Below are 52547 nucleotides of genomic sequence, written 5' to 3' on the forward strand. Positions count from 1 at the left end.
CGCTTCTTCACCGTCTGTCTCGGCGTGCCGATGGAAATGGATTTACTTTGATTGAATTGATGGTGGTCGTTGCCATCGTGGGGATTTTGGCTGCGGTCGCGTACCCCTCTTACGCGGAACATATTCGCAAATCGCGCCGCGCGCAGGCCAAGGCAGATCTGGTCGAGTACGCACAATTGGCCGAGCGCTCGCACACCACGAACAACACATATGCGAACTTTCGCTTTGGTAGTGGTACGACCACAACGCAGTCACCGCGCGAGGGGGGGGCTGCTCAATACACAGTCACGGTCGTTGGCAATCAGTCCACCTTTACGTTGACTGCGACGCCGCAGGGCAATCAGACTAAGGACACGTGTGGCACGTTGACGCTGAACCAGGCCGGGGTGAAGACGCCCAGTCCCAGCCTCAGTCAAGGTTGCTGGTAGCCGCTGCTGGGTGTTGCACTATCGAAAGCTTGCGTCTAGAATACGCCTCCCCGCCCGAATAGCTCAGCCGGTTAGAGCACTTGACTGTTAATCAGGGGGTCGTTGGTTCGAGTCCAACTTCGGGCGCCAAAAACATCAAGGGTTTGCGATAAATTCGCAAGCCCTTTTTTGTTGTGCCGGGAAAATTACCGGGAAAATTCGCAGCCCTCACGACTCTGAGGGCTTGAACAGATCAACGAACGCCAACGTCTCATCAGTAGGCAACGTTGGCGGCGCAATCACCTGCAACTCGTGATCGTAACGATGTGTCATCTGCGGCGTGACGTGGCCTGCAGCATCTTGCTTGTGCGCTCGCGTACCGCGTGTGTCAGTGATGCCGCGATGCTTGAGGCCATGGAGCGTAAAGCGCGACTCTTCCGCGATCACGCTGGCCTCGATCGCTGCCGTGATCAAGCGCTGCCAGGCCGTCTTCAATGTTGATCGCGCCAAGCGCGTGCCGGTCTGGGTCACCAACAGGCCGCGCTGTTCCGGGCGCAGCGGAACCGGTCGTTTGTGTGCCTTGACCCGCTGAGCACGATAGTCCCGCAGCCAGATCCATGCCCATCGCAGATCGTCGTTCCAGGCGGTGATGTTGTCGCGAGAGCCTTTGCGGCGCGTGCAGCGCACTCCCTGCTGTAGCGCGTCCGCGTCTGTCAGGTCGGTCACCTCAACACCGCGCAGACGTGCGTTGTAGGCCAGTACCATCACCGCCGGCATGTATGGCGGGACCGATCCCTTCGCGTGCAGCGGTAACGCGGCGCGTGACTTGGCGAACTCAAGCACCGCCATGAACGATTGCGGATCCGGCATCTTTGCATCCGCGCGCTCTTTCGCACCACGCACGCCGCTGGCCGGGTTGGTCTTGCAATGGCCGATGCGTATGCCCCAGGCAAACAGGCGATGCAGATACCGCAGCGTGTGATTGGCGGTGGACGGACGGGCAAGCAGCGCCGGCTGGACGGCGCTTGCTTCCCGCCCCTTGGCGAGCGCTTCGACCAGGCGCTGCACCAGGGGAACGGACAGACGGTCCACCAGCAGGCTACCGAATAGGCTGCCGTCTTTCAGCACGTAGCCGCAAGCCACCTCGGCGTGGCGGTCGTAGTCATCGCGGGTGCTGCGAGATAGGTCGCAGTACTCGGTGGATAGCTTGAACGCATTCGCCAGGTACTGCAGGGAGCCCACCTGGCCGGCGCCACGGGATGCTTCCCTGGCCGCGTGGAGGTCGGAAAGCCGCGCGTCAGCATAAGCAATGGTGCGCTTCCTCGTGGGGCCACCCTCGGGGTGCGGTTCGATGATGTACCAGCGCCCATCCGCCCAGTAGACGCCCTTTGGGAGGGCGTCTTGATCGATGTGCCTGGGGATATCCGGGTTGAACTTGCGCTTCCTGCCGCGTCCCATCAGATCAGCTCCTTGTTGTGTAGCTCAGCGGCGTTCTGGGAAAGCCCCAACGCGGCGTTGAGCGCGTCCAGGGTTGTCCAGATTCCGCCCCTTCCGTCGTACCTATAGAGAATTCCCTGCTCGCGCGCCCACCGCACTACCGTCGATGCACGGGGAGCAGGACCGACCGGCGCGTACAGGCGACGCAGATCCTCGAACGTAATCACCGGACTGCTCACGCGACTTGCCCCCCGATCCACTCCCGCCGGCGTCGCCATTGCTCGCGCATTTCCTCCACGAGCAAGTCCGCAGCGGCATAGCCGCGCTGAGTGGCTATGCGGAGCCGTAGCTCTCGCACCTTGGCTGCATCCGTGTAGCCCTGCCGTAGCCAGTGACGCGCCTCGCAAACCCTGCGAAACCCCTCCATATTTGCGCCATCGATCATCGCTGGCGCGTACCGATGAAGCGCAGGCCGAGCTGCACGACGTTCTGGGCGCAGGGCCGTGGCTGACGAGGTGTGCGGATGCGATGAGCACGCCGCCATTCCATCATGGCCAACTCGAAGCTGGGGTGCTTCTGAGTGCGCCCACACACGCACTCGATGAAGTGCCCGCCTCCCGCCTCGGGGCGGCGGGCATCGAGCATGTGGCGAGCCACGTGGCCGTTCGTGCAGGGCGGCAGAGGGGTGTCGTGGTCGACCTGACGCTGCGTCACGGTACCTCCATGCGCAGCACGCGTTCGGCATCCCGCAGGTGCTGCACGGTGTCGGAGTCGATCCGGTCCAGTGCCTCGGCGATGGTGTAGTCCATCTCGGCCAGCCAATCGGCACGATTCAGCACCAGAGCGGCGGTCAGCGCCTCCCCGGTAGACAACGGGCCAGGCGCTCCCATCCGCGCGGCGGCGCGAGCAACCTCGATCGTGCGCTGCAGGTTCATGGCTGCGTCCTCCATGCGGCGCCGCGCTGGGCGCGTGCTTCCTCTACACGGATGACGCGCAGTCCCCAGCGAACCGACCAGGTCCGCGCCTGCTGTTCGTCGCAGGTCAGGATCAGCTGCCCGACAGGCTCCAGGCGATCAGCGCGGGAAGTGAACAAGAGATCCTCAAGCTCGATGACCTCCTGCAGCCCGAGCTCCTGACATAGAGCCTTCGCGTTGAGAGATTTACCGCTGCCCTGCGGGCCGAGAAGGATGGCGGACTTAGCCATGAGCAGCCTCCCGCCGCACAGCCATGCGAGTGCGACGACGCAGGCGCTGCGGCACCTGACCAACGGCTAGGCCGGTCTGGGTGAGGCGCGGGCGGCGCGAGATCCACAGCTTATAGATCAGCGCGCCGCCGACCGCCGGCGCCAGGATCATTGCCAACGCGAGCAATTCAACCATGTGCCACCTCCCTTGCGGCCTGCGCCACGGCAGCCGCAGCAGCTGCAGTCGGCCTGCGCGGCAGCATGTTGGCGAGGTCGAACGGGAAGTCCAGGCCGTCCATGAACTCGGCCAACTCCGTGCTGATGCGGTCCTCCGCCGTGGTCCACAGGCGGGGGCCGTCGATGAGTTTCCAGCCGGTGCCGGTGCCGCGACGCCGCTCCCAGGACTGACGCATCTGGCGAAGCGGTCCCATGTGCAGGGTCGCAGTGACCACGACCGCACCATGCGTGACGTGCATGGTGATCGTCGCTGAGCAGTCGCCCATCCCGCGATCGTAGGCGACGACGGGCGGCGTGCTAGCCTCCGCGTTAGGTCCGGTGCCCAAAGCCAGCGAACGTGCTGCCGTGGCTGGACGTGTTCCAGTTTGCTGTTGCATATCGACTCTCCAAAGTTGCGTTGGTGGAGGGCCTTGGGGCGGTGTTACAGCACCGCCCGCCGGCCCGCTGAAACGGGGTTAGATCAGGTCGGCGCCAGAGGGCGGATTGCTGGGATCAGGCTCGCGCAGGCGCTGCGCGCCACTGAGGACATCCAGCAGTTCATGGCGGATGTACTCGGCAACGGCTGCCGGCCCGTCGTGGTTGATGCCTGCTTCGATCGCGACATCATTCGTCAACGCGGCAAGCAATGTGGTCGCGTGGTAGGCGAGCCAAAGGCGGGACTGATCTTCTTCGCTGATCGAGAAATCAGCATCCTCTGGCAGCTGTGTGTTCGGGTGGGCGGCGTCCATCAAGCCACCTCCAATGCAGGCATGCGCTCGATCACCCATTCCTGCAGGGCGGCGGCCTCGGCTTGCGGCATCACTACATGCAGCGAGCCAATGACCAGGCCGGTGCCGTCGTCGACGAGGAAGAGTTGGGCCGGATCTTCAATCGCGCTGCAGGCAAACATCACCGGTGGACGATCATGCAGGCCATCTGCGTACAGTTCGGCCAGCACGTCGGTCGCCCGGATCTGCAGGAGCAGGTAGACGCCTGGAGCTACGCGCAGCGCCTTGTGCAGATCGCGGCGGCTCACTGGCGCACCTCGGCCAGGTCGGCATTGATGCTGGAAAGAGCGGCCTCGACATCGGCCAGCGTCAGCGCCTCGGGCGCTTTGCCCATGGCCTGCAGCTTCGCCTGCAGGGCGAGCCAGGCGGTGTGATTCCAGTCGAGGGTGTCGGCGATCAGGCCGAAGAAATGGGCGATCTGACGCGCGGCATTAGCCGGCGCTTCTTGGGCGTCGTATGTCATGGTGCAAGCTCCGTTGAAATTGGAGTCCGCCACGACGCTGTCAAACGAGGTGGCGGACGGTGCGCGGTTGACAGACCGGTCAACGGAACCGGCAGGCCCGAAGGCCTCCGCACACCGCCCGCCATAGAACTGGCTGGCAAACGCCCGCGACTGCACAGCGAGCGAAAAAAAAGCGCCGTGCATCGATCGATGGGCGCTGGTGCGCCGTTGATTCAGGCTGTCAAACCCGGTCGCCGATTGTGCGGCGACGGAGCAATGGTTGCTCCGCTGCTGGGTAGAAGTCAACGAAAATTTCCCAAAGTTTCCAACACGAGAAAGCGCGCTCATTTCTGGAACACCCAGCACTTCACGGTGGTGCCGACGCCGGTCAGATCGTCCTTGAGGACGGCGCTGTTGACGGCCACGTTGGCGCCGATGAACTTGTGCCGGCGCGAGTCACTGAGCAGTGCACGTAGCACCTTGAGATCGGGCACGGCCTGGCTGAACTGCGCAGCACGTGCAGCGAAGTGATTGAGGTTGATCGCAATCCGCTGCGCGTCGCGGCTGTGGTTGACCACAGCTTTGCCGTGGCCGGTAGCCTCGAGGTATTCGTAGACCTCCCAAAATTCGTTGACCATCGCGTGGTCGGCGCTGATCGCCTTTTGCCGTTCCAAGGCCATGTCCAGCAACGCGAGCCGCGTCTGCTCGACCATGTCGTCGGGAATGGTGAGGACCAGGCGCAGACAGTCGAACAGCGCCAGCATCTGCGCGTGGTTCTTGATGACGCGTTCCAGGCGCAGATCCTGCTGCGCGCGCAGCTTGGCCTCGAACACCTTTACCCGTTCGGCGAACAGGTCGAGGATGGCGCGTTCCTGGCGAATGGCGCGCACAAGGAAGTGGCTGACTTCTTCGACCTGCAGCGCATTGAGATTGTCGGCCGCGATGCGGCTTTCGGTCGTAACCTGCGGGCGTTTGAAATGCAGCTTCACGATGCGCGTGAGGATCGCCTCGCTGGCGTCCACCGCCGCGTTCTGGGTGATGACGATCGTGCCGCGAAATGGCGGCTCGTACGTCTCGTTGCCGCCATTGCGTACGCCGCGTGTTGCCAGCGTGCCGCCACCGAAAAAGTCCTTCAGCTCATCCCACTCGAACGTCTTTGAGTCCGCCTTGTCTGGCTCGCTGCGATCGGCCTCCAGCAGGACGACGGGCATGCCAGACACCTGGCCCATAGCGCGTGCACGGCCGGCCTTAGAGGACTTAGCCGGGTCAAAGCCCTCATAGTCCGAGCGGCCCAGTAGCTTCCATAGGAACGTCAGCAGCGTGGTCTTGCCGGCGCCGGCCTCACCGGTGGCTTCAAGAAACGGGAAGCTCTTGTGCCCGGCGCGGATCTGCTCGGCGAACAGAGAGCCAAACCAGAACGTCATGGCGACCATGCCGTGCGTACCGAAGCACTGCCACAGCCACGGCAGCCAATCCACACGGAACGCCTCAGCGTCGCGTTGGATCTCGAGGCGGATGGATTTTTGCGTGGTCTTCAAGCGCAGCTTGTCGAACTCGAAGTAGTCCTCTTCGTTCGCTGTCACCAGCTCGCCATCACGCACGGCCATATCGCCGAGCAGGTAGGCGCGGTGCTCTTTGCTGTAGCCGACGAAGTCGATGGCATCCACCGTCTTGATCGCCTCGGTCTGTTCCTCGATCAGGCGGTCCAGCTGGTGACCGGTGCCAGTGAACATGGCGCCGGCTGCCAGGGAGATCAGGCGCTTTTTGAACTCGGACGCGCTGGCGACATGGCCGCCGGTAAAGGTGCCCTTTACGCTGGGGCCGTCGTGTGGGAAGTCGACGCGGAAGTAGTACCAGCTTTCGTCGGTGACCTCCTGGCGCTGGAAATACAGCGCCTCGGGGTAGCAGTTGGCGATTTTCTGGACGGAGCACGCAGCACGTTTGATCTTCCTCAGATCCTCGGCCGCAACCTCGTCGCCGTCGTCGGTATCGAGGTCGCCCAGCTTCTCCTTGCGCAGCTTGTCGAAGCGCTGGGTGTCGAAGTCAAACCAGTACAGGCGCGAGCGGTACTCCAGCCAGAAGTCGTTACGGCCGTCGTGCTCGAACATCAGCAGGCCCTTGTCCACCGCCGAACGGGCCACAAGCAGGTCGCCCTGGTAGCGGGCCTCCTTGACGTCGTTGTCCCACTGCTTGGAATCATCCGACGCGATCGCACGCAGATGCAGGTCGTTCCAGTCTGTCTTTCTGCTGTCGCGCTGGACGATCTGGGCGGCCCGCGAGTCGAAGCCTAGCGCCGCTGCGCGCTTGATGTGCTTGTGGGTATACGCGCGGGCGCCCGGCTCGTTGTCCAGTGCCCAGACGAGCGTCGGAAGATCGGCCATGCGGGCCTTGGCAAGCTCGCGCAGCGATTCTTCCGGGAATGCGTTGGAGGACATGGCCGACACCGCGCACATGCCGTGCTGCAGGAGCGCGATCGCATCGAAGATGCCCTCGACGATCCACACTTCGCGCGCCGTCTGCATGGCGGTCAGCGCTGCGGGTGCTGCCCACCACACGCCCGCATAGCTCTGGCCTGGCGCAAAGCGCGCCTTCTGCTTGCCGAAGCGGTGCGGACGATCAATCAGGCGTTCCCACCAACCACCTTTGACCAACGGAAACCGCACAGTCGCAGTGCCGGCGCTGATCTTGCGATCGTAGTGGCTGTCCTGGGTGTAGAGACCTTTCAGCGGCGCCAGGTCGAAACCACGCGAGAACTGCAGGTATGCATCGGCCGCAGCATTGGGGGCCGCAGGCGTTGGCTGGAAGCGCTTGGACCAGTCATCAAACAGGTCGTCGTACAGATCCTTGACGTGCAGTTCGCGCCCACACTTGGATTGCCGACCGCACTTCACCACCCATGGCTTGAGATGGTGGGTATAGAGCTCTTTCTTGCTGCATGACGGGCACTTGCCGCCGCGCATGTACTCGGTACCGCTACGGTGCTTGAGTCCGTAATCCCGCTCCAGACGGGATAGCACCTGTTGTCGCAGATCCTCTTGCATCGAACTTCCTTAGACGCCGAGCGGGCGCGCAGACGCGGGCACAGAGGTGGCGTTGTCGATCACGACATAAGCGCCGCCTGCACGACGGTGTGCGTCAATGGCAGCAGCGAGCAGGCGTGCTTCTTCGTGCTTGGCGTGCGGCGCGACGCGCTGCGGGACATTGCTTGCCGCATCCACGAAGCGCGGCTCTTGTGCGGTGAACCAGCTGTGGGCGTGTATCACGCGCCGACCTCCCTGTTTGCGTGTTGGAGAGGGGGCAGCGCGGTGGCGGATTCGGTCAGCACAACAAGGCGCTTATCCACGCTGTCAGACGTTGCGAGGCCCTCGCGCATGAGGGTGGACACAGCGAGCGCACCAAAGCGTTGCGCCGTCTCCGGCGCGGCAGTGCGGCCGATGTAGCCGTGTTCGGTCTTCACCAGTCCGCCATGGATGAGGGCAACTTCCAGGCAAAGCTTCGCCGTGGGCGGCAATGCCGCCCAATCAAGGGTCTTTCGCATTAGGGGTGGCTCAGATGTGAGGGAAGAACGACTCGCCGCCGACTGGAATCAGATCCAGCTGGCGGTCGCCTAGCGACTCGCGGTAGGCCTGCAGCGCCTGGGCGCGCTCATACGCAGGGGTCGGTGGAAGCTCGCTGTGCGAGGTGGGCACGCCGCTTGGGCTGGCAATGCCGGTCAACTCCGAATGACCGGTGTACGTCGCACCACACATCGGGTTCTCGCAGACATAGGAGTCATGTCGAAGGAACTTATGCGCGAGGAAGCTGGTGCGTTTGATGAGTCTTGCGCTGCAAGCCTCGCAGCGAAAAACGATTTTTTTCCGACCGAACATGCTCACCCCCTTGAGCTCTTGGCGGTTGGGATTTGTGTGGCACTATTGGGTGGTGCCTTGAGACCCAATGCGATTGCCGCTTTATGCGACTCGCCGTATTTGCCCTGAGAGCGGCCACGGAGCAGGTCATGCACGACCGACCGATCCACGCCGTTCTGCCGCGCGAATGCCGAGACCGTGATGCCATTTGCTTCAAGCCACTGTCGCGCCTGTTCTGGGCTGCGGGGCGTGAACTGCTGCAGGTGACTCTTACGGGGCATGTGGCGGTTCCGTCTACTTTTGGGAATTTTGTGGACTTAACTCAACATTGTCAAGTAAGGAAATACCTGTATGACCGTAGGGAAACGCCTGAAGGATGAGCGCAAGCGATTCGGCCTGACGCAGGACGAGATGGCTACCCAACTGGGCGTCTCGCGCTATGCGCAACTGAACTTTGAGAAAGACATCAACCTGCCCGGCGGAGCGTATCTACTTGCCGCCCTCGATCGTGGCGTTGATGTCATGTACGTGCTGTCTGGACATCGGGCGCAGTTGGATCCTGCCGACTTGCGTTTGCTGTCGGCATTCAATAAAGCGTCGCCAGTTGCGCGCAGCACGGCGCTTGCGGCGCTGGGCTTGCTGGCAGATGCATCGCCTTCCACAGCGAGTGCCGCCCCAGCATTGTCGTTCAGCGGCAACGAAATCGGCTCTGTGATTTCTACCACTGCGCCGATCGATCAGAGCAACATGCAAATTGTTGTTGGTGGGCGCAAAAAAAAGAGCAAGTGATCAGTATCGGGATTGGACAGCTGCTCATGGGAAATTGGCCGTTATCGGCTATACCAGCGTGAACTGTAGGACCCGCAGGTCACAGGCAACAAAAAAGCCGCCGGTCTATCACCGGCGGCTTTCGTTGAGGTGTCGGTGCCTCACTCCATGTGATCGACCCGTCGCCGTCCTGGCAACGCGAGATGACCTGACATCCTTAGATCGGAACGCTACAACGAATAAACAGCATCATCTGTCAGATAAACCCTACACGCGGCGTAGGGCTTGCACTTGATTTGCATCAAGCGTGCGATCGGTCCTGTTTGAGATAATGGTCCCGGCCAGTAGCTTGAGCGCCACGTTGCTCAAGCGGTCCAACTTGATGAAAGTCCTTCGGAGATGCACATGGATGATGCAATGGTTCGCCTGTCCGGCGACTACGTTTTAACCGCACACGTTGTCTGGCTCAGGGACGAATGCTGCGCGGAGATTCTTGTCTCTAAAAGTGGTGGTATCACCTTACGGCAGCACAGATTGCCGCTGACAGGATTCACTTCATACGCAGAGGCGACTTCATACGCGCAGAACCAAATGCGCCAGTGCAGAGTAGCGGGCGACGGCACGCTGTTGATGCCAGTCGTCGCCGAAACGCAGTTGTTGCAGAAGCGAAAATGAGGTTCACGACGCGCTTTTCAGTTCAAGCGATGTGGCGAAGCCGCTTGTCCTGTTTATCAAGGGATGAAAGCAGCTTGGCAGCGCCTGGCTTCGTTTGATGCAGTGGAACTTCGCCCCAGGATAAACTGCATAAAAAAAAATGTTATACCGTATCGGAACTATCGCCATCCCAGAAATTTGCAAAAATGATAAAGATTCGGCCTGCACGTCGACAGGCACAGCAAAAAATGTCCAGACCCTACAGCTACACTCTGGGCGCCGTTAGCATATTGGCTTTCTTTGCTTCTGGCTCCGCACTAGCAATTGATCCAGCTCGACTCCATCAACCGGTTGTCGGCGGCACGGTTTTGACAATGAGCCTTGGTAATGAATGTACGGCCGGCCTCGTGCTCAAGCAAAAGGGTTTTCTAGCCAACCTAACCCCATATAGGCGAGCGGTGAGATTCGTTCTGACCGCAGGCCACTGTGGTTCTTACAATAGCTCAGTGTCGGTCAGAGGAACGGACCTTGGCTATGTTTCTTGGAAGTCCAATGTTTCAGATCTTGAATTGATTCGTGTGGAGCCGATTAACCATAGTTATCGGTTCTGTTCTGCACCATCAACTGGAATTAACTGCTCAGTTGTTTCGACGTATGAGCCGCGTGCATTAGGAAAAGTGTTGCTCTCGCAAGCAGCCGTTTACCGTTCGCGAGAGGGGGGGCTTGTGTCGATAGCCGTGAGCGGTCATGCCCCGGCATCCCCGGACGAAAGATTCTGCACAAGCGGTAGAACCAGTGACGTGATGTGCTACTGGACGGCTGCGCGGATTCCTGCAGGAAATCCTACTTCTGCTGGATCGCTTGGCGCAACGGCCGACTTTGGCGATCTCACAAGTCCAGGGGATTCCGGTGGCCCAGTGGTTAATACCTCAGGCGTAATGCATGGAATTATACAGGCTCATGCGCCGAATTTGAATATGATGGTATACACCTCCACTGCACAGTTTTTTCATGAGCAGCCCGATTATGAGATTGCACCCCCTAACTGATTTTCCGTAATCAGCCTGTTTTATTCGAAAATTGGCCCCTAAGTCTTTGACGTCGCCCTCTTGATCGGGGCCGGCTAGCAAAGCAAAAAGCGAGCGTCATAGGGTTAGGTGGCCAAGCAGTACCTCGTAAGATTTGCAGAGATTAAAGATCGGTCTCACTTTGTACTGGATTCTAGTTCCAGCTGCGTTCGTAGGCCTCCATCGCCAAGTCGATGTGTGGCCTTTGCCACTAACCAATCTTGCAAATCAACCTCAGTTTTGAAACGGGCTAGCCTGACACGCTGTTCTGGAAAAATGTCGGGCCGCCCGATCGCCAGCGTGTAGTCGAACTTCGCCACGCCACGCTTTACCCGCTCCAGTTCTGCATGCGCATGCTGCCGCGCCGTCGCCTCATCGGCATACGACTCGCGCAGGCGCTTGGCGTTGTCGTCCGTGCCGACCAGCACCGACTGCCGCCGTGCCTTGCCCTTGTCGACCCAATACGCACGCACGCCGCTGTAGGCGTCGCGGTCGGCCACCGAGTAGCGGTGTTGGTCGCCATCGCTGCGCGTCAGCGTGACCGTAGGTAGCGGCTTGCCGCTCGCCGTGGTGCCGGCGCCGATCGGCGCAAACAACAGCGCTCCAGCCTTGAACGTCGCGACCGCATCGAAACGCTGCCCCAGCCGCGTGAGCAAATTCATGTCGCTCTCGTTGGCCTGGTCGAGGTGCGGTAGCTTGGTCCGCGCCAATACCTCTGCGACGCGCGGCGTCAGGCCATGTTCGCCGGCCAGCGTGTTGAGCACGGCGCCCAGCGTTGTGTTGTGCCAGCTGCGCTCGCGACGTGTGCGCATGTCGGCGGTGAGGTCAGCGCTGCGCGCGCGCACGGTGATGACGTCCGGCGCGCCGCTGTACTCCACCTCATCCACGATGAAGGTGCCTTTTTCGACCAGGCCGGTGTCTTTCCACCCCAGGGCTACGGACAGACGCACGCCACGTTTGGGCAGCGCTATCTTGCCGTCATGGTCGTGGATGCGCAGATCCAGTTGATCTGCTTCGCCGCCTCGGCATTCGGTGAGGGTCAGATCGAGTAGGCGTGGTGCGATGCGCTCAGTGAGGTCGACGCCATCGAGCACCACGCGCCACTGCGGAGTTGGGTAGCTCATGCGGCAGCCGCCTCCGGGGTGTCGTCTGCGCGGCGCAGGCTCAGTTGGAACTCGATCCGGCGCGGGGTGCCGTCCTCGAAGAACAGCGAGGCGGTCTCGTTGATCGTCAGCAGCAGATACGGCCCGTAGACCACGCCGGCACCATCAACCAGCGGCAACGGCTCGCCATCGGCAGCCAGCGTGCGCAACGTCTCCAGCGAAGCACGGGTGCCCGTGAGTTCGGGGGCGATCAGGCCAGACAGCTCGATGGTGTCATCGCCTGGGCCCAGGAATTGGCTGGCCGCGCGCGCACCGACGCGCTCGCTGGTTGCATGGCGCCAGCTCATCTGCCGTTGCAGCTGCAGGAACGCGGCGCTGTCGAGCGCAAAGACGAACGTGCCATAGGACATCATCATCGGGTGGATCCTCAGTCGTCGCGTAGGCTGGAGCGGCGGGTGGCCGCTGTGCGCCGGTCGCGCTCTTCAAGTTGGCGGGCCACTTCGCGCGCCAGTGCGGTGGCATCCATGCCCGGTGCGGCATGGACGTGGATGACGTAGCTGTTGCCGCCTGCAGGCGCGCTGGCGGCGCGCGTCGGGGCCGACAGCGGCGCGCGGCTATCAATCGCCGTCACTGGCGCTGTGGCCGTCGCCAAGGCCAGGCCAGCCCCCACCGCACGCATGCGGGCGCCGAGCGCGGTCACGGCCTGCACAGGCGCGCCCTGGCCGCGCTGCAGGCCGACGGTCAGGCCTTGCATGGTGAAGTCGCCCAGCTGGGCAAACACGCGCGAGGGGCTGTGGATGCCCAACAGGCCTTTGAAGCGGTCGACCACGCCGCTGCCGACGCTGGCGATCGCGTGGCCGGCGGCGCCGAGCTTGGAGCGGATGCCCTGGACCAGGCCGCTGATCATGTCCGCGCCGGCCTGCAGCATGCGGGCCGGCCAGTTCGCCAGCTGCAGGTTGATACCGGCCCACAGCTGCAGCAGCCCCTGGCGGATGCGATCGCCGTTGCCGGTGAACACGCCCACGATCAGCGACCAGGTGCTCTGGACGGTTTGCCACACGCCGCCGAGGATCTGCTTGATCACCGGCAGCACGAACACAAACGCCTGCACGAGCCAGCCAATCGCTTTGACGGCCAGCTGCAGCTGGGTGACCAGCACCGCACCCAGGATCTGCCCGAAGCCACGACCGGCGTCAGTTGCACCGTGCAACTGCGCGGTGGTGGCCTCGAAAGGCGTCAGCAGCTGCTTGACCCACGCCCAGGCCTGGCCCATTGCAGCGGCCACGGTGTCCCACACCGGCCCCAGCGGCGCGAGCGCGGCCTGCAGCTCGGCCAGCACCGGGGCGGCCACATCGACGATGCCTTGCCACACCCCGATGGCGAAGGCCTTGATCGGCCCCCAGTACTTCCACACCAGCAGCGCCACGGCGGCGACGGCCGCACCGATCGCCAGCACCGGCAGGCTGACCCCGCCGAGCAGTGGCAGCAGCAGGCGCGCGCAATTGGCGAGCATGGGGAGGAAGCGGCCGGCGAGCGACCCCACACGCGTCAGCAGGCCGCCGAAGCCTGTGCCGCCGCTGAGCAGGTTGACCACGCCATAGATTTGGCCGAGTGCCGCCGCACCCAGGCCGCCGGCAACCAGCAGCGCGCCCAGGGCCGTGGCTGCTGCGGCTCCGGCGACGGACAGCTTGGCGATGCTGCCAACCAATGCAGGATTTGCCCGGATCCACGTCGTCACGCGCTCCACCACCGCAGCCGTGCGCTCGGTCAACTGCTTGAACTCCGGCAGCAGGGTCCGTCCGATTGACTGCGATACCACGACCACGGTGTTCTTCAGCAGCTGCAGGGAGTTGGCCGATGTCGCAACACGCGAGCCGTACTCGGCGGACATGGAACCAGCGTAGCGCTGCTCATCGGCGACCTTGGCGAAGTTGTTCCGTAGCAGCTCCAGATTGGTGAGCAGCGGGGCAATCGCGCCGATCGACTCGCGGCCGAACAGCTGGTTCATCGTCGCGGCTTGTTCCACCTTGGGTAGCGCACGCAGTTTCTGCAGCACACTCATGATGGCGCCGCCGGCATCGTCCTGCATGGCCTGCGCCATGGCTTTTGCCTTGAGGCCGAGCTTGGTGAAAGCGCCGATCTGCGCCTTGGTTGCCGAGTCGCCGGACGACAGGGTCAGCAGCATGTTTTTGATGCCGGTGGCAGACACCTCCGATTCGATGCCCATGCCGGCCACCGTGGCGCCCAGTGCGGCCAAGGGGTCGGACTGCAGGCCAGCCACCTCGCCCAAAGCGCCAATGCGGTTCACAACATCGCTGATTTTCTTGACGCTGGCCGGGCCGGTATTGCCGAGGTAGTTGATCTGATCGGCCAGCTCCACGACCTGGCCCTGACCCATGCGAAAGGCGGTGCGCCAGGTCGCCATGGTCTGGCCTGCGTCTTCTGCAGTGGTGTCGAAGGCCACGGCCATTTTTGCCGCGTCCTGCGCGAAGCCCAGCAGTTCCTTGCGTGGGATGGCAGCCTGGCCTGCTGCGGCCACGATCTTGGCAATGTCGGTTGGGATCAGCGGCAGATGCATCGACAGGTTCTCGATGTCGCGCCCCATCTCCTTGAACTGCTGCGGAGTGTCGAAGTTCACCACCTTGCGCACATCGGCCATGGCCGACTCGAAGCGCATCGCTTCCTCGACCGGGATGTAGGCACCACGCAGCGCGACCAGACCTGCAGCCATTGCAGCCACGCCTTTGCCGACGGCCTCCATGCCTGCGCTCTGAATGTTGGTGGCACGCTGTTGACCGGCCGCGATGGCGGCCAAGCGACGCTGCTGTTCGCGCATCGCTGTATTGGTCGCCTCGATCTGATCACGCAGGCGTCGCTCACGGGTGACGAGGTCGGTGGTGCTCACGCCGGCCGCGTTGAGGCGTGTACGCAAGCCCTGCAGCGCCGCCTCTTGAGCCTGATGCTTTTGTTTGAGTTCCGCTGCCAGCTTCTTGGCCCGCTCGAACTGGGCATTGAGTGCGGCGGTGGGTGTGCCGGCCGCGCGGATCTGCTGCGCCAGGGCTTGCACCGCAACGCGCTGTGCATCGAGCGCCGCTTTGGCCTGGCGGGCCTTCTCGTGTTGAGCGCGAAACGCGCCCACATCGCGTTGCTGGGCGTTGAGCGCGCGTAGCGCATCACGCTGCTGGCGCAGTGCAGTGGCAACGCCGCGGCTACCGCTCAGCACGCGCCGGAACGGGCCGGTGGCGCGATCGACGGCGGCCAGGATGACCTGCAGGCGCAGATTGTCAGAGGCCGCCATTTAGGCGGCCTCGCGGGTCAGGGTGTGCAGCATCATTCGGCTCCGCTTCGTAGGCGGGCACGCTCGCGCCACGCCGTGAGTTCGTGCAGCGACCAGCCGTCCATTTCAGACGGCGGCCAGTGGAAGATGGCCGCGATGTCGGCCATCGCATCCTCTACGCAGTCGGGGAAACCACTTCCCTCTGTGCCTTCGGCAAGAAAAAAAGCGCCACCTCCTGCCCAACCGCCAGCAGGTCGGCCGGATCCATCGCGTTGACGTCGGCGGTGGTCAGCGTGGGCGAGGAAATGCGCGGCAGCAGCGTTGCCAGTGCGGTGACATCCATCTGCAGCAGCTCGGCGAGCTTGAGGCCACGCAGTTCACCTGCGCCGGGCTTGCGCACTTTGAGATCGGTGATGGTCTGCTCGCCGCGCGTAATGGGCTGGTCGAGGGGAACGGCTGGGGAAAAGGTCGGGGTCATCGGAAGGTCTCAGGGCTGAGGCCTGGCAGCGCCAGGCCGGAAAGGTCAGGCGCCGATGGCGCGGCGTTGGGCGGCGAGCAGATCCACGCCGTTGACGATCTCGGTCATGTTCACCAGATCGATCTCGATCACGGTGGCGCCGTTGATGGTCAGCTTGTAGTAACTGGCCGAGGTCTTCACCGAGAACTCGGTGTCATCGCCGGACTTGGCCGTGCCCGGATCGATCTCGCGGTGGCGGCCGCGCACGACCACTTCCACCGCATCCACATCGCCGCTGTCATCGCGCTGATAAGCGCCTGCGAAGCGCAGCTGCACGGCGTTGTGAGTCGTGGCGCCGTATTGGTTCAGCACGCCGCGCATCAGGCCGCCGCACTTCCATTCGAGCTCGATCTTTTCTTGACCGAAATCGATATCGACCGGGCCATTCATGCCGCCGCCACGGTATTCCTCCATCTTGCGCGACAGCGTGGGCAGCTTTACTTCGACGACCTGGCCGAGATAGCTCTCACCGTCGTTGAACAGGTTGAGCGCTTTGAGTTTCTTGGGCAACGCCATGGGGTTCTCCGGAAATCTAGGGCGGGTGCGTTAAGCGTTGACGCGATCGGCGAAGTCGGCCAGGTAGCTGGTGGTGATTTTCTGGTACAGCTGCAGGTTCTCCAGCGGCGGCACCGGGGTGTAGTCGTAGTCAATGCGCAGCGCGCCATCGGCGAGCGTGGCGGCGCTGTTGACCGTGCCGTCGTACCAGGCATTGGCATCGATCAGGTAGCCGGACGACTTGAGGTCGCGGAACTTGGCGTTGATCGTTTCGAGCAGGTCTTTCACCAGCGAGGGATGCATCGGCTTGTCGACGTAGAACGCCACGCCCTCGGCGATGGTGTCGGCCAGTATCTGCGCGGTGCGCGTGGCCGTCTCGAACGCGAACATGCTGTCTTCGGCGCACGTGCGCGACCCCCAGAAGCGCTGACCGTTGAAGGTCACCAGCGTGGTGATGTCGCCCTCGTTGAGCACACCGGCATCGGTGGCTGGATCCTGCAGATCCCAGTGGACATCTTTGGAAATGCCGGTGACGCCGGACACGGGCACGTTGGACAGGCTCTTGTGCCAGCCTTGCTCGGTGTCGATCTTGGCGCGCAGGCCGAGCGCACGCGCTGTGGCATAGGCGGCCGTGGTGGTGCTGGTAGCGGTGTCGAAGGCCAGGAAGTCCGGCCAGATCAGCATCAATTCGCGGTCGCTGAACTGGCCCCGGTAGGTGACCGCCTCGGCGACGGTCTCGGCAACCGGGCGCACATAGGCCATGGCGCGCAGCTTCTTGGCGATGGTTGCCAGCGCCTTGGCGACCGGCAGCGTATCCAGGCCAGGCGCACCCAGGATGCGCGGGCGCACGCCCAGCTGCGCCTGCGCGGCCAGCAGTGCATACAGGCCGGTGTAGCCGCTGGACTTGGCCTCGCCGATGACGTTGCTGGACGTCTTGCCAGCATCTTCGCCCTCGGCCACACGCACGACGATGGTCACCGGGTTGGTCTGGTCGGCGATGCCCTGCAGCGTGGCGCGCAAGGTGCCCTTGGTACCGGCGCTGGTGATGGCGCCCAGCACGTCGGTGATCAGCACCGGCTTGTTGAGCGGAAAGACTTTCTCATCCGCATCGGCGGCCGTGGCGACCAGGCCGACGACAGCGGTGGAGACGGTGCGAATGGTGCGCGTGCCCGCGCTGACTTCGATGACGCGAACGCCGTGGTGGTAGGCAGTGGACATAGGTTCCTCGATCAGGACGAGCGGAAGCGGAGCGGGATGGTCAGGCGCGAGCGCGCATTGGCGGGGGCAACGTCGGTGCGTTGGCCCTCGATGGTCAGCACGAAGCTGCCGGGCGCATCGCCGACGACAAGGCCGACGCGGGTCAGCCGCAGGCGCGGCTCCCAGCGCATCAGCGCGGTGGCGGTGGCGCCGTAGAGCAGCGTGCGGGTGGCGCCGTTGAATGGCTGGTCGATCAGCTCCGGCAGCAGCGAGCCGAAGTCGCGGCGCTGCTCACGTGTGCCGATGGGCGTGGTGAGAATGCAGACGATCGACTGGGCCAGGTGCTGTTCGCCCTCGATCACACGGCCGGTGATGGCATCGACGCCGATCATTGCGGTGGGCCACTAAGCGCGCTGCCGGCGGTGACGTCGGTGGTCTTGTGGTGCTTGAGGCTGATCCCGCCGCCCACCACGTCGGTGTCGACGGTAGCCGTGCCGGTGATGCCTGCATCGCCATTGATCTGGGTGGCGCCGTTGACCGTCAGCGGACCGTTGAGCGTGATGCCGCCATCGGCGGTAATGGTCGCGGTGCCGCCGCTGGGCAACGTGGCCTGCAGCGCATGCGCCTCGGTGTCGTAGTGGATCTGCGCGCCGTCGGCAAAGCGCAGGACGTGCAAGGTGTCAGACGCGGCCGGTGCTGCGAATTGATCGGAGTACAGGCCGCGTAGCACCAGGCCATCGGCCAGGTCGCCGGCCGGCGATAGCACCACGACCTGTTCGCCGATTGCCGGCGCCGACCAGATGATGGTGGTGCCGGCCAGGGTGACCACCCAGGGTAGATAGTCGGTCAGCATTTCGCCAACCTGTACGCGGCACCGTGCAATCCGCAGATCTACCTCAGCAATGGTGCCGAGGCGAATGGCGTTACTCAGTGCGGAGGATGCGTTGCCCATGCAGCCATGGTCGATGGCTGCACGCGATGACGCACCGCAGTTGATGCGTAAAGCGCAGGGCTACACAGCGGCCGTCTCGGGCGCCTGTGGCTGCACCGACCACGCCTGTACATCTTCGTCCCAGACTAGCGTGCCATCGACCGTCATCGGCGGCGCGACGGTGGTCAGTTGACCCGGCAACGCGATGCCGGCAGCCAGCCGTGGCGCGATCGCACCGGTAGCCTTCTCCCAGACCAGCGCGGCACTGTAGTCCGGATCCGCACGCCAACTTGCGCGTGCCTCGTCCCAGACATTGCGCCGGTGATCACTGGGCAGAAAGGCGATGGGCTGCGAGGTGGTGTAACCCTGCGGCAGTGCATCGCCCAAGGCAAGCGTGTTGGCGATCGGGGCGGCGGTTTCGGTGCTGTAGAGCATCACGCCGCGATAGTCGGCCACCAGCTCCCACGTCCCCGAGAGCGGCGACAGGCGGTGGCGTTGATACAGCCCTGCAGGCGGCGCGGGTGCGATCGCAACGGTGTTGGGCGGCAGTGGATAGCGGCCTTCCAACTCGGACAGGTAGACCGTCACCGGGCCGGTGTATTCACCGGTGGTGGGATCAAAGGCGAAGGCAGTGCTGGTGCGCGGGAGAGGATTGGTCATGGTCAGTCTCAGTAGGCGATGCAATAGCTCATGCGCAGGCCGGCAGGCAGGTTATCTGCGCCGCCTGCTGCGTTGACGGTGATGGTGTGTGCGTGGGCGCCTGCGCCACGGTGGTCCACCGCGTGCACGTGATTGCCGCCCTCAGCGATGCCGATCCCGTGGGTGTGGTTGCCGGAGCCGTTCATGCCAATGGCATGAACATGGCTGCCGGTAGCGTCGGTTGCGATGTTGTGGGCATGGTTGCCGCCTGCACCCGTCCAGCCGTCTGAGGGCGAGGCGTCGTTGTCGCGCTCCCGGTACACGCCGTAGCCATTGATGGAGCTAGATGGAATGACGCCGGGGTGTTGGTGGTCGCCCGAAGCGCTCGTGCTGCCGCTGTGCGCGTGGTAGCCCTGTGCATCGGTCCAGGCGCCGTGTGCGTGGTCGCCGCCTGGATTGATGCTGGCGCCGTGTGCGTGGATGCCGGCTGCAGCGAGTGCGGTGAAGTGCGCATGGTCGCCAACAGCGGCCGAGCTGGCACCGTGCGTGTGGCTCAGCACCTGTCCAGTGCTGTGGACGCCAACGAACTGCGCGGAGTTGGTGTGCGTGACGGTGGTGCCTTCGCGCATCAGTGGCAGGTTGAAGGTGGTGCTGCCATCACCGGCGCCATAGACGGTGCCGATGGCCGCGAACAGCGCTGCGTATTTCGCTCGCGAGACTGCTGCGCCATCGCAAAGCAGCAGACCGGTTGGCGGATACAGCGAGGCCATCACCACGATCTGCCCCGGCAACATGAACGACTGCGGGACATTGAGCATGTTACGGAAGTCGCGATACCAGTCGCCCTGACGTCCATCCAGGGTGTCTGCGTCCAGACCATTGCCGTGACCGGTGTCGCTCAGGGCAGCGGTGCGAATACCCAGCACATTGCGCGCGGTCGCAGCATTGGCACGCGACAGCAGTTGCTTGATGAATTCGGTGGGTCCCATCTCGCCAAGGCGCTGGTCCAGTGACGCAAGCAAGTTGGCGGGCGACACCGCCCGCTCTCTGTCCACGCCTGCGATGGCCTGGGCGTCAGTCGCCAGGCGCACCACACCGGGCACGTCCACCGTCGCGGCTGGATCGGTGAAGTTGGTGTCGCCGAAGGTGATCTGCGCGGTGTCCACGTCAGCCAGCACCACGTCGATCGCCAGCAGCACAGAGGCGGCGCCGGACTTCTCCACGAGCAGCGCGGGCTGGCCGTAGGCGGCAAACAGCGTGCCGTCGGCCAGGTACAGGCCGAAGCCGTAGCAGCTGTATACGGCATTGGATTCGTCACGCACCGACACGTGGATCGTGTCCTTGGCGGTGACCGTACCGCCGACCGTGGTCAGGCGCTTGATCTCGGCCGGTAGCGCGGTGAGCGCGGCATTGGCATCGAACGCGGCGCTGGTCAGGCCGACAGCGGCGATGGTGACCGCTTGCGTGCCTGTCTGTTTGAGGTTGACCAGCGCCTGGCGGCCGGCGGTCGTAACTTTGAGTTTGAGTCCTGGCATCTGTGCTCTCTAGCTCGCCTCGCCCTGCAGGCGCAGGAACAAGGTGGTTCTGCCGCGCGCAACGATGTTGAGTCGTGCCTCGGCCTGGAATCCTTGGATGAACGTGAAATGCGAGCGCACGGGCTTGGTGCGTTCGACCTCGGCGATGACTTCCTCAACGAATCGGGCACTGGCGCTCTGCCCATCGGCACCGGTCAGCGTCAGCGCGAGCTCGAAGGTGTGCGGCTGGCCGCGCGGCTCGGTCTGCCACCACTCGCGGATGGCCACCGCGCCGCCGAAAGACTCGACCACCATCCGCACACTGTTGGCGGTGCCCTTGCGGCGCTGAATTGCCATCGCGCTGCGCAGGCGCGAGCGCTTGACCGCATCGCTCCAGTCGGCCTTCCAGTCGTCGACCGAGAGCGTCCACGCCAACCACGGCAGATGGCCGGCTGGGCACGTGTCGGGGTTCCACAAGTCTGGGTACGGCAGCGGGATCGCTTCCAGGCGCTGCGCGACGGCGGCAAGGGCGCGCTCCATCGGCGTGGCATTGGGCGGCAGCGGTGAATTACTCATCGATGCCGGCGTGCACGATGTCGATCGAGATGCAGTACGCAGCCTGTGTGCGGCTGATCCGAATGTCGGCTGCAGGCGAGTCCAGCTCGACACGCTGCACGCCATCGACGAATAACTTGGCTTTGATGGCTGACTCGGGGACGTCGCGGCCGATGCGGTGCGCCTCGGCGAGATAGGCCTGCAGGCTGCGCAGCGCCTCGCGCATGACCACCGCCGAGTCAGGGCCGGCGTAGGTGTAGACGCGCCCACGAATGGCGTACGGAACGATCTTCGCGCTCTGTACCGCCACCTCGTCGGTCAAGGGGCGCACGTCAGCGTCAGTGAGGACTGCAGCCACCGCGTCGAGCAGCTTCTTCGGTGCAGTGCCGTTGCCAGTACGCGACTGGACGGTGACCAGCACTTGCCCTGGTGCGGGGCTGGTGGCGCTGGCGTCCATGACATCGGCCGCCGCGCTGAGTGCGTGATAGATGTAGGCCCCCTCGGGGCCGGCCACGCTGAAGCCTTCGGGTGCTAGCTGGATGCGGCGCCGGAAGTCCACGTCCGACTCATGAGTCGGTGCAATGCCGTTCTCTGGTTGTCCCGGATCGAGCACCAGGCGCGCGACGCCGAAAAGTGCGCCCAGGTGATCGAGGTTGCTGCCGGTGGCGAAGGCCAGCATGGTTTGCTGCGCCTTGTCGTTGGCGCGCTGGCGGAGCAGCAGCTCGCGTGCTGCAAATAGCTGCAGCAGCTTGTAGACCGGGTCGGCTTCCGTGAGTGCCGAGAACTCAGGCATGAGCCGGCGGAACTGAGCAAAGGCCTCAGCGAAGATCGTTTCAAAATCCAAAGCCTCGATCAGGTCAGGCGCCTGCAGCTTTGATAGATCGACAGCGGTAAAGGAGGCCATATTGGGTCCACGTGCGAAGCTATATTCTTCGTCTGTGGACCTTAGGCGTAAAGTGTTTCTCTATGTAAAGTCACTGTCTACAGGGATGCGCTTCCGTGATTTATTTTTAGCTGCCCAGTCCGGTGCTGACGCGCTGTGATATGGCTTTATCTATAAGCATGCGGACAGTATTTTCGACGTTTTTGAATCTGATTCTTTGCATGAACTCCAGTGGGCCTAATTTAACAAATAATTTTCCAAATACTTCGTCGGCAAAGCTGCTGGAGACTAAAGGAACGCCCAAGAAGTCAATCTCGATAGGCTGTCCCGAGCATATTTGAACTAAGTTATAAATTTTGATGTGTATTGGCGTGCCAGCAACTCTGCTCCCGAAGGACTGGGTTTCTTCTAACAGAACAACATGGATTATGTTGTCTGAGTCACCCTCATACTTTGTTTCGATATAGTCAACCGGCTTGTGGGACTTTCCAGAAAAATTAAGCGCATCCTTTAGAAGGTCAGGGTCGCTGAAATTTATCTTGGCTATGACGAGGGTTCCTTTTACAGGAATCTTTTGGTCGCGGATTTCTAGGCCATACGGGCTTGGCCTAGAAAGAAGTCGGGCATGCCCTGACTCGATTTGAAACGCGCCGCCACTATGACAGCAGATCTGATAGCTACCAAATAAGCCGTTGCCTTGTCCTATTGATTTGTCTCTTGTCACGCCTTCGCGGATCGCGCGATCTAGGGCGTCTGTGTCAGAGCCAGAGAACTCCTCTCCTGATCTAAGGGTCGCAGGAATTCCAAGACCAGAATCAGCAATAGTAAATTCAACAATCTTAGAGTTGCGTTTGAAACTTGATACCTGGACTAGTCCGCCGATAGCGGATTGGGAGTGAACAATTACGTTATCAGTAAGTTCGTTTACAGCCCACTCTAATGCAGCGAAATGCTCTCGCCTAATGTCTGGAATTCCGCCTAGAATTGCGTTGACAATGCGGTTTACTGCTTCGTACTGCTCGACAGGATTTGTGAATTGAGTTGCCGGGATTTGGGTGTGCCCACGGAAGCGCGAGGCGTTATGAGCTCTTGGCTCAAGAATATGAGCCCAGTTAGCATTAATGAAGAGGCGCGCTAGATCTGGCTTGGTTGGAAGAATCAATTGCGTATCGATCATTTCTGTTCGCAGACGTAACACTTCAACGCAAAGGCTTAGCATTGGCCCCGGATAAGTCTCGGTGCATAAAGAAAAATCTAAAATAATGTCTCGATAGCCAAAGTCGTTCACGGCATGGTAAAAGCAAGCTAACGGCGCATGAATGTCGGAGTCTCGATATTGACCTTGAAACCGAATGATGTTTGCCTCTCGAATCACTGTCATGGGCGGCTAGTAACTATTTTGAATGAGAGTTGAAGGTGGTCTAATAGTCTGAATCACATGATCTAATATGCGTCTTTCGAAATTTTTCATGTCCATTACTAATTCAAGGCTAACGGCTCATAATTCACATGCGTCAACATGCAGCCTTACACATTGCGAGTCAAATAAAGATTCGACGCTATCATTTTGATCTAATGCCTTCAACGCCTGCATGGTCGGGTCTGCTCTCGCGTGGATTCCATGTGCAACTCTTATGCTAAGTGATCAAGTAGTTGGTCGCGTACGATCCGCCGGTCTTCAGCGGAGAGGCCCAAGAGCACGCGCCTCTCGTAACGTGCCATCGGACCACCCGGCCGCACCCGCTCGGTCAAACCCTCTTGATGCACGCGGGCAATGCGCGACACGCGCCCCACAAACCCCACGCTCACCTGGTTAGGGCTGGCGCTGACCTTGAAGTACTTGGCCTGCCGCAGCTTGGCAAACATCTTGGCGCGTTTGACCCGCCCGGATTTGTCACGCAGCGGCTGCTTGCGCGGCGCGTAGGGCGAGCCGTCGGGCGCCTGCTGCTTGCCGATGCGCTGGCTTTGCGAGCGTCGCAACGCGGTGCCGATCTTGCGGGCCAGCTTGCGCCGCTCGGCCTCCTGCAGACGCGCCAACAACGGCGCCGCCCACGTCTCCAGTGCGGTCAGCTCATCCATGTCGGATCTATTGCCGGCTCGGGCGCATGGGTGATGTCATAGCCGCCGCCGGCCTTGGCCGTCACCACCACGCGCTCGGTCAGCGGCAACTTGATCGACAGGTCCACCGCATCGTTGGCAAGGATGTCGGCCTCGAAGGCGATGTCGCCACGGCGCGCCGGATTGGACAGCAATTCGGACTGATTGACCTGCACCCATTCCAGAAGCGGCAGCATCACGCTGTCGGGGTGGCCCGCATAGTCGGTCACGATCAGGTTGAGCGTGTATTGGTACTCGAATGACAGCCCTGGCTGGAACGTGCTGACCAGGCTGCCGGCATCGATAAACACCAGTAGCCGGTCGGCATCGCGTGCCAGATCCGGCAGGGCCGCGACCAGATGCGCGCGCAGGCCGGCGGGCTTGATCACGGTGGTGCCGCCGGCAGATGCAGGTCGATCCAGTCCTGCAGCGCGCTCAGCTGCGCGGCGGTGGCGTGGCAGCGGGTGTAGTTGCCGGCGACGGTACCGGCAATGCCAGAGAGCGTAATGCCGGCGGCCGGCGCATCAGGATCTCCGGTGGGCGGCCCGGCAGGGTTGCCCGTGGCGGCGGCGTCGTGCAGCCGCACAAAACCAGCAGGGATAGCGCAAGCAGCGTCTGCTTTCTGGGTGACATAAATCGGGATCTCGCGGGTGATGGTGGCGCCGGCCTCGCGCACGATCTGCACGCGGTCGACGTACTGGGTGACGACGGTGGTGGAGCCTTTGGCGCTGTCGCGTTCGGCCTCGGCCTGGCGCTTGGCCTGCAGCGCGGTATCGCGGTCTTGCTGGGCGGCACTGACGCGGTGCTCCTGCCACACGCAGCCACCGACGAGCACTGCAATCAACGCCAGCAAGATGATCAGGCGCGTGACCATCAGCTGACGCCCAGGATCTGCAGGGCGCGCTGCGTGCGGGTGACGCGATCGCTGTGGCCTTCCGGCAGGCGCTTGGCGCGCACGTTGCCCAGGTTGATCTTGCGGCCCAAGCCGAGCACATCGCCCGCATCGGCCAGCACGTTGAGGCCGCTGTCCTGCCAGTACGCAGCCGCGCCCAGCGCGCTCGGCTCGATCTGCAGCAGCAGATCCGGCTGCTCTTCCACCGGTAGGCCGATCAGCACGCCGATACGGCGGTAGTTGCCCCGGAAGGTGTGTTGCATCGGCCCACGGCCCCGGTGGCGATAGCCATCGCCGCTGGCTTCGTTACCGTTGCCCAGGCGGTCGGCGTAGACGAAGTTCGCCAGGCCCTCCGCATTGCGCAGGAACTTGGGCGCTTGTGCTGGGGTGATGCGTGAACCGAACACCTCCAGCAAGCGGGCGCTGGTGGTGTAGTGCAAGCCTTCTTCCATGCGCGACAGGCTCAGGCTCTCGTGGCCGACCTGGCCGAGCCAGTGCGCAGCGCGGCGCTTGGTGGTGATGCCAAACCGGTTGGCGGCGGTGAGCAATGGGCCATGCCAGCGCTGGGCGCGCTGTGGCGAGCACTGCATGATCGAGGCGAGCTGGGTATCGGTGAACATCAATCGACCTTCAGGATGCGCGCCACATTGCCCTGGGCGCGGTAGGTGAGCACTGCCAGCACGGTCAACGTGCCCAGGTGCCAGGGACTGACCTGCGAGCCGGCGCCCGCAAGCAAGATGTGCAGCGCCTGGCCGCCGGTGCTGGCGATCAGCAGCCAAGCGCACCAGCCCGCGCCGCGTCGGTGGCGGGCATCGGCGGGCCGGTGGTAGGTGAGCAGGCGGACGCAGATGGCGAGCGAGGCCATCAACGTCAGGACGGTGACCAGGCTATGCACTGGGCGGACCTCCACGACGTAGGAAGGAAAAGTCGAGCGACTTGCTCTTTTCGATCAGGCCCAGCGTGACGGTGATGGCGCACGCTGCGCTCGCAAAGGCGGCCACGCCGCTGGACTTGATGGGCAGCCAGCGCAGCAGCTCCGGCGCCAGTTGGTAGCCGGCGATCACGCTCACCGGGAAATAGATCAATCGCGCCAACAGCGGCTGCTTGGCGGCGGACACCACGAACAGCGCGCCGCCAGCGAAGGCGCCGATCAGCGCATCGCCGTCGATGCCAGGTAGCACCGAGGCAAGGCCCACACCGGTGGCGATCAAAAAGCCGCTCGATACGGAGGTGGGTTCGGTCATCAGGTCAGTCCCATAGCTGCACGAGCGGCGTCATCGCCGCCGTGGTGGTGGTTACCTCGGGCAACTCCACCGGCGTGCCATGCGGTAGCACGGCGCCCAGTTCGGCCAGGCCGGGATTAAGGAGATAGGTGCGCTCGACCAGGCCGGCCGTGCTGCCCAGGTAGCGCCAGCACAGCAGGTCGACGGTGTCGCCTTGTTGGGCATGCACGCGCATCAGATGAGCTCCACCGTGCTGCGCGGCAGGTTCTGCAGATCACGCACGGCCCAGCGCTGATCGCGGCGCAATTCGGTGATGCTGGGCGACAAGTCATCGGCGCGTTGGTTGGCGCTGTCGGTCGCGTCGAAGCTGCGATAGCGCTCTGCGATTTCCACCGCGGTCGCACAAGCCACCGCGCGCAGATACAGCTGCACGCGGCGCGAGAGGCCATCGACGGTGGTACTGGGCACGTCGGCCAGTGATGCGTAGCCGGCGGCCTGCTGCGTGTCCGCCCAGGCGCCTAGCGCATCGTTCACCGCCAGCATGGCGGCAACGATGGCGTGGCGCAGACGTGCATCGGTGACGGTGCCATCCAGGCGCATGCTCGCGCGCACGGTGGCCGGTGCGATCGCCGGCCAGAACGGCGCGTTGGCGATCGCATCAGGCGTGGCGCTGGTGGTGCCGGTGGCCGTGAATCCGCTCATGGATGGCTCGAAAGAGATCGCCGGTGGTCGGGGCGTCACCGCAGCGATGCACTGCTGTGGATCGGCCCCGAGCCGGCGAGGGTTGCGGGGACGCTCGGTTAGGCGCTGGTGCCTGCAGGCTCAGCGCTGAACTTCTTCAGGAGACGCTCGGCGCGTTCCAGATCCTTCTTGCCGCCACAGCTGCCGTGCAGGGCGATGGCGCGCTGCAGGTCAGCCACGGCAGCGGCCACGATGGGCTGCGCCTGGTCGCCGGGCGTCTCATCGGTGATGCCAGCCAGGCAGGCACGTGCGAGTGCCAAGTGGAGCTTGGCGCGCACCTCATCGGGCATGTCCTGCTCGGCGGTCAGTGCAGCGGTGTCGGCCAGCACGGCCGCATCGAACACCTGGCCGGTCTTCTGCGCCGACAACGCCGCCTCGGCGATTTCTTCGGCCAGCACGCAGCCCACGGTGCGGGTGAAGCGGTCGGGCATCTGCAGCTGGTGCTTAAGCACGTAGGCGCCGAGCTCCAAGGCGCCGGCATAGTCGCCGGCATCAATGCGCCACACCATGCACGTGGTGACGATCTCGTCCTGCGCGCCCTGGCCGCCGGCCAGCACGCCGGCCAGGTACGGCAGGTACGCCGGCAGCAGCTGCACCTTGAGCGCAGCCTTGCCCTGGTCGGACTGGATCTGCTTCAAGCGCAGGCGATCGCTCTGCAGCTGCGCCATGTGCTGTTCGTAGGCGGTGGCACCGGCCATCAGCTGGTGCGGTGCACGTTGCGCGGCTTCCAACTCGGCCAGCACGCGGCTGTGGTGACGCTTGGCGGGACTGTCGGCCATGGCTTAGGCCTCGATCTCGATGTGTTCGACCACGCAGCCCAGGCCGTAGTCCTCAACCACGTACGCATCGTTGGAAGACTCGTAATTCTCGATGCGATCGCGCGCGGGCACTTCCTGGATGTAACGGCGCCGGCCGCCGGTCTGGTAGTAGATCGACAGGTTCGCCAGCGAGGTCACCATCAGCGCGCCGTCCGGCAGGTACGGCACCTCGGCCACCTGCAGGCCGCCGACGCGGCGCTGGCTCAAGATCAAGTCGGTGGCGATCTTCTCGCTGGCCGGCTGGTCCTTGTTGACCATCGGGAAATACTTGTCGTGCATCAGATCACGGCCCAGCACCACCACCAGGCTCGGGTCCTTGCGGTGCCACGGGTCCAGCAGGTTGCTCACGACGTCATACACCAGCGCGTCGAGGTTGCCGTAGTCGGCAGCGGCGCCGCCGATCACGACCTTGCCGGCCGCCTTGCCGCTCGCCAACACGCGCTGGGCAGCGTTGGTGCGGTACTGCTGCAGCCAGCCGATGTTGACGTCTTCCAGCAGCGGGAACGCGGCGCGGTCGGTGTCGGCAGCAGCGTGCGTACCGTTGAATCCGATCTGCAGACGGTCCAGCGCCTGGCGCTTGACGATGGCATCGCGCAGGCGCGCCTGGAAGTCCGGGAATTTGGCCCAGGCATCGAGTAGCGCATACGGGATGGCAGTGTCGAAGTCGGTCTTCTTGGCGAGGTATTCGTTCTTGTCGAGCGCGGCCACGTTACGCGGGGTGCGGGTCTTGCCGGCACCGGTATCGGTGCGGCTGGCGATGCTGCCGGTGACGCCGATGCCCACCTTCTGCCCGGACAATTCGTCCACCGGGATGATGTTGATCTTGGACAGGAACTCGCTCGATTCCTGCATGCGTGTTTCCAGCTTCTGCTGCACGGTCGGATCGACGGTGAAGGAGTGGGACGGGTTGGTGATGCCATTGAGCTTGGCGATCTGCTCGGCGAACTGGTTGAACTGCAAGCGGGTGGCGTTTTGCATGGTGGCTCCGAAGGTGGTGCGCTGGCGGCGTGTGCGTTGGGTGGTGTGGGATCAGCAGTCGGTCAGCACGGCAGCGCCGCTGCCGGTGACGACCGGGCGTGCGGGCTGTGCCGGATCCGGCTGCTGCGACAGCGACTCGCGCAGCTGCGCCAGGTCGTTTGCCAGCTGTGTGTGCTCGCCCTGCAGGCGGTTGAAACGCTCGTCTTGGCCGCGCACGTGCTCGGCGATCTGTTCGATGCCTTCGCCGAGGTCTGCGAACTGCTCGGCGGTGATGCTGGTGGCGTCCTCGCTCTTGAGCGCGGTGCGGATCCGGCTGAGCAGACTGGCGACCGGGCCTTCGCTGACCTCGCTGAATTCCAGCGAGGTTTCCTCGGCAACGGTGAACAGGTTGCCCGGTGACTGCTTGCGATCGGTCAGCGGATTGGCGTCGGGGTGTTGGCTGGCGAAGGTGAGCATCGAGGTGCCCAGGCTTGCCGGTGAGTCCGTCACCGCCAGGCCGACCAGATACGCCTTGCCGGTGTTGGCGAACTTCTCCTGCACCTCGATGCTGGTGTAGAGCTTCTGCTTGGCCTTGTTGATCGTGATCAGGTCGGTGGTCGGCTCGATCTGCGCGAACAGCGCCAGGCGCTTGGTGCCATCGATCTCCACTTCTTCCGCCTTGACGGCGGTGACATCGCCATACGCGCGGAACGGCGAGTCCGGCAGCAGGCTGCGCATGTGCTCGATCCAGATGCGGGCGCTGTAGGTCTCGCGGTTGTAGGTCGCGGCCATGTCGTCGATCCAGCTGCGCTGAATCGTGCGGCCATCGGTGGTGGCGCCTTCGACGGCCACGCGGAACCAGTTGGAACGGAACTTCTTGGTCTTGCCCGACATGGGTGTCCTCTGCGCTGGATGCGTTTGCGATGCGATGGATGCATGGTCAAACGCGGCGCACAGCGCAGCAACGCAAGCGCCGTGTAAACCAGGCGATTACGTGTCGATACGCTGTCGAGAATAGAAGGAGCGCTTCACCCTGGTGGCATGCAAAGCGTTGCCACCCAGCTCCCGATGGACACCCGCAGACAGGCGAAATTCCTGTACTGGATGGGATGGCGCGTGACCGAAATTGCGCAGGCCATCGGCGAGAACGAGAAGACTGTACACAGCTGGAAGTCGCGTGACGAGTGGGATCGCGCAGACAACGTTGAGCGCATCGGTGGCGCGCTCGAAGCGCGCCTAGTTGTGCTGATCATGAAGCCGGAAAAATCCGGCGGCGACTTCAAGGAAATCGATCTGCTGCATCGGCAGTTGGAGCGCCAGGCGCGCATCCAGCGCTACCAGGGCGGCGGCAACGAAGCCGACTTAAATCCGGCCGTTGCCAACCGCAATGCCGCGCCGAAGAAGAAGCCCAAGCGCAACGACTTCACCGAAGAACAGGTCGAGCAGCTGACCACCGCGTTCGTCGACGGCTGCTTCGACTATCAGCGCGATTGGTACCGCGCCGGCAACGAGCGCACGCGCATCATCCTCAAATCCCGCCAGATCGGTGCCACGTTCTACTTCGCACGCGAGGCGCTGATCGATGCACTCACCACGGGGCGCAATCAGATTTTCTTGAGCGCCTCCAAGGCGCAGGCGCATCTGTTCCGTGGCTATATGCAGCAGTTCGTGCGCGAGACGATCGACGAGACGCTCTCCGGCGGCGACAGCATCGTGTTCCCCAACGGCGCCGAGTTGTTCTTCCTGGGCACCAATGCGCGCACCGCGCAGGGCTACCACGGCAATTTCTACTTCGACGAGTTCTTCTGGACCTACGGATTCAACGAGTTGAACAAGGTCGCCAGCGGCATGGCGATGCACAAGAAGTGGCGCAAGACCTACTTCAGCACGCCATCGAGCATGGCGCATGAGGCCTACACATTCTGGACCGGCGAGCGCCGCAACAAGGGCAAGCCGGCCGCGCAGCGGATCCAGATCGATGTGTCGCACGACGCGCTGGCCGGTGGCCGTCGCTGCCAGGACCGCGCATGGCGGCAGATCGTCAACATCCTCGATGCCCAGCGTCGTGGCTGCGACCTGTTCGACATCGACGAGCTGCGCGAGGAATACAGCCCGGACGCCTTCGCCAACCTGTTGATGTGCGAGTTCGTCGACGACGGCGCCAGCATCTTCCCGCTAGCGATGCTGCAGCCGTGCATGGTCGACAGCTGGGTCGAGTGGGGCCAGGACTACAAACCGTTCGCCGCGCGCCCCTATGGCGATCGTGCAGTGTGGATCGGCTACGACCCGGCCGAAACCGGCGACACCGCCGGCCTGGTCGTGCTGGCGCCACCGCAGCAGCCGGGAGGCAAGTTCCGGCTGCTGGAGCGGATCCAGTTCCGAGGCATGGACTTCGCCAAGCAGGCCGCCGAAATCGAGCGCATCACGCGCCGCTACTGGGTGACCTATATCGGCATCGACACCACCGGTATGGGCAGTGGCGTGGCGCAGCTGGTGAAGCAGTTCTTCCCGAATCTGGTCACCTTCAGCTACTCACCCGAGGTCAAGACGCGCCTGGTGCTCAAGGCGTTTGACGTGATCCACAACGGCCGGTTGGAGTTCGACGCCGGCTGGACCGATGTCGCTCAGTCGTTGATGGCCATCCGCAAGACGATGACGGCCAGCGGGCGCCAATCCACCTTCACCGCCGGCCGCTCGGAAGAAACCGGGCACGCCGACCTGGCGTGGGCGCTCTTCCACGCGCTGCAGAACGAACCGCTGGAAGGGCGCACCGCGCGCAATTCCGGCTTCATGGAGATCTCTTGATGTTGACCGACCAGCTGCCCGCCACCGCGCCTGCAGCGCCCGCACGCGCCGAGGCCTTCACCTTTGGCGACCCGACACCAGTGCTCGATGGACGCGGCGTGCTGGACTATCTGGAGTGCTGGCAGAACGGGCGCTGGTACGAGCCGCCGGTGGCGCTGGATGGCCTGTCCAAGACCACGCGCAGCAATCCGTTCCTGCAGTCCGGGCTGATCTTCAAGCGCAACATGCTGGCGCGCACCTTCAAGCCGCACCGGCTGCTGACCCGCGAGGCCTTCGAGCAGCTGTCGCTGGACTGGATCACCTTGGGCAATGGCTACCTCGAACGTCGCCGTAACCGCCTGGGCAATGCGCTGTCGTTGGCCGCGCCGCTGTCGAAATACATGCGGCGCGGCGTCACCGAGGGCGAGTACTTCCAAGTGCGCACCTGGCACGACGAGCACGTGTTCGAGCCGGGCAGCGTGTTCCAGCTGCGCGAAGCCGATGTCGATCAGGAACTCTACGGTCTGCCCGAGTGGATGCCGGCGATGCAATCGGCGCTACTCAACGAGTCGGCCACGCTGTTCCGCCGCAAGTACTACAACAACGGCTCGCATGCCGGTTTCATCCTGTACCTGACTGACCCGCAGCAGAGTCAGGAAGACGTCGATGCGCTGCGCAACGCCATGAAGGGCGCCAAGGGGCCGGGCAACTTCCGCAATCTGTTCCTGTACTCACCAGGCGGCAACAAGGACGGCTTGAAGCTGATCCCGGTCAGCGAAGTGGCGGCCAAGGATGAGTTCAGCGGCATCAAGGGCATCACCCGCGACGACATGCTGGCCGCGCTACGCATCCCGCCGCAACTCATGGGCATCGTGCCGCAGAACGCAGGCGGCTTCGGGTCAATCCGTGAGGCCGCTGCTGTGTGGGCCGCCAACGAGCTCGAACCGCTGCAAGCGCGCATGTTGAAGATCAACGACTGGGTGGGCGATGAGGTCATCGCCTTCACCCCCTACGCGCCGCCAGCGGCCGCGTAATCCTTTCCCACCGCAAGACCACGTAATGCTCAAGAACCTCCGTTGTGGCGACTGCGCCCGCCTGCTTTGCAAGGCCGGCGCCTTCGATGAAATCCAGATCAAGTGCCCGCGCTGCGGCACGCTCAATCACCTGAAGGCCGAGAGCCTCACCTCCGATCGCCGCGAGCGAATCCAACAAGGCTCTCACCATGAAAAACCAGCTCCTGCAGGGCGACGCTCTGACCATTCTGCCCACGCTCGAAGCCAATTCGTTCGACGCGCTGATCACTGATCCGCCTTATGCGAGTGGTGGCCTGACCGCCGCCGCCCGGGCACGGCCGCCGTCGACCAAATACTGTCGGGATGGTGGACACGCTGACTTCGTTGGCGACGAACGCGACCAACGCTCGCACCTGAAATGGATGCACCTGTGGCTGTCCGAGTGCGCGCGTGTGCTCAAGGACGGCGCGCCGGTGCTGCTGTTCACCGACTGGCGGCAGCTGCCGCTGACCACCGACGCGCTGCAGATCGCCGGCTTCACCTGGCGCGGCATCACTGTTTGGGACAAGACCGAAGGCGTGCGGCCGCAGTTGGGCCGTTTCCGCAACCAGGCCGAATACATCGTGTGGGGCAGCAAGGGCAACATGCCGCTGGACCGCCGCGCCCCCGTGCTGCCGGGTGTGATTCGTGAGTCGGTACGCAAGGCCGACAAGCATCACCTGACTGGCAAGCCCACCGAATTGATGCGACAGCTAGTACGGATTTGCGAGTCAGGCGGACGCGTGCTCGATCCGTTTGCTGGCAGCGGAACCACGTTGGTGGCTGCGCAGTTGGAGGGCTTCGACGCTGTCGGCATCGAGATGACTGACTACTATGTACGGGTATCTGGCGAGCGCATTCGCGAGGGGTAAAGAAGGGAGGGCGCCTAAGCGCCCTTATGCTTCACATTCTGAAGGAGGCGTTTCGAGGGATTTGCTCTATCATCTCTCGGAACTGCCTTCGCACATCTTCGTTATCAGAGATGGACTCACAGAATTCAAGATAATCTACAAAAAGCTCTCTAGTCATGCCGAGCGCTATCTCAAGGCATTTGTCAGGGGGGGAGCCTTTCATCATTTGCTGGGCATTAATTTTCGCAAACTCGTCTCTGTGTACCTCAGGTGGATAGGTGAAAGATGCAATGCTCAATGCAAACGGAATCGACCCTGTTTCTAGTTGCGTATGGACTATGACAATCTGGAAACGATCAAAATCAATGCTCTGTATGCTCCCCCAGTCACATTCACCAGTAAATGATGCTCTTGGCGGGCCTACAAAGACGTTGAAAATTAAAAGCTTAGCATCGCGGTCAAAGTTGCCAAGTGAGATGGTTTCCACTGTGTCGTCGGATGCGACGTCGTAGGCTGGTCCTTTCAATTCTGTGGTTCGATGGCTGAACACGTGGGAAAATCCACTTTTTGTTTTTACCGCATCAGAGAGCGCTACGGATGTCCTCTTCTCACCGTTTGCGAGTGCGAGCGTATGTTTGAGGGTTACATTTTCCGTGCTTTTTTCAGATGGATGTAGCGAATAGCGGTCCTCGACAACTGCAATCGCTTCAGATCCAGTGCCTACCTGGCCGCCGGAATAAGCTCTAATATAAACATCACCCTTTGCCTCTTCCGTAAGAGTCATGACGTTGCGTGCGGTGCCCGCAACTTCGACTTGAATTCGGCATTTTTTTACAGCCATTTTCGGCAGTCCTTTAAGGTGATTGGCGAATTTTTAGCTTTGCAGTCGTCAGTGGAAGACGATTAAAAGGTGTTACTGCGTGTTGGATTGGCGCAAAGTAACCACTCGATACTGACTGCGATCGCCATATCGCGGCCCTTTCTTCTCCAGCTCTGCGCACAGCCTGTCCTTGCCGCAGGCAACGAGATTGGCGCGAGCAACACGATCCAAAAAAGTGATTTCCGCCCTGAGTTGGGCGGCTTCAGCGACAGCCGCTTTTGTGCTGTAGAGCGCGTAGCCGGCGACGACCACGCTGATGACACCCGCCACCAGTAGGGCAATCGATGCGATCCACATGCGCCGCGTTGTCGTTGTTTCCAGGGAACGCTGTGCGTGCGCGTAACGCTGGGTCGCCTGCTGGACCGTCTGCTCCGCAGTTACCAGCTTCTTGTTGAATCGCTCGGCCGCCGGTTCCAGCGTCTGCGTCAGCGCCTGATTGCTCAATTGCGTTAGGCGGGGCAGCGCATTTTCCACCAAGCCACTGACGCGCTGATCGGCGTGTTTGACAGCAATCTGCAGAAGCTGCAGCTGCTCCCGGACTAGATCTTCCAATGCGTGCTCTCGCTGCTGCAGCACCCCGATCACCGCCGCCAGGGCGTGGATCGATTCTTTCAGCGTGCGTTCCGACCCGTTGGCATCGGGTAGTGCGGAGGTGTTCTGCATGTTCATAGTGTTCTCTCGATGATTCAACTTGTTGCACGTGTTCCGGCTAGCCGCCGCCACCACCGCCGCCGCCTCCACCGCCTCCACCGCCGCCGCCATCTCCGCCACCACCACCGTCACCCTGTGGACCTTGCATCGCCGGTCCGTTGGCGAACTGCGGCAGTGTCATCACCATCACCGGGCCACGGCTGGTCTGCACCTCTGTCGAGACGTCCATGTTCAGTGCCTGGCGCGTGCTCGCCTGTTCCTGGGCTTCCTGCATCGCCTGGGCATCCAGAAATTCATGCCCCTGTTTGGCAAGGGCCTGGCTGTAGGGGCTGTTGGCGACCCGTTTCAAGGCCTGTTCGATCGCCAGTTCGTCCTTGCAGTCGATGGCGTACAGCAACTCGTCCACATCCGGATCGCCGGTGATGTTTTTACGCTGCGGCTGCGGCCGATCTTCCTGCTCGCCAGCGGCAATGGACTGTGGCGCGGTGTCTGCCGGCGGGGCGCGTGGTGGTCTCAGTCCAGAGGGGCCATCCGGATCGTACCCATCACGCAATTCCAACTCGGTAAACGGCCGCTCACCACGGTCCACGCGCGCCTGGCGCGCTTCTGCGACGCGGTTTTCTGTTTCGAGATCCTGTTCGAGCTGGATGCGCAGCTCACGCATGGAGCGCTCTATTTCCTCCCAGGAGTCCGGATCGGCGGGCACCGCGGCAGGACGGTCCTGCGCATCTGCCAGGGACGCAGAAAGCGGCTCGCGCGCACCGGCCGCGCCCTCGGGTGCGTCGGCGGAGCGGCCAGCGGTCGGCATGTCCAGCGATGGCCCTGTCGCTTGCGCGAGGTGTGCGAACAAGGGCAACGCTGCAGGATTATCTGGTGCTTCCGGTGCTTGAGCCTTTGGAGTGAGCACCTGTTGATCGTCGCGCTGTTCTGCGGCGATCGTGGTGGCGAGCGATGGCGCGGAAGGTGCGTTCGCCGCCTGGGCCAGGCGCGCGTCCGCCGGCTGTTCGGGCTGCTGTGCAGGTGCATCTTGCTGCGCATCTGAGGCTTGCGCCGTCATCGGCTGTTGGCCGCTGTGCAGGTCCGCAACCTGCTGCTGATCTGCCGGTGCTGTCTGCGCGATCGCCGCGCTCTGCGCTGTCTGCCGTTGGACTTCCTGCGGGCGCTCTTCTTGCGCTTGTTGGCTTTGCGTCCGCTGCTGCGCTACGTCGGATGCATGTGCTTGCGCAGGCTCTGCCAGCTGCTCCTGGGGCCGTTGGGCGACGTCATCCGGGGTAGACCGCTGCTCGGGCTGGCGTGGCGATGTGTCTTGCGCGTGGAGCGACGACTGCTCGCGCGAGACGGCTTCCTGTGCCGGCTCCTGCTCGCGTTGTGGAGCCGCTTGAGCGTGCAGCGGCTGTTGCTCGGCATGTTGCGCAGTCTGCGCGTGCAGGCGTTCTTGCTGGCTCTGCTGGGCATCCTGTGCCTCGCGTGTTTCCTGCTCGCGCTGCTGTGTTTCCTGGGCTTGCTGCTGCGCTTGTTCGCGCTGTTGGGTGTCGTGCGCCTGCTGCTGGACTTGTTCGCGTTGCTGCGCGTCATGTACCTGGCGTTCTTGCTGCTCCAGCTGTTGCGACTCTTGCTGGCGAAGCTCCTGCAATGCATGCGCCTGCAACGCCTGAGTGGCCTGCGTCCGGTCTTCGTGCGACACCTGCTCCTGCAGCGCGTGGGCGCGTGCCTGTGCCAACTGCTGATCTTGCGCCTGGCGGTCCTGCTGTTGCTGTTCATGACGCGCCTGCGCTGCGCTGGCCGCCTGGACCTGCGCGTGTCCGTCGAGTGCGTGCTGGTTGGAGGGGGACGATGCCGACGTATCCGCATCTGTCGCGCCATCGGAGGCGCGTGCGTTGGTGGTTAACGGCTGCCCCGGTGCGATTGGCGATTGCCGCGCCTGCACTTGCTGCAACGCCTGACGGATATCCTCGCTGCTGGTGACTGCCGCGATGCGCTCCACGCCATCGGCACCGCGTTGCAGATGCGCGATCGGGCTATCGGCGCCAAACGTGCCACTTGGGCCGCGCTGCAACTGCAGCGCGCTATCGCCGGTCAGTCCCTCGGTCTCGCGCGTGCGTTGCGTCGCCAGTTCGATCGCTTCGCGCCACTGCGGCTGCAATTCGGTGCCGACGATGCGATAGCGGTACAGCGTTTGCTCGCCCTGGACGTCTTGCGGCGACTGCCGGATGGCGGCAATCGCCTGCGCCTGCTCAGCCAGTGCCGGTTGCAGCAGTGCGCGCGTGGTCTCCAGCTCCAGTACGCGATTGCCATCGGGTGGCGCGCCGTTGCTGGTCCACTGCCCATCCATGTTGCGGTAATAGCGCTGGCCGTCGGAGGCGGTCAACGCATCCGGGTCGGGCAGCGCCTGTTGCACGGCCGGCGACATCGGCAACCCATCGGCCGCCCAGCCGCTGCGGTGGTGCGCCAGCTCGTAGCGTGCGGCGATGGCGCCGGGACTGTTGGCGATGTTGCGGGCGATGACGTCCTGCGCTTGCGCTTCCAGTTCGGCTTTGCGGTGCGGCAGGGCGGTCTCCTGCACGTAACTGCCGCGATCGTTGGGGCCAGACACATCGGTCTTGACCAGCCGATGCCACTGGCCGTCCGCTGCATCGCGTCGCCAGTCGGCGCTGCTTAGGCTGGGACGGTCAGTGGCATTGGCCGGCTGGCGATACGGATCCTGGGGAGTGGGCGCATCCTTCAAGGCCAACGCAGCAGCGGCGTTGGTGGCCTGGTAATTGAGTTCTCGGGCCTTTTGGTAACTGGCGACGATCGGTGTCGCGGTGGGGTTGTCCACCCCATCGTTGGTGGTGTCCGCCTTGCCATCACGCGCCCACGCGGTGCCGTTGAACGACCACTGGGTGCCCGCCCGATCGGTCTGGGTGTAGATGGCGCGGTTGTCGAGCAACGCGGCGGCCTTCTCGCCAGCCGTGGTCATGAAATACGCATCGGCTGCGATCAGCACCATCGGCCCTGCGCCGGAGCTACCCAGCGCGTAGGCAGCGGCAGTACCGCCGGCCCAGCCGCCGACGTTGCGGCCGGCAAAGTGCGCAAGCTCCGATTGTGCGGCGAGCGGGTTGTCCTGACCGAGTAAGCGTGTGGCGCGCTGGCCGGTCATCACCGTGTCGGCGGCGGTGGCGAGCAGGCCGGCGGTGCGCAGTGCCTGGCCTGCAGATAGATCACCGGCCAGTAGCTCTGCGGTGGCGAAGCCGCGTTGCGAGACTGGTGTGTACGGGGGATGCGGTGCGGCGCCTGCGCCTTGGCGAATGCTGCGTGCAGTACCGCCGATGGTTGTCGGCGTGTCATCCAATAGCTGCTGTACCACTGCCGCATTGGAATCGGACAGCGTTATTCGCCCGGCATTCTCTGCGTGCGCGATAGCCATGCGAAATTCCTCGCGGCCGGCGATCTCGCGGACGACGGCATCGCGTTCATTCGGGACAGCGACCAGATTTTGGCCCGTCGTGCGCGCGGCATCGATCACCTTTGCGATCCGTTGCTCGGAGTGCGTGATCGCGGCCCATTCGGATTCGACAGTGCCCATGGAGCGCAGCGTCTTCAGCTGATCGGCGTGGCCTGCAATATATTGCTTGCGGTCGGCCAGTATTCGGTAATTTTGCGCGTTAGCCTCTTGCTTGGTTAAATGATCTGGCGTCGTGGTGAATAAGTCGCGGTTAATCAGGCCTATCTTAAGCTCATCCTGCAGTTCGGCCACCTGGTGTGCAACTCTTTTAAGGGCGGCCGCGTCACCGTTTAATGCTGCCGCGCCATCCGCTGAGCTTCCCATGTCCTCCAGAATATCGCCAATCGCCCTCGTATAAGAACTCCGCGTGCGCCCCCTGTGTGGCGTTAACTCCATTTCATCAGCCAGCTTTCCATCAACTGGCAAATAGAGCCTGTTGGAGGGCGCGTCCTTGTTAACTAGGCCGTTCTTTGCAAGCTCTTTTAAAATGGGATCTTTGTCGAAAAGACCCTGTTCAATAACATGATGGCTTTGCAGAACTACTGGGGAGGGAGCTGGCATACTCAATAGTCCGCGGCATCAGTCAGCCAGACGCCAAGCGATTTGCGGGATTTTCCATAGCCATTTTTAACTAACTCATCTCTGAATGCGCGATCGCAAAATACTTTTGCTGCATACGGAGTTCGAAAGACATGTGCCGATCCGACTAGATCCTTATGGAAAGCGAGCTTGGCGCCACCTACCATGCTGTAGTGCTTTCCCTTAGGGTAGCCCTCAGTAAGTACTCGGACGGTTGATGACTCTAAGTCAATTGCATCGATTTCCCTGACCACCTCGCACAGGTAATGTGCCGGTGCCATTGAACCATCAAACAGGATGAAGTCGCATTCCGCAAATGCAAATGCACTTGAGTCAAATGCTTCAAATAATTTTTTTAAAGGTTCTGAGATCAACCAATAACTTCGAAAGCTGCAATCGAGATCATTCGGCATACGATTGGGGATGCCTTGTCGTAAGCGAGGTTTTTCTTTTAGATCTTTCAGTCCGGACTTATTGGGATCAAGACTTACATGTTCGGGTAGTGGAACGGACAGCTCGTTTTCGAGCACCACTCCATGGCCGGGCCCACCGCCGCGCATGTCGGGGCTGAGCACATAAAACTCTCCCTTTCGAGGCGCGTTGCTAGTTGCTAGATCGTGGTCATTCATGTTCATAAGCTCAATTGTCTCATCCACTCGGCTACTCCACGGACGCGATGCCAGTCCAAGACGTGCAGGTGGCAATGAGAGCCGCACTCACGCAGTCATGGCGGCCTCCGACAGTGTTTACGCCGACACTCGCCCTTAGTCAGGCCTAAGCCTCCAATCGTGCCTGCTTTCAGAGGCAGAAGCAGTAGGAAAACCCCGACGTCTGCGAATGGCGCTGTGCCCGGCGCGCGCAATCGTCGCCCCGCCACGCCTGCGGTCTTCGTGCATGGTTTTCGCTGCACCCCCGCAGGGTGGGCCTAGGCCGCGCTGCTGTTACCGATCCGTGTAACTCAAGGGGGCCTCTCTTCCCCGCAGATCCCTGCGCGCCTGGGGGGGTTACAGGGCCGCGCGGCTGCGTTCCGGGGTTAGGCCTCCCCGCGCATTTTGGCAGATGACCATCGGAACCAGGTAATCGGTAATCCGGGGCCTAAAACAACACCTAAGCGATTGATGCCAATGGGAACTTCTGGATTACCTTTTGGGGTGATTTAAGGTAATTGGGCTCCTATAGAAAAGTTATGTTATTGAAATTTAAGGGTATTTTTTGGGGATTCGATTACCTCCCCGAAAGGTAACCCCATTACCTCCCAATTACCCTTTAATTACCTTTGATATTTCTACATAAGTTATTGATAAATATAAAAATATATGCATTTCTAGGGGCTGATTACCTGAATTACCTCTTCCCGGTGGTCATCTGAAAAATTGAGATTGGGGCGCGCTAGAGTGGGTTGCCGCACCCACTCGCTAACTCGGGATCCGCCGTAATGTCACTGGCCCGCAATGCCCTGCAGACGCACCTCGATCTCGTCGACGCGGCCGGCGGGAACCACAGGCGGCAGGTAGACCAGGCGGTGGTCAAGCTTGAGCGCGGCCAGTTGGCCAACAAGTGCGATAGCCAGGAGCACGCCTTCTATAGGTGGGTGGTTGCCGCATGAGTGCGGTCGATGCCGGCGATGAGCCTGTGCTGCCGCCTGGCTTTCGCTGGGACACGCCTTGGCAGGGTGCGAAGGGGTTGCTGACGGCGCTTTTCTTCGAGGGTGAAGAGGTTGCCAGGTTGGTGCAGAGACTCACCGGCGAGTGGTACGTGCTGCTGGAGCGCCAGAGGCCGGCTCCAGCCGGCGAACCCTTCGCGCGTTTTGTCCAACGCGACTGCAGCAGCTTCGACCAGGGTCGACGGGGAACTGTCATGTGGGCCACGCGCCACGAGGCGCGGATCCGAGCTGAAGTGACTACCCGGACGCCGCGTGCCCGAGCCATCTAGTGTGAGGTCGGTGTCCACGAGGATCGGGAAAATTGGCTGGACGCCCAAGCGCGCACTAGGTCTCCGGCGCTAGCCGCCGGGAAAAATAAGCCATGCAAGTTGCTGATTCGTAAGCTCAGTAGCGCTAACTGTTAATCAGGGGGTCGTTGGTTCGAGTCCAACTTCGGGCGCCAAGATGTTGAGAAGGCCGCGACTTGTCGCGGCCTTCTCGTTTTTGAACCTCAGCGCGGCCGGCAGGGGGCAGGTGTCGTGTAGCGTACGGCGCGCGTTCTTCCCGCGTTGTTCACGATGACGTCGACTAGTTTGGTGGCGTTTCTGCAGACGCTAAGAGTGATGTTGCTGCCGCTGCTCCTGCCGCTTGGTAGGAAGCGCACAATAGGGCGGCCGAGTGTCGCAGTGACGTCGATGCCACTGTTCTCCTGGTAATGAGTGGCCCTCAGAATTGAAGCTGTATCTGCTGGTTGTCCTCGGCGATTCGGGTCCTTGAACAGGATCCAGCCTTGGCTCCAAATGCGATCACTCCGGCAAGTTGCCCCTTCCGCAGATGGGCACACACTTACAGGCGCCCGCTGCGTCACTGCCATGCTTCTAGCCATGGCAAGGTGTGATGTCAGTAGGTGGACGCGTGTTGTTGCCTGCTGCCACTCTAAAACATGCTGAAAGCTGGGCAAGCCGATGGTCGCCAGAATGCCGATGACCGCCATCACGATCAGCAACTGGGCTGCGGTGTACCCTTCCGCGCTCGAATGAGTTACTGCCCGCATCGCGCCTCTCCTTAGGTTCGAGCGAGCAGTCTCAACGTTGACCGGCGGCCAGGTAACGTCTGCTTCACTCATGCAGGCGTCAGACTTTTCCTGACACTGACCTCCGTTGTTTCGTGCAGCCTTCCCCCGAGATTCGCTCCATGACCGACCGTTTTGAGCTCGTATCCCCGTATTCCCCAGCCGGCGACCAGCCGGCGGCCATCGACAAGTTGGTGGCCAACTTCGAGGCTGGCCTGGCCAAGCAGACCCTGCTGGGGGTGACCGGTTCGGGCAAGACCTACACCATCGCCAATGTCGTGCAGCAGGTGCAAAAGCCCACCTTGGTGATGGCGCCGAACAAGACGTTGGCGGCGCAGCTGTATGGCGAGTTCAAGTCGTTCTTCCCGAACAATGCCGTCGAATACTTCGTCAGCTACTACGACTACTACCAGCCCGAAGCCTACGTGCCGTCGTCGGATACCTTCATCGAGAAGGACAGTTCGATCAACGAGCACATTGAGCAGATGCGTCTATCGGCGACGAAGACCTTGCTGTCGCGGCGCGATTCGCTGGTAGTTGCCACGGTATCGGCGATCTACGGCCTGGGCGCGCCGGAGGACTATCTGTCGCTGCGTCTGATCCTGTCGGTGGGCGAGCATATCGATCAGCGTCAGTTGATCCGCCATCTCACCGATCTGCAGTACACCCGCAACGAATTCGAACTCACGCGCGGCGCGTTCCGTGTGCGTGGCGAGGTGCTGGATGTGTTCCCCGCGGAGTCGGACACCGAAGCCTTGCGCATCGAATTGTTCGACGGCGACATCGAGCAGCTGACCTTGTTCGATCCGTTGACCGGCGAAACCCTGCGCAAGCTGCAGCGTTACACCGTGTATCCCAAGACCCATTACGCCACCACGCGCGAGCGCACGCTCAGTGCGGTCGACACGATCAAGGACGAACTGAAGGAGCGGCTGGAGCAGTTGTATTCGCAGAACAAATTGGTCGAAGCGCAGCGTCTGGCGCAGCGCACCCAGTTCGATCTGGAAATGATGGCCGAAGTGGGCTTCTGCAACGGCATCGAGAACTACTCGCGGCATCTCACCGGCAAGGCGCCAGGCGAGCCGCCGCCGACGCTATTCGACTACCTTCCACCGGATGCGCTACTGGTGATCGATGAGTCGCACGTGACCATTCCGCAGATCGGTGCGATGTACAAGGGCGACCGTTCGCGCAAGGAAACGTTGGTGGAGTTCGGCTTCCGCCTGCCGTCGGCGCTCGACAACCGGCCGTTACGCTTCGAAGAGTGGGAGGCGCGTTCGCCGCGCAGCATCTACGTGTCCGCGACGCCTGGTCCTTACGAGTTGCGCGAGTCTGCCGGCGAAATCACCGAGCTGGTGGTGCGTCCCACGGGGTTGATCGATCCGATCGTGGAGATACGCCCGGTCGGCACGCAGGTCGACGACCTGATGTCCGAAGTGCACGAGCGCATCAAGCTCGGCGATCGCGTGTTGGTCACAACGCTGACCAAGCGCATGGCTGAGAACCTGACCGAGTACCTGAGTGAGCACGGCATTCGCGTGCGCTATCTGCACTCGGACATCGATACGGTCGAGCGCGTGGAGATCATTCGCGATCTGCGTCTGGGCAAGTTCGATGTGCTGGTCGGCATCAATCTTCTGCGCGAAGGTCTGGATATGCCGGAAGTGTCATTGGTGGCGATTCTGGATGCGGACAAGGAAGGCTTCCTGCGGTCGACCGGCTCGTTGATCCAGACCATCGGTCGTGCCGCACGTAATCTGCGCGGCAAGGCAATTTTGTACGCCGACAAGATGACGCGCTCGATGAAGGCCGCTATCGACGAGACCGACCGTCGCCGCGAGAAACAAGTGGAGTACAACCTCGAACACGGCATCACGCCGAAGTCGGTGGCGCGCCCGATCTCCGACATCATGGAGGGCGCGCGCGAGGATGCGGCCGAAAAACGTGCCGGCAAGGGGCGGTCGAAGTCGCGCCAGGTTGCCGAAGAGACGCCCGACTATCGTGCGATGAAGCCTGCGGAAATTGCCGGCAAGCTCAAGAGCCTGGAGCAAAAGATGTATCAGCACGCCAAGGATCTGGAGTTCGAGGCAGCGGCGCAGATTCGCGACCAGATCCAGAAATTGAAGGCGGCAAGCCTGGGGTAGGGCGGAGTGGCACACGAAGCGCAGGGAGGGCTTGTGGTCGGCAAAACCCTGCGCTAGAATGCGCGCCCTGCACAGCGCAATGCTGACGCAGGATTCGGGCGGTTAGCTCAGCGGTAGAGCACTACCTTGACATGGTAGGGGTCACAGGTTCGAACCCTGTACCGCCCACCACTTCAAGTCCAGAAAGCAAGGGCTTGAGTGGGTAAGAGACTGGTAGCAGCAGCTGCCATTGACTTGGACGTGAGCGACTCAGAGGCTGGTGCAGCTCAGGTAGGCCTTCTGCCAAGTCCTAGACATTCAACCCACTTCCTTCTTCGCCTCGTCAAAATACGTCGAATCGAACGCGTGTAACTGTGGGTGTTGTCTGCTGCGTGACGACCTGGAAAGCCCGACATTTCCCGCGCAGGTGCACCGCATGGCGCAGCCGTATCTCGATGATGGGGCGGAAAGCCTCTGGTATGAACCATGCTGTTGCCAGTGCGGCGTAATCTTCGCCGAGCGCCCCCATTCGATTGCCGCCGTGCAACCTGCCAGTTCGCGATCTAGCTCGATCGCGTGCCGCGCATGAGGTGGTCGTCCACTGCTGATAGCGCTGAAACGGCCGGTCGATGCTTGTTTGGCCGCAGCCGACCCGGCAGAAAGGTCGGATCAGGTTCGCCAGCTTGGGTCCTGAAGCGAGGCGGGTTGGCTTGTGCGGTCATGCGTGGCGCCGAAACCGCTTTCTCCGTCACACGTCTTGCTTTAGCATCGCCTCCGCGCTGACGGAAAGGAAGGCTGGCGATGGACGAGTATCAGCACACCGTGCTGACCAGGGGTAGGTACCGCATCGTGGCGATTACGCGCGACGAGGTGTATGCACCCGATGCGGTGGTGGCGTATGCGGTCGTGACCGATGCGGGAACGCGAATAACGCCGGATCTTTCTTTGGATCAAGCCAATGTATGGATCGACTCGCTCGTCGAAAGTGAGAGCGGGGGCCGCAAGACGGACCTGATCGACCACAAGCCTGTCGTCCGTCGCTAGAACGCCGTCCAGATACAAGCCTAGGGAGAAGGGCGCATGTCCAAAGCCAAAATAATCGCGATCGCCACTGCGGTGGCGGTGCTCGCCGGATATCTGCTGTCCGGCTATGTGACCCTGCTGCTGCTGCGGCTCGATACAAGCCTGTACAGCTGGGACACCTATTACCGCTACTACAGCGCGTTGGGGTTGCCGCAAGTTGCTGCCTATGCCACCAAGATCAAGATGTCTGGTGTCATCGGCTTCGGTTTTCCGGCTCTCGTTTGGGTCATCGGCATCGCCCTGATTCTCAAGCCCAAGGCGCCCGCGCTGCACGGCGATGCGCGCTTCGCCGGGGCTGCCGATCTTGCCAAGCACGGGCTCTTCAAGCCGAGTGGGAACGGCATCGTCGTCGGCAAATTCAATGGCAAGCTGGTGCGTCTGAGCGGGCAGCAATTCGTGATCCTCGCCGCGCCAACGCGCTCGGGCAAGGGTGTGGGTGTGGTCATCCCGAACCTGCTTGAGTACCAGGAATCGATCGTTGTGCTGGACATCAAGCAGGAAAACTTCGATCTGACCAGCGGCTGGCGTGCCAGCCAGGGGCAAGAGGTCTTTCTGTTTAACCCGTTTGCCGAAGACCGGCGCACGCATCGCTGGAATCCGCTGACTTACGTGTCGAACGATCCGGCGTTTCGCGTCTCGGATCTGATGAGCATTTCCGCCATGCTTTACCCGGATGGATCGGACGACCAAAAATTCTGGGTCAGCCAGGCGCGCAATGCGTTCTTGGCCTTTGCCCTGTACTTGTTCGAGAATCAGGACGAAGAGCTTGCTCTCGGCTTTCCGGGCGGGGCAGGCGCTCCTACGCTGGGCGGAATCTACCGCCTGTCGTCGGGCGACGGTAGCGACCTCAAGAAGTACTTGAAGTCATTGTCAGAACGCCGGTTTCTCAGCAGCAATGCCAAGTCGGCCTTTTCCAATATGCTGTCCCAGGCGGATGAGACCTTCGCGTCCATCATGGGCACCCTGAAAGAACCGCTCAATGCATGGATCAACCCTGTGCTGGATGCGGCCACCAGCGCCGACGACTTCCTGCTGACGGATCTACGCAAGAAGAAGATGACGATCTACATCGGCATCCAGCCCAACAAGCTGGCCGAAAGCCGTCTGATCATCAATCTGCTCTTCAGTCAGATCATCAACCTCAACACCCGCGAGTTGCCGAAGTCCAACCCAGAACTCAAGTACCAGTGCTTGCTGCTCATGGACGAATTCACCTCGATCGGCAAAGTCGACATCATCGCGACGGCGGTCGCCTACATGGCTGGCTACAACATCCGTCTGTTGCCCATCATCCAGAGCATGGCGCAGCTGGATGCGACATATGGCAAGGACCTGTCGCGCACCATCATCACCAACCACGCCTTGCAGATTCTGTACGCGCCGCGCGAACAGCAGGACGCGAATGACTACTCGGAGATGTTGGGCTACACGACGATCAAGAAGAAAAACATCACCCGGGGCAGGGAGACAACCCGCAGCGTGTCGGAAGAGCGGCGGGCATTGATGTTGCCCCAGGAACTCAAGGCGATGGGCAACGAGAAGGAAGTGTTCCTGTACGAGGGCATCCCGCATCCTGTGAAGTGCGACAAGATCCGCTACTACGAAGATCGGTACTTCACGGCGCGGCTGTTGCCCAAAACAGATGTGAAAACGCTTTCTATCAGAGTGTGATTGTTGTCACAAATTAATGGTGTGCATGTGCTGGTAATTCTTGACTCATGTGCTCGTTAAGGGCAAAGTTACCCAGAATTCTTGCATTGTTGATTTTTTGTTAAGGGGGCGGCGCCGGACGGGGTCGTATAGGAGTAAGGCTATGGATGGTTCTTCGTTGTGTTCATCTTCCTCGTTCGCGCGTATGCGCTGCGCTGCCCCCGCTGTCTGGGCGGGCCAGGCGCGCCTCGTGTGTCCAAACATTTCTACAGGTTCGTCATCGCTTCGCCACCTCTAGGTGTGCGGGGCCGCAGTGCTGTCCTTCGTTAAGCCCGAAATTTCCTGAGTTGGAGAAGTCAGAGTGAATCCGATGTATGTGTCCAAGCTGTCATTGGTGTTGGCGGCCGCCATGTTGGCTGGCGCCTGCGCGACCAAGCCTGCTGCTGACTTTGGTGGGCGCTGGAAGCACGTCAATCATTTTGACGAGGCTCCGACCGAAATTCCTCTTTACACCTCCTACACGTATCAGGCGACGCCGATGGACGGCACGCTGAAGACGATGCTGGAACGTTGGGCGGCGGACTCCAATATGCAGTTGTCTTACAACCTGCCGTCGGACTACACGCTTATCGCACCGGTTTCTAACATCAGCACCACCAGCGTGCAGCAGGCCGCAACTGAGCTCAGCGCAGTGTATGCCGCGCAAGGTGTCTCGGTGTCAGTCTCAGCCAACAAGCTGCTCGTGCAGCCTGTGCCGGTGTCAGCGGGTTCCAAACTCTGAGGGTGCGTCGACCGATGTGATGCACATGTGGCATTGCATTTGCAGGAACGTCCATGCTTCCAAAGTGCCCGCAACCCATCGCGGCAACAGTTTCAGGCCTGACAAGGCCCCACGGTGACGGATCTAGACATGTTGCGTAAGAAGGTTAATGAAAAGGACGGATCTGCCCAGGTAGGCGCGGCCGTCCAGAAGGCGGTCAATTACGAGGTGAGCATCGCTGATCTCGCCCGCCGCAGTGAAAAACGTGCATGGATTGTGGCGACCTTGTCGATGGTGGTGACGGTGATGACAGCGGGCGGTTACTACTACATGCTGCCGCTGAAGGAAAAGGTTCCTTATCTAGTAATGGCGGATGCTTATTCGGGCACCAGCACTATCGCCAAGCTCGAGGCTAACTACGGTGGTCGCACGATCAGCACCAGTGAAGCGCTTGCGCGCAGCAATATTGCGCGATTCATCCTCGCGCGCGAGTCATTCGATGCATCAACCATCGGTGATCGTGATTGGAATACAGTAGCTGCGATGGCTGCTACGAATGTGCTCGGCGAATATCGCTCGCTGCACGCTGGAAATAATCCACAGAGGCCTTTCAATACTTATGGAAGGCTGCGTGCAATTCGCATCAATATCCTCAGTATTACCCTGATCGGCGGCAAGGGGCGGCCATACACTGGTGCGACAGTGCGGTTTCAGCGAAATGTCTACGACAAGGCTTCTACGATGACAACGTTACTGGATAATAAAATTGCCACCATGGGATTTGTTTATCAGGACAATCTTCAGATGAGTGATGCTCTTCGAGTGGAAAATCCTCTTGGTTTTCGTGTCACCGATTATCGCGTGGATAATGATTATTCTGCCTTGCCCGCAGCGCCGTCAGCTATCAGTACGCAGGCGCAAGCCGTCCCCCAGGCTGCATATCAGCAGCAAGTGAATCCAGGCGCGGTTGATCAAAATGCCGCTGGCGTCGTTCCACAAACAGGTGTTCCGATGCAGCAGGTCATGCCGTCGGCTCCGGGTGGCGTGCCAGTACAGCAGTCCGGATATCCTGTGCAGGCACAGCCTGCGAGCCAGCCTCAAGTTCAGCCCACGCAACCTCAAGGGATGCCGAACAATGTCAATGGAGCAAGTGGTCGATGAAACCCTTTAACCCCTACAGGGCGGCATTGGCTTTAGCGCTGCCACTCGCTTTATGTGCATTCCCAGCTGCTGCTCAGGTAGTTCAGGAGTATGAGTATGCGCCTGACAGTATTTATCAAGTTCGCACAGGCTTAGGAATTACTACCCAGATTGAGCTTAGTCCAAATGAGAAGATTTTGGATTACAGCACTGGCTTCACGGGTGGATGGGAGCTGACGCGTCGCGAAAATGTCTTCTACTTGAAGCCAAAAAACGTCGATGTCGATACGAACATGATGATTCGTACAGCCACGCACTCTTACATTTTGGAACTTAAGGTTGTGGCGACCGATTGGCAGCGCTTAGAGCAGGCCAAACAAGCGGGCGTACAATACAAGATTCTTTTTACCTATCCGACAGATACCAGCTTCAATGGTCCAGTAGATGCCGCTGTCGCAAAAGACGGGCCCCAGCTTAATGCGAAAATCCTTAAGGATCGCCGCTATTATTATGATTACGATTATTCTACACGAACGAAAAAATCCTGGTTAATTCCCAGTCGTGTTTATGATGACGGTAAATTCACCTATATAAATATGGATTTAACGCGCTTTCCCACCGGAAATTTCCCAGCAGTCTTTGCTCGCGAAAAAGAACATAGCGAAGATTTTCTGGTTAATACGACTGTTGAGGGGAATACGTTGATTGTCCATGGCACCTATCCATTCCTGGTGGTGCGCCATGGCGATAATGTCATAGGTCTGCGAAGGAATAAGCAAAAGTGAATCCGAACACGCCAAATAACTCCGACGAGCGGGCAAGCGGCAACCGCGACGAACAGTCGCATGCTGCTCAAGATGAGCACAGCAGCAATCCGTATTTTGCGCGTCAAAACGTTGAGGGCGCGCCGGATCTAGACGCAAATGAACCGATTCTCCGATCAAATGACATTAAGCGCCTTAATCGTAAAGCGCTGCTGTTCTTGGCAGGTATCGCCGCGCTGCTAATTGTGGCTATTTTTTGGCTGGTATCGCGAGGTTCTGATAAGGACGAGGTAAAGAAACCTCGCACCGAAACAGTGGTAGCACCAGCATTGCCTCAAAACATGACGGCCCCTGTTGATACGGCCCCCGTTCCGTTGGCCCAGCAGCAATTGAGCCTGCCGCCGATGCCGCCTGTGTCCAACGATGAAGAAGAAGTTAACGTTCCTGTCCAGCGTGAGCGTGGTCCCACCTTGCTAGAGCGTCGTATTCTTGCAGAGCAGGGCGCCGCTCAGGGAGCCAAAAATCAATCAGATGCGAATGATCCGCTTGGAATGCAGCAGTCCCCGCTGACCAAGGACGACCAAATCATGATGGCCAAGCCAATCAGTAATCCTGATGGGCTGCTGGTGCGTGGTACCTACATTCGCTGTGTGCTTGAGACGCGGATTATCTCGGATTTTGACGGTTTCGCGTCGTGCATCATCACTGAGCCGGTGTATTCGATTAACGGTCACAAGTTGCTGTTGCCTAAGGGTTCCAAGGTCTTGGGGCAGTACAAAGCCGACGAGCCAAGCTCTGCTCGGATGGAGGTCGTATGGGATCGTGTCACCACGCCGACCGGCATCGATGTGACGTTAGCGGGTCCTGGTATCGATAACCTTGGTAGCGCAGGGCATCCGGGTCAGTACGATGCGCATTGGGGCAATAAGATCGCATCGGCTCTTTTTATAAGCATGCTGAGCGATGCGTTCAAGTATGCAGCCGCGGAGTATGGTCCGCGGACGACCACGGTCGGTTTGGGTAGCGGTACGATCACCGACCAGCCGTTTGAGAGCAATACAGCCGACAGTATTCAACAGGTCGCTCGTCAAGCTATTCAGAAGTCTGGGCGTCGTCCGGCAACCGTGACCATCAATCAAGGGACTGTCGTATTCGTCTATGTGGCGAAGGACGTCGATTTCACGGCGGTGTTGCCGAAATGAGCGCGACGGGTGCCGTGACGATCGAGGACTCTCCGACTGCTCGGATTTCCAATGATTTTTTGGATTATCAGTATTCGGTGTTGGGGATCCTCGATTATCTGAACTCCCCGGATGTCACGGAGATCTGTATCAATCGGCCGGGCGAGCTGTATCTTGAAACGATACACGGGTGGCAGCGGATGGAGGTTCCATCGCTTACCTTTGATCGTGCTCGCCAGTTCTGCACTGCAGTTGTCAACGAAAGTAATACCGGTCAGCGCATCACCGATGCAGATCCGGTCGTATCGCTGACGTTTCCAACGGGTCAGCGTGCTCAGTTTGTGATCCCTCCTGCCTGTGATGCCGGCAAGGTGTCGATTACGATACGTCTACCTTCCAAGCACACCAAGACCCTTGAGCAGTACAAGCACGATGGCTTCTTCGATCAGGTGCTCGAGCAGGCGTCCGATGTCAGCGATCAGGACCGTGAATTACTGGAACTGCGTCGTAACAAGGAGTACTCGGAATTTTTCAAGAAGTGTGTGCTTTATAAAAAAAATGTCGTTGTCGCTGGTGCTACCGGTAGTGGAAAGACAACGTTTATGAAAGCACTTGTGAACCATATACCCAATGAAGAGCGGCTTGTCACGATCGAAGATGCGCGTGAGCTATTCATCAGTCAGCCAAATTCAGTGCACCTGCTTTACTCAAAAGGGGGGCAGAGCGCAAGTAACGTGACTGCCAAGAGTTGCATGGAGGCATGCCTGCGTATGAAGCCGGATCGCATCATTCTGGCCGAGCTTCGCGGTGATGAATCGTTTTATTTCATTCGTAACTGTGCATCCGGCCATCCGGGTTCGATCACCAGCTGCCACGCTGGCAGCGTCGAGCAAACCTGGGACCAGCTGGCACTGATGGTGAAGGCCTCCAACGAGGGGTCTGGTTTAGAATTCGAGGTCATCAAGCGTCTGTTGCGCATGACCATCGACATCGTCGTGCACATCAAGGCGCATGCTGGCCAACGCTTTATCACCGGGATCGATTTTGATCCTGCGCGAACCTTGCGTGGCGGCTGAAATGCTGTCAACAAGGTTTGCGCTCGAGTTCTAGGAGACTTCGACATGTTGCCTGGTATGGAATTGATGGGCTGTTCTGGACTTGCCGTCCCAGGCGAGGTGATGCAGCACGTCGTGCGCGTGGAGTCGTCGCGTAATCCATACGCCATAGGCGTCGTCGGCGGACGTTTGGTCCGTGAGCCACGCGGCTTGGAGGAAGCGGTGGCGACCGCAAAGATGCTGGAGCAGAAGGGCTACAATTTTTCTCTAGGCCTAGGCCAGGTTAATCGCTACAACCTCGAAAAGTATGGTTTGACTAGTTACGAGATGGCATTCGCCAAGTGCCCCAATCTGGTAGCAGCCTCCAAGATTCTAGCTGAATGTCATTCGCGTTCTGGGGCCAACTGGGGCAAGTCTTTCAGCTGCTACTACTCCGGTAACTTCGAAACTGGCTTTAAGCACGGATATGTCCAGAAGATCTATGCATCCATCCGTCAGTCGGTTGCTGCTTCCGGCGTTCAGCCAATCCCCGTGGTCTCCAATAACCGGCAGATCAGGATACGCACCGAAAGTACGGCCAGTCAGGCAGCTGCAGTGTTGGCGGATGCGATTGTTGCGCGTCGGGTACAAGGTCTGATGCGTGCATCTCCGGACGAAATGTCAGGCCAAGCGAACACGTCTGCTATATCGCCGGCTCCAGTTGCCCAGCCGAGTGTGCAGGCTAGATCGGCTCCGGCGTCCAGCGATCTGTATGTCATTCAAGCGACCGGTCAAGGACGTGGTGTGGCATTGCCAGTAGGGGCTCAACCAGCTACTGCAGCGCCTACTGGTCAAAGTTCTCCCTCAGTTGCCACGCAGCCGCCAAGTCGGCCAGTGGACAGCGCTTTCGTGTTCTAGCAAGGATGTTGTTATGCAATCGGATTGCTACAAGACCCCCCCTGTTCCAAAAGGAGATACAAAATGAAATTTGAAATGAACAATAAGCAGTTGGCTGCTAATGCCAAGATGGTCGGCGCTCAAGCATTGAAAGCATTGGTCTTCACCTCGCTGTTGCTGGTTGCGAGCGGCGCCGGCGCAACTCCGGGTGGTTTGGCCGATACAGATACCAAAGTCTGCGGTTTTCTCGGAAACGTGAATTCATTGCTTA

At 61.2% G+C, this 52547-nt stretch carries 65 protein-coding genes and 2 tRNA genes (2 of these 67 cut by a window edge); 21 read left to right on the top strand and 46 right to left on the bottom strand.

All coding sequences use genetic code 11. The features are described from left to right. Both ABQZ00_RS06305 and ABQZ00_RS06310 read left to right on the top strand, forming a co-directional pair. Positions 1 to 428, top strand: the 3' portion of a protein-coding gene (locus ABQZ00_RS06305; protein WP_193552457.1) for a type IV pilin protein. It extends 10 nt beyond the left edge of the window; the window shows 428 of its 438 coding nt (coding positions 11-438); its start codon lies off the left edge, out of view; its stop codon occupies positions 426 to 428. Positions 429 to 480: 52 nt separating this feature from the next. After that, positions 481 to 557 (top strand) — tRNA-Asn (locus ABQZ00_RS06310). Positions 558 to 635: 78 nt separating this feature from the next. Here the strand turns inward: ABQZ00_RS06310 and ABQZ00_RS06315 are convergent. The 16 genes from ABQZ00_RS06315 to ABQZ00_RS06390 all read right to left on the bottom strand — a co-directional run bounded on the left by ABQZ00_RS06315 (position 636) and on the right by ABQZ00_RS06390 (position 8602). Further along, positions 636 to 1865, bottom strand: coding sequence for a site-specific integrase (locus ABQZ00_RS06315; protein WP_323537326.1), 1230 nt, complete (start codon positions 1863 to 1865; stop codon positions 636 to 638). Beyond that, positions 1865 to 2083, bottom strand: a complete 219-nt coding sequence (locus ABQZ00_RS06320; RefSeq protein ID WP_323537325.1) for a hypothetical protein — start codon at positions 2081 to 2083, stop codon at positions 1865 to 1867. The genes ABQZ00_RS06315 and ABQZ00_RS06320 overlap by 1 nt, the downstream gene beginning before the upstream one ends. After that, positions 2080 to 2289 (bottom strand): DUF7696 family protein, encoded by a 210-nt coding sequence (locus ABQZ00_RS06325; RefSeq protein ID WP_323537324.1) that lies wholly within the window; start codon positions 2287 to 2289, stop codon positions 2080 to 2082. The genes ABQZ00_RS06320 and ABQZ00_RS06325 overlap by 4 nt, the downstream gene beginning before the upstream one ends. Then, entirely contained in the window at positions 2286 to 2558 is a 273-nt protein-coding gene (locus ABQZ00_RS06330) for a hypothetical protein (protein WP_323537323.1), read from the bottom strand. Before ABQZ00_RS06330 ends, ABQZ00_RS06325 begins: the two co-directional genes overlap by 4 nt. Then, positions 2555 to 2779, bottom strand: coding sequence for a hypothetical protein (locus ABQZ00_RS06335; protein ID WP_115528378.1), 225 nt, complete (start codon positions 2777 to 2779; stop codon positions 2555 to 2557). Before ABQZ00_RS06335 ends, ABQZ00_RS06330 begins: the two co-directional genes overlap by 4 nt. Continuing rightward, a complete protein-coding gene (locus ABQZ00_RS06340) occupies positions 2776 to 3048 on the bottom strand; it encodes an AAA family ATPase (protein WP_323537322.1) in 273 nt (90 codons plus the stop codon). The genes ABQZ00_RS06335 and ABQZ00_RS06340 overlap by 4 nt, the downstream gene beginning before the upstream one ends. Further along, a complete protein-coding gene (locus ABQZ00_RS06345; protein WP_323537321.1) occupies positions 3041 to 3223 on the bottom strand; it encodes a hypothetical protein in 183 nt (60 codons plus the stop codon). The genes ABQZ00_RS06340 and ABQZ00_RS06345 overlap by 8 nt, the downstream gene beginning before the upstream one ends. Beyond that, a complete protein-coding gene (locus ABQZ00_RS06350) occupies positions 3216 to 3641 on the bottom strand; it encodes a hypothetical protein (RefSeq protein ID WP_323537320.1) in 426 nt (141 codons plus the stop codon). Before ABQZ00_RS06350 ends, ABQZ00_RS06345 begins: the two co-directional genes overlap by 8 nt. 78 nt (positions 3642 to 3719) lie before the next feature. Further along, positions 3720 to 3992 carry a hypothetical protein gene (locus ABQZ00_RS06355; protein WP_323537319.1) on the bottom strand — a complete coding sequence of 91 codons (273 nt, stop codon included), beginning with the start codon at positions 3990 to 3992 and terminating at the stop codon, positions 3720 to 3722. Next, positions 3992 to 4279 carry a hypothetical protein gene (locus ABQZ00_RS06360; protein WP_323537318.1) on the bottom strand — a complete coding sequence of 96 codons (288 nt, stop codon included), beginning with the start codon at positions 4277 to 4279 and terminating at the stop codon, positions 3992 to 3994. Before ABQZ00_RS06360 ends, ABQZ00_RS06355 begins: the two co-directional genes overlap by 1 nt. After that, on the bottom strand, positions 4276 to 4494 hold the full coding sequence (locus ABQZ00_RS06365) for a hypothetical protein (protein ID WP_323537444.1): 219 nt from the start codon (positions 4492 to 4494) through the stop codon (positions 4276 to 4278). The genes ABQZ00_RS06360 and ABQZ00_RS06365 overlap by 4 nt, the downstream gene beginning before the upstream one ends. Positions 4495 to 4817: 323 nt before the next feature. Next, the gene (locus ABQZ00_RS06370; protein ID WP_323537317.1) at positions 4818 to 7514 is read right to left on the bottom strand and encodes a toprim domain-containing protein; all 2697 of its coding nucleotides are present in this window, start codon (positions 7512 to 7514) and stop codon (positions 4818 to 4820) included. Between the two features lie 9 nt (positions 7515 to 7523). After that, positions 7524 to 7736 (bottom strand): hypothetical protein, encoded by a 213-nt coding sequence (locus tag ABQZ00_RS06375; protein WP_323537316.1) that lies wholly within the window; start codon positions 7734 to 7736, stop codon positions 7524 to 7526. Further along, a complete protein-coding gene (locus tag ABQZ00_RS06380) occupies positions 7733 to 8011 on the bottom strand; it encodes a hypothetical protein (RefSeq protein WP_115554098.1) in 279 nt (92 codons plus the stop codon). The genes ABQZ00_RS06375 and ABQZ00_RS06380 overlap by 4 nt, the downstream gene beginning before the upstream one ends. Before the next feature lie 10 nt (positions 8012 to 8021). Continuing rightward, a complete protein-coding gene (locus tag ABQZ00_RS06385; protein ID WP_104616865.1) occupies positions 8022 to 8342 on the bottom strand; it encodes an ogr/Delta-like zinc finger family protein in 321 nt (106 codons plus the stop codon). 2 nt (positions 8343 to 8344) lie between these two features. Next, a complete protein-coding gene (locus tag ABQZ00_RS06390) occupies positions 8345 to 8602 on the bottom strand; it encodes a DNA-binding protein (RefSeq protein ID WP_115554097.1) in 258 nt (85 codons plus the stop codon). A 70-nt stretch (positions 8603 to 8672) separates the two neighbouring features. Here ABQZ00_RS06390 and ABQZ00_RS06395 point away from each other — a divergent pair, with 70 nt between their 5' ends. From ABQZ00_RS06395 to ABQZ00_RS06405, 3 genes are all read left to right on the top strand, one after another. Then, positions 8673 to 9110, top strand: coding sequence for a helix-turn-helix domain-containing protein (locus tag ABQZ00_RS06395; protein ID WP_115554096.1), 438 nt, complete (start codon positions 8673 to 8675; stop codon positions 9108 to 9110). A 384-nt stretch (positions 9111 to 9494) separates the two neighbouring features. Continuing rightward, the gene (locus tag ABQZ00_RS06400; RefSeq protein ID WP_323537315.1) at positions 9495 to 9764 is read left to right on the top strand and encodes a hypothetical protein; all 270 of its coding nucleotides are present in this window, start codon (positions 9495 to 9497) and stop codon (positions 9762 to 9764) included. A 227-nt stretch (positions 9765 to 9991) separates the two neighbouring features. Next, the gene (locus ABQZ00_RS06405; protein WP_238691807.1) at positions 9992 to 10792 is read left to right on the top strand and encodes a chymotrypsin family serine protease; all 801 of its coding nucleotides are present in this window, start codon (positions 9992 to 9994) and stop codon (positions 10790 to 10792) included. A gap of 155 nt (positions 10793 to 10947) precedes the next feature. Here the strand turns inward: ABQZ00_RS06405 and ABQZ00_RS06410 are convergent, their stop codons facing one another. From ABQZ00_RS06410 to ABQZ00_RS06530, 25 genes are all read right to left on the bottom strand, one after another. Further along, complete coding sequence (locus ABQZ00_RS06410) at positions 10948 to 11934, bottom strand: phage late control D family protein (RefSeq protein ID WP_323537314.1); 987 nt, start codon at positions 11932 to 11934, stop codon at positions 10948 to 10950. Further along, positions 11931 to 12329 carry a phage tail protein gene (locus ABQZ00_RS06415; protein ID WP_323537313.1) on the bottom strand — a complete coding sequence of 133 codons (399 nt, stop codon included), beginning with the start codon at positions 12327 to 12329 and terminating at the stop codon, positions 11931 to 11933. Before ABQZ00_RS06415 ends, ABQZ00_RS06410 begins: the two co-directional genes overlap by 4 nt. 11 nt (positions 12330 to 12340) lie before the next feature. Then, complete coding sequence (locus tag ABQZ00_RS06420) at positions 12341 to 15211, bottom strand: phage tail tape measure protein (protein ID WP_323537312.1); 2871 nt, start codon at positions 15209 to 15211, stop codon at positions 12341 to 12343. 32 nt (positions 15212 to 15243) lie between these two features. Next, positions 15244 to 15357: a GpE family phage tail protein gene (locus tag ABQZ00_RS06425; RefSeq protein WP_005922203.1), complete on the bottom strand. Its 114-nt coding sequence runs from the start codon at positions 15355 to 15357 to the stop codon at positions 15244 to 15246. Between the two features lie 8 nt (positions 15358 to 15365). Continuing rightward, entirely contained in the window at positions 15366 to 15668 is a 303-nt protein-coding gene (locus tag ABQZ00_RS06430; RefSeq protein WP_101362305.1) for a phage tail assembly protein, read from the bottom strand. Positions 15669 to 15713: 45 nt separating this feature from the next. Beyond that, positions 15714 to 16223, bottom strand: a complete 510-nt coding sequence (locus tag ABQZ00_RS06435) for a phage major tail tube protein (protein WP_323537311.1) — start codon at positions 16221 to 16223, stop codon at positions 15714 to 15716. Between the two features lie 30 nt (positions 16224 to 16253). Then, positions 16254 to 17420, bottom strand: coding sequence for a phage tail sheath protein (locus ABQZ00_RS06440; protein WP_323537310.1), 1167 nt, complete (start codon positions 17418 to 17420; stop codon positions 16254 to 16256). A gap of 11 nt (positions 17421 to 17431) precedes the next feature. Next, positions 17432 to 17791, bottom strand: a complete 360-nt coding sequence (locus ABQZ00_RS06445; RefSeq protein ID WP_316688866.1) for a GPW/gp25 family protein — start codon at positions 17789 to 17791, stop codon at positions 17432 to 17434. Next, complete coding sequence (locus tag ABQZ00_RS06450; protein WP_323537309.1) at positions 17788 to 18351, bottom strand: phage baseplate assembly protein V; 564 nt, start codon at positions 18349 to 18351, stop codon at positions 17788 to 17790. Before ABQZ00_RS06450 ends, ABQZ00_RS06445 begins: the two co-directional genes overlap by 4 nt. 60 nt (positions 18352 to 18411) lie before the next feature. Then, positions 18412 to 18990 (bottom strand): phage tail protein, encoded by a 579-nt coding sequence (locus ABQZ00_RS06455; RefSeq protein ID WP_323537308.1) that lies wholly within the window; start codon positions 18988 to 18990, stop codon positions 18412 to 18414. Between the two features lie 8 nt (positions 18991 to 18998). Continuing rightward, positions 18999 to 20504: a phage tail protein gene (locus ABQZ00_RS06460; RefSeq protein ID WP_323537307.1), complete on the bottom strand. Its 1506-nt coding sequence runs from the start codon at positions 20502 to 20504 to the stop codon at positions 18999 to 19001. Positions 20505 to 20513: 9 nt separating this feature from the next. After that, entirely contained in the window at positions 20514 to 21059 is a 546-nt protein-coding gene (locus tag ABQZ00_RS06465) for a phage tail protein I (RefSeq protein ID WP_323537306.1), read from the bottom strand. Further along, the gene (locus ABQZ00_RS06470; protein WP_323537305.1) at positions 21052 to 21942 is read right to left on the bottom strand and encodes a baseplate assembly protein; all 891 of its coding nucleotides are present in this window, start codon (positions 21940 to 21942) and stop codon (positions 21052 to 21054) included. Before ABQZ00_RS06470 ends, ABQZ00_RS06465 begins: the two co-directional genes overlap by 8 nt. A gap of 106 nt (positions 21943 to 22048) precedes the next feature. Beyond that, positions 22049 to 23302 (bottom strand): STAS-like domain-containing protein, encoded by a 1254-nt coding sequence (locus tag ABQZ00_RS06475; protein ID WP_323537304.1) that lies wholly within the window; start codon positions 23300 to 23302, stop codon positions 22049 to 22051. A gap of 251 nt (positions 23303 to 23553) precedes the next feature. Continuing rightward, the gene (locus ABQZ00_RS06480) at positions 23554 to 24000 is read right to left on the bottom strand and encodes a phage virion morphogenesis protein (protein ID WP_323537303.1); all 447 of its coding nucleotides are present in this window, start codon (positions 23998 to 24000) and stop codon (positions 23554 to 23556) included. Beyond that, a complete protein-coding gene (locus tag ABQZ00_RS06485) occupies positions 23988 to 24407 on the bottom strand; it encodes a phage tail protein (protein ID WP_323537302.1) in 420 nt (139 codons plus the stop codon). The genes ABQZ00_RS06480 and ABQZ00_RS06485 overlap by 13 nt, the downstream gene beginning before the upstream one ends. Beyond that, on the bottom strand, positions 24404 to 24892 hold the full coding sequence (locus ABQZ00_RS06490; RefSeq protein ID WP_323537301.1) for a hypothetical protein: 489 nt from the start codon (positions 24890 to 24892) through the stop codon (positions 24404 to 24406). The genes ABQZ00_RS06485 and ABQZ00_RS06490 overlap by 4 nt, the downstream gene beginning before the upstream one ends. Further along, entirely contained in the window at positions 24892 to 25530 is a 639-nt protein-coding gene (locus ABQZ00_RS06495; protein WP_323537300.1) for a glycoside hydrolase family 19 protein, read from the bottom strand. Before ABQZ00_RS06495 ends, ABQZ00_RS06490 begins: the two co-directional genes overlap by 1 nt. Next, the gene (locus ABQZ00_RS06500) at positions 25530 to 25805 is read right to left on the bottom strand and encodes a phage holin family protein (protein ID WP_055821119.1); all 276 of its coding nucleotides are present in this window, start codon (positions 25803 to 25805) and stop codon (positions 25530 to 25532) included. Before ABQZ00_RS06500 ends, ABQZ00_RS06495 begins: the two co-directional genes overlap by 1 nt. Beyond that, a complete protein-coding gene (locus ABQZ00_RS06505; RefSeq protein ID WP_039410542.1) occupies positions 25798 to 26154 on the bottom strand; it encodes a phage holin family protein in 357 nt (118 codons plus the stop codon). The genes ABQZ00_RS06500 and ABQZ00_RS06505 overlap by 8 nt, the downstream gene beginning before the upstream one ends. 4 nt (positions 26155 to 26158) lie before the next feature. Then, entirely contained in the window at positions 26159 to 26368 is a 210-nt protein-coding gene (locus tag ABQZ00_RS06510; protein ID WP_323537299.1) for a tail protein X, read from the bottom strand. Next, positions 26368 to 26835 carry a head completion/stabilization protein gene (locus tag ABQZ00_RS06515; RefSeq protein ID WP_323537298.1) on the bottom strand — a complete coding sequence of 156 codons (468 nt, stop codon included), beginning with the start codon at positions 26833 to 26835 and terminating at the stop codon, positions 26368 to 26370. The genes ABQZ00_RS06510 and ABQZ00_RS06515 overlap by 1 nt, the downstream gene beginning before the upstream one ends. A 98-nt stretch (positions 26836 to 26933) precedes the next feature. Then, a complete protein-coding gene (gene gpM / locus ABQZ00_RS06520) occupies positions 26934 to 27653 on the bottom strand; it encodes a phage terminase small subunit (RefSeq protein WP_323537297.1) in 720 nt (239 codons plus the stop codon). A 3-nt stretch (positions 27654 to 27656) separates the two neighbouring features. After that, positions 27657 to 28670, bottom strand: a complete 1014-nt coding sequence (locus ABQZ00_RS06525; RefSeq protein ID WP_323537296.1) for a phage major capsid protein, P2 family — start codon at positions 28668 to 28670, stop codon at positions 27657 to 27659. Positions 28671 to 28721: 51 nt separating this feature from the next. Then, complete coding sequence (locus tag ABQZ00_RS06530) at positions 28722 to 29543, bottom strand: GPO family capsid scaffolding protein (RefSeq protein ID WP_115528347.1); 822 nt, start codon at positions 29541 to 29543, stop codon at positions 28722 to 28724. A 147-nt stretch (positions 29544 to 29690) separates the two neighbouring features. Between ABQZ00_RS06530 and ABQZ00_RS06535 the strand changes: the two genes are divergently transcribed. Genes ABQZ00_RS06535 through ABQZ00_RS06550 form a run of 4 tightly spaced genes read left to right on the top strand, consistent with a single transcriptional unit; the run spans position 29691 to position 33357 of the window. Beyond that, a complete protein-coding gene (locus ABQZ00_RS06535; RefSeq protein WP_323537295.1) occupies positions 29691 to 31454 on the top strand; it encodes a terminase ATPase subunit family protein in 1764 nt (587 codons plus the stop codon). Continuing rightward, positions 31454 to 32467 carry a phage portal protein gene (locus ABQZ00_RS06540; protein WP_323537294.1) on the top strand — a complete coding sequence of 338 codons (1014 nt, stop codon included), beginning with the start codon at positions 31454 to 31456 and terminating at the stop codon, positions 32465 to 32467. Before ABQZ00_RS06535 ends, ABQZ00_RS06540 begins: the two co-directional genes overlap by 1 nt. 25 nt (positions 32468 to 32492) lie before the next feature. Next, entirely contained in the window at positions 32493 to 32738 is a 246-nt protein-coding gene (locus ABQZ00_RS06545) for a Com family DNA-binding transcriptional regulator (RefSeq protein ID WP_349775716.1), read from the top strand. Beyond that, positions 32656 to 33357, top strand: a complete 702-nt coding sequence (locus ABQZ00_RS06550; RefSeq protein WP_323537292.1) for a DNA-methyltransferase — start codon at positions 32656 to 32658, stop codon at positions 33355 to 33357. The genes ABQZ00_RS06545 and ABQZ00_RS06550 overlap by 83 nt, the downstream gene beginning before the upstream one ends. A 31-nt stretch (positions 33358 to 33388) precedes the next feature. Here the strand turns inward: ABQZ00_RS06550 and ABQZ00_RS06555 are convergent, their stop codons facing one another. The 4 genes from ABQZ00_RS06555 to ABQZ00_RS06575 all read right to left on the bottom strand — a co-directional run bounded on the left by ABQZ00_RS06555 (position 33389) and on the right by ABQZ00_RS06575 (position 39559). Then, a complete protein-coding gene (locus tag ABQZ00_RS06555; RefSeq protein ID WP_323537291.1) occupies positions 33389 to 34177 on the bottom strand; it encodes a hypothetical protein in 789 nt (262 codons plus the stop codon). A gap of 72 nt (positions 34178 to 34249) precedes the next feature. Further along, positions 34250 to 34978: a hypothetical protein gene (locus tag ABQZ00_RS06560; protein ID WP_323537443.1), complete on the bottom strand. Its 729-nt coding sequence runs from the start codon at positions 34976 to 34978 to the stop codon at positions 34250 to 34252. Continuing rightward, entirely contained in the window at positions 34926 to 38675 is a 3750-nt protein-coding gene (locus ABQZ00_RS06565; RefSeq protein WP_503064245.1) for a hypothetical protein, read from the bottom strand. Before ABQZ00_RS06565 ends, ABQZ00_RS06560 begins: the two co-directional genes overlap by 53 nt. 239 nt (positions 38676 to 38914) lie before the next feature. Beyond that, positions 38915 to 39559, bottom strand: a complete 645-nt coding sequence (locus tag ABQZ00_RS06575) for an imm11 family protein (RefSeq protein ID WP_323537290.1) — start codon at positions 39557 to 39559, stop codon at positions 38915 to 38917. A gap of 806 nt (positions 39560 to 40365) precedes the next feature. On the opposite strand from ABQZ00_RS06575, the gene ABQZ00_RS06580 reads away from it, so the two are divergent. Next, entirely contained in the window at positions 40366 to 40536 is a 171-nt protein-coding gene (locus tag ABQZ00_RS06580; protein ID WP_323537289.1) for a hypothetical protein, read from the top strand. A 547-nt stretch (positions 40537 to 41083) separates the two neighbouring features. Here ABQZ00_RS06580 and ABQZ00_RS06585 read toward each other — a convergent pair. Next, positions 41084 to 41698, bottom strand: a complete 615-nt coding sequence (locus tag ABQZ00_RS06585) for a GspH/FimT family pseudopilin (protein WP_349775717.1) — start codon at positions 41696 to 41698, stop codon at positions 41084 to 41086. A gap of 68 nt (positions 41699 to 41766) precedes the next feature. Between ABQZ00_RS06585 and uvrB the strand changes: the two genes are divergently transcribed. From uvrB to ABQZ00_RS06640, 11 genes are all read left to right on the top strand, one after another. Then, the gene (gene uvrB, locus ABQZ00_RS06590; protein WP_055850131.1) at positions 41767 to 43788 is read left to right on the top strand and encodes an excinuclease ABC subunit UvrB; all 2022 of its coding nucleotides are present in this window, start codon (positions 41767 to 41769) and stop codon (positions 43786 to 43788) included. A 96-nt stretch (positions 43789 to 43884) separates the two neighbouring features. Then, positions 43885 to 43959 (top strand) — tRNA-Val (locus tag ABQZ00_RS06595). Between the two features lie 609 nt (positions 43960 to 44568). After that, positions 44569 to 44811 (top strand): hypothetical protein, encoded by a 243-nt coding sequence (locus tag ABQZ00_RS06600; protein ID WP_323537288.1) that lies wholly within the window; start codon positions 44569 to 44571, stop codon positions 44809 to 44811. A 36-nt stretch (positions 44812 to 44847) separates the two neighbouring features. Continuing rightward, positions 44848 to 46521 (top strand): type IV secretory system conjugative DNA transfer family protein, encoded by a 1674-nt coding sequence (locus tag ABQZ00_RS06605; protein ID WP_323537287.1) that lies wholly within the window; start codon positions 44848 to 44850, stop codon positions 46519 to 46521. Between the two features lie 349 nt (positions 46522 to 46870). After that, a complete protein-coding gene (locus ABQZ00_RS06610; protein WP_115513310.1) occupies positions 46871 to 47281 on the top strand; it encodes a TcpQ domain-containing protein in 411 nt (136 codons plus the stop codon). 129 nt (positions 47282 to 47410) lie between these two features. Further along, positions 47411 to 48421, top strand: coding sequence for a VirB8 family type IV secretion system protein (locus ABQZ00_RS06615; protein ID WP_161961647.1), 1011 nt, complete (start codon positions 47411 to 47413; stop codon positions 48419 to 48421). Then, complete coding sequence (locus ABQZ00_RS06620) at positions 48418 to 49185, top strand: TrbG/VirB9 family P-type conjugative transfer protein (RefSeq protein WP_115513308.1); 768 nt, start codon at positions 48418 to 48420, stop codon at positions 49183 to 49185. The genes ABQZ00_RS06615 and ABQZ00_RS06620 overlap by 4 nt, the downstream gene beginning before the upstream one ends. Beyond that, on the top strand, positions 49182 to 50366 hold the full coding sequence (locus ABQZ00_RS06625) for a TraB/TrbI/VirB10 family type IV secretion system protein (RefSeq protein WP_161961646.1): 1185 nt from the start codon (positions 49182 to 49184) through the stop codon (positions 50364 to 50366). Before ABQZ00_RS06620 ends, ABQZ00_RS06625 begins: the two co-directional genes overlap by 4 nt. Then, positions 50363 to 51421 (top strand): P-type DNA transfer ATPase VirB11, encoded by a 1059-nt coding sequence (gene virB11 / locus ABQZ00_RS06630; RefSeq protein ID WP_115559036.1) that lies wholly within the window; start codon positions 50363 to 50365, stop codon positions 51419 to 51421. Before ABQZ00_RS06625 ends, virB11 begins: the two co-directional genes overlap by 4 nt. A 57-nt stretch (positions 51422 to 51478) precedes the next feature. Then, the gene (locus tag ABQZ00_RS06635) at positions 51479 to 52297 is read left to right on the top strand and encodes a lytic transglycosylase domain-containing protein (protein WP_323514984.1); all 819 of its coding nucleotides are present in this window, start codon (positions 51479 to 51481) and stop codon (positions 52295 to 52297) included. A 63-nt stretch (positions 52298 to 52360) separates the two neighbouring features. After that, on the top strand, positions 52361 to 52547 hold the beginning of the coding sequence (locus tag ABQZ00_RS06640; RefSeq protein ID WP_115513305.1) for a TrbC/VirB2 family protein. It continues 221 nt past the right edge of the window; the window shows 187 of its 408 coding nt (coding positions 1-187); the start codon lies at positions 52361 to 52363; its stop codon lies off the right edge, out of view.

Source organism: Xanthomonas sp. WHRI 10204, from assembly GCF_040202875.1.
Taxonomy (GTDB): Bacteria; Pseudomonadota; Gammaproteobacteria; order Xanthomonadales; family Xanthomonadaceae; genus Xanthomonas.

What these genes read in the sequence shown, in the direction of transcription:
- ABQZ00_RS06420 (WP_323537312.1), bottom strand. Translation starts at nt 15,211, where the DNA reads ATGGCGGCCTCTGACAATCTGCGCCTGCAGGTCATCCTGGCCGCCGTC.
- ABQZ00_RS06345 (WP_323537321.1), bottom strand. Translation starts at nt 3,223, where the DNA reads ATGGTTGAATTGCTCGCGTTGGCAATGATCCTGGCGCCGGCGGTCGGC.
- ABQZ00_RS06380 (WP_115554098.1), bottom strand. Translation starts at nt 8,011, where the DNA reads ATGCGAAAGACCCTTGATTGGGCGGCATTGCCGCCCACGGCGAAGCTT.
- virB11 (WP_115559036.1), top strand. Translation starts at nt 50,363, where the DNA reads ATGAGCGCGACGGGTGCCGTGACGATCGAGGACTCTCCGACTGCTCGG.
- ABQZ00_RS06560 (WP_323537443.1), bottom strand. Translation starts at nt 34,978, where the DNA reads ATGGCGGCGGCGGTGGAGGCGGTGGAGGCGGCGGCGGTGGTGGCGGCG.
- ABQZ00_RS06525 (WP_323537296.1), bottom strand. Translation starts at nt 28,670, where the DNA reads ATGCAAAACGCCACCCGCTTGCAGTTCAACCAGTTCGCCGAGCAGATC.
- ABQZ00_RS06480 (WP_323537303.1), bottom strand. Translation starts at nt 24,000, where the DNA reads ATGGATGAGCTGACCGCACTGGAGACGTGGGCGGCGCCGTTGTTGGCG.
- ABQZ00_RS06475 (WP_323537304.1), bottom strand. Translation starts at nt 23,302, where the DNA reads ATGACAGTGATTCGAGAGGCAAACATCATTCGGTTTCAAGGTCAATAT.
- ABQZ00_RS06370 (WP_323537317.1), bottom strand. Translation starts at nt 7,514, where the DNA reads ATGCAAGAGGATCTGCGACAACAGGTGCTATCCCGTCTGGAGCGGGAT.
- ABQZ00_RS06505 (WP_039410542.1), bottom strand. Translation starts at nt 26,154, where the DNA reads ATGACCGAACCCACCTCCGTATCGAGCGGCTTTTTGATCGCCACCGGT.
- ABQZ00_RS06385 (WP_104616865.1), bottom strand. Translation starts at nt 8,342, where the DNA reads ATGTTCGGTCGGAAAAAAATCGTTTTTCGCTGCGAGGCTTGCAGCGCA.
- ABQZ00_RS06565 (WP_503064245.1), bottom strand. Translation starts at nt 38,675, where the DNA reads ATGGGAAGCTCAGCGGATGGCGCGGCAGCATTAAACGGTGACGCGGCC.
- ABQZ00_RS06605 (WP_323537287.1), top strand. Translation starts at nt 44,848, where the DNA reads ATGTCCAAAGCCAAAATAATCGCGATCGCCACTGCGGTGGCGGTGCTC.
- ABQZ00_RS06530 (WP_115528347.1), bottom strand. Translation starts at nt 29,543, where the DNA reads ATGTCGGGCAAGACCAAGAAGTTCCGTTCCAACTGGTTCCGCGTGGCC.
- ABQZ00_RS06405 (WP_238691807.1), top strand. Translation starts at nt 9,992, where the DNA reads ATGTCCAGACCCTACAGCTACACTCTGGGCGCCGTTAGCATATTGGCT.
- ABQZ00_RS06575 (WP_323537290.1), bottom strand. Translation starts at nt 39,559, where the DNA reads ATGAATGACCACGATCTAGCAACTAGCAACGCGCCTCGAAAGGGAGAG.
- ABQZ00_RS06490 (WP_323537301.1), bottom strand. Translation starts at nt 24,892, where the DNA reads ATGGTCACGCGCCTGATCATCTTGCTGGCGTTGATTGCAGTGCTCGTC.
- ABQZ00_RS06445 (WP_316688866.1), bottom strand. Translation starts at nt 17,791, where the DNA reads ATGATCGGCGTCGATGCCATCACCGGCCGTGTGATCGAGGGCGAACAG.
- ABQZ00_RS06465 (WP_323537306.1), bottom strand. Translation starts at nt 21,059, where the DNA reads ATGAGTAATTCACCGCTGCCGCCCAATGCCACGCCGATGGAGCGCGCC.
- ABQZ00_RS06635 (WP_323514984.1), top strand. Translation starts at nt 51,479, where the DNA reads ATGGAATTGATGGGCTGTTCTGGACTTGCCGTCCCAGGCGAGGTGATG.
- ABQZ00_RS06580 (WP_323537289.1), top strand. Translation starts at nt 40,366, where the DNA reads ATGTCACTGGCCCGCAATGCCCTGCAGACGCACCTCGATCTCGTCGAC.
- ABQZ00_RS06335 (WP_115528378.1), bottom strand. Translation starts at nt 2,779, where the DNA reads ATGAACCTGCAGCGCACGATCGAGGTTGCTCGCGCCGCCGCGCGGATG.
- ABQZ00_RS06550 (WP_323537292.1), top strand. Translation starts at nt 32,656, where the DNA reads ATGAAAAACCAGCTCCTGCAGGGCGACGCTCTGACCATTCTGCCCACG.
- ABQZ00_RS06340 (WP_323537322.1), bottom strand. Translation starts at nt 3,048, where the DNA reads ATGGCTAAGTCCGCCATCCTTCTCGGCCCGCAGGGCAGCGGTAAATCT.
- ABQZ00_RS06495 (WP_323537300.1), bottom strand. Translation starts at nt 25,530, where the DNA reads ATGTTCACCGATACCCAGCTCGCCTCGATCATGCAGTGCTCGCCACAG.
- ABQZ00_RS06455 (WP_323537308.1), bottom strand. Translation starts at nt 18,990, where the DNA reads ATGACCAATCCTCTCCCGCGCACCAGCACTGCCTTCGCCTTTGATCCC.
- ABQZ00_RS06450 (WP_323537309.1), bottom strand. Translation starts at nt 18,351, where the DNA reads ATGGGCAACGCATCCTCCGCACTGAGTAACGCCATTCGCCTCGGCACC.
- ABQZ00_RS06545 (WP_349775716.1), top strand. Translation starts at nt 32,493, where the DNA reads ATGCTCAAGAACCTCCGTTGTGGCGACTGCGCCCGCCTGCTTTGCAAG.
- ABQZ00_RS06610 (WP_115513310.1), top strand. Translation starts at nt 46,871, where the DNA reads ATGTATGTGTCCAAGCTGTCATTGGTGTTGGCGGCCGCCATGTTGGCT.
- gpM (WP_323537297.1), bottom strand. Translation starts at nt 27,653, where the DNA reads ATGGCCGACAGTCCCGCCAAGCGTCACCACAGCCGCGTGCTGGCCGAG.
- ABQZ00_RS06585 (WP_349775717.1), bottom strand. Translation starts at nt 41,698, where the DNA reads ATGAGTGAAGCAGACGTTACCTGGCCGCCGGTCAACGTTGAGACTGCT.
- ABQZ00_RS06410 (WP_323537314.1), bottom strand. Translation starts at nt 11,934, where the DNA reads ATGAGCTACCCAACTCCGCAGTGGCGCGTGGTGCTCGATGGCGTCGAC.
- ABQZ00_RS06425 (WP_005922203.1), bottom strand. Translation starts at nt 15,357, where the DNA reads ATGGCCGACATCGCGGCCATCTTCCACTGGCCGCCGTCTGAAATGGAC.
- ABQZ00_RS06435 (WP_323537311.1), bottom strand. Translation starts at nt 16,223, where the DNA reads ATGGCGTTGCCCAAGAAACTCAAAGCGCTCAACCTGTTCAACGACGGT.
- ABQZ00_RS06615 (WP_161961647.1), top strand. Translation starts at nt 47,411, where the DNA reads ATGTTGCGTAAGAAGGTTAATGAAAAGGACGGATCTGCCCAGGTAGGC.
- ABQZ00_RS06515 (WP_323537298.1), bottom strand. Translation starts at nt 26,835, where the DNA reads ATGAGCGGATTCACGGCCACCGGCACCACCAGCGCCACGCCTGATGCG.
- ABQZ00_RS06390 (WP_115554097.1), bottom strand. Translation starts at nt 8,602, where the DNA reads ATGCCCCGTAAGAGTCACCTGCAGCAGTTCACGCCCCGCAGCCCAGAA.
- ABQZ00_RS06400 (WP_323537315.1), top strand. Translation starts at nt 9,495, where the DNA reads ATGGATGATGCAATGGTTCGCCTGTCCGGCGACTACGTTTTAACCGCA.
- ABQZ00_RS06535 (WP_323537295.1), top strand. Translation starts at nt 29,691, where the DNA reads ATGCAAAGCGTTGCCACCCAGCTCCCGATGGACACCCGCAGACAGGCG.
- ABQZ00_RS06430 (WP_101362305.1), bottom strand. Translation starts at nt 15,668, where the DNA reads ATGACCCCGACCTTTTCCCCAGCCGTTCCCCTCGACCAGCCCATTACG.
- uvrB (WP_055850131.1), top strand. Translation starts at nt 41,767, where the DNA reads ATGACCGACCGTTTTGAGCTCGTATCCCCGTATTCCCCAGCCGGCGAC.
- ABQZ00_RS06440 (WP_323537310.1), bottom strand. Translation starts at nt 17,420, where the DNA reads ATGTCCACTGCCTACCACCACGGCGTTCGCGTCATCGAAGTCAGCGCG.
- ABQZ00_RS06325 (WP_323537324.1), bottom strand. Translation starts at nt 2,289, where the DNA reads ATGATCGATGGCGCAAATATGGAGGGGTTTCGCAGGGTTTGCGAGGCG.
- ABQZ00_RS06315 (WP_323537326.1), bottom strand. Translation starts at nt 1,865, where the DNA reads ATGGGACGCGGCAGGAAGCGCAAGTTCAACCCGGATATCCCCAGGCAC.
- ABQZ00_RS06395 (WP_115554096.1), top strand. Translation starts at nt 8,673, where the DNA reads ATGACCGTAGGGAAACGCCTGAAGGATGAGCGCAAGCGATTCGGCCTG.
- ABQZ00_RS06620 (WP_115513308.1), top strand. Translation starts at nt 48,418, where the DNA reads ATGAAACCCTTTAACCCCTACAGGGCGGCATTGGCTTTAGCGCTGCCA.
- ABQZ00_RS06600 (WP_323537288.1), top strand. Translation starts at nt 44,569, where the DNA reads ATGGACGAGTATCAGCACACCGTGCTGACCAGGGGTAGGTACCGCATC.
- ABQZ00_RS06460 (WP_323537307.1), bottom strand. Translation starts at nt 20,504, where the DNA reads ATGCCAGGACTCAAACTCAAAGTTACGACCGCCGGCCGCCAGGCGCTG.
- ABQZ00_RS06510 (WP_323537299.1), bottom strand. Translation starts at nt 26,368, where the DNA reads ATGCGCGTGCATGCCCAACAAGGCGACACCGTCGACCTGCTGTGCTGG.
- ABQZ00_RS06415 (WP_323537313.1), bottom strand. Translation starts at nt 12,329, where the DNA reads ATGATGATGTCCTATGGCACGTTCGTCTTTGCGCTCGACAGCGCCGCG.
- ABQZ00_RS06350 (WP_323537320.1), bottom strand. Translation starts at nt 3,641, where the DNA reads ATGCAACAGCAAACTGGAACACGTCCAGCCACGGCAGCACGTTCGCTG.
- ABQZ00_RS06355 (WP_323537319.1), bottom strand. Translation starts at nt 3,992, where the DNA reads ATGGACGCCGCCCACCCGAACACACAGCTGCCAGAGGATGCTGATTTC.
- ABQZ00_RS06365 (WP_323537444.1), bottom strand. Translation starts at nt 4,494, where the DNA reads ATGACATACGACGCCCAAGAAGCGCCGGCTAATGCCGCGCGTCAGATC.
- ABQZ00_RS06470 (WP_323537305.1), bottom strand. Translation starts at nt 21,942, where the DNA reads ATGGCCTCCTTTACCGCTGTCGATCTATCAAAGCTGCAGGCGCCTGAC.
- ABQZ00_RS06540 (WP_323537294.1), top strand. Translation starts at nt 31,454, where the DNA reads ATGTTGACCGACCAGCTGCCCGCCACCGCGCCTGCAGCGCCCGCACGC.
- ABQZ00_RS06555 (WP_323537291.1), bottom strand. Translation starts at nt 34,177, where the DNA reads ATGGCTGTAAAAAAATGCCGAATTCAAGTCGAAGTTGCGGGCACCGCA.